Source organism: Microbacterium sp. NPDC057407, from assembly GCF_042803895.1.
GTDB lineage: Bacteria > Actinomycetota > Actinomycetes > Actinomycetales > Microbacteriaceae > Microbacterium.
The window spans coordinates 55082-108695 of record NZ_JBHVCA010000001.1; the positions used below are offsets into that span (position 1 = coordinate 55082).

62 protein-coding genes (2 of these 62 cut by a window edge) are annotated in these 53614 nt (G+C 69.5%); 37 read left to right on the forward strand and 25 right to left on the reverse strand.

The window, feature by feature from the left end; all coding sequences use genetic code 11:
- A protein-coding gene (locus tag ACFUTX_RS00290) for a right-handed parallel beta-helix repeat-containing protein (RefSeq protein ID WP_378860201.1) crosses the window boundary here: on the forward strand, nt 1–646 show its 3' portion. 1802 nt of this gene lie to the left of the window's left edge; 646 of the gene's 2448 nt are visible here — the last part of the coding sequence; the start codon falls outside the window, past its left edge; the stop codon is at nt 644–646.
- 92 nt (nt 647–738) lie between these two features.
- Here ACFUTX_RS00290 and ACFUTX_RS00295 read toward each other — a convergent pair whose 3' ends face one another.
- Genes ACFUTX_RS00295 through ACFUTX_RS00315 form a run of 5 tightly spaced genes read right to left on the reverse strand, consistent with a single transcriptional unit; the run spans nt 739 to nt 5009 of the window.
- Nucleotides 739–1596: an amidohydrolase family protein gene (locus ACFUTX_RS00295; RefSeq protein ID WP_378860202.1), complete on the reverse strand. Its 858-nt coding sequence runs from the start codon at nt 1594–1596 to the stop codon at nt 739–741.
- 35 nt (nt 1597–1631) lie between these two features.
- Nucleotides 1632–2585, reverse strand: a complete 954-nt coding sequence (locus ACFUTX_RS00300; protein WP_378860203.1) for a sugar kinase — start codon at nt 2583–2585, stop codon at nt 1632–1634.
- On the reverse strand, nt 2582–3235 hold the full coding sequence (locus ACFUTX_RS00305; protein ID WP_378860204.1) for a bifunctional 4-hydroxy-2-oxoglutarate aldolase/2-dehydro-3-deoxy-phosphogluconate aldolase: 654 nt from the start codon (nt 3233–3235) through the stop codon (nt 2582–2584). Before ACFUTX_RS00305 ends, ACFUTX_RS00300 begins: the two co-directional genes overlap by 4 nt.
- Entirely contained in the window at nt 3232–3990 is a 759-nt protein-coding gene (locus ACFUTX_RS00310; protein WP_378860205.1) for an SDR family oxidoreductase, read from the reverse strand. Before ACFUTX_RS00310 ends, ACFUTX_RS00305 begins: the two co-directional genes overlap by 4 nt.
- On the reverse strand, nt 3987–5009 hold the full coding sequence (locus ACFUTX_RS00315) for a zinc-binding dehydrogenase (protein WP_378860206.1): 1023 nt from the start codon (nt 5007–5009) through the stop codon (nt 3987–3989). Before ACFUTX_RS00315 ends, ACFUTX_RS00310 begins: the two co-directional genes overlap by 4 nt.
- A gap of 150 nt (nt 5010–5159) precedes the next feature.
- Here ACFUTX_RS00315 and ACFUTX_RS00320 point away from each other — a divergent pair, with 150 nt between their 5' ends.
- Genes ACFUTX_RS00320 through ACFUTX_RS00335 form a run of 4 tightly spaced genes read left to right on the forward strand, consistent with a single transcriptional unit; the run spans nt 5160 to nt 8729 of the window.
- Entirely contained in the window at nt 5160–6530 is a 1371-nt protein-coding gene (locus ACFUTX_RS00320) for an ABC transporter substrate-binding protein (protein WP_378860207.1), read from the forward strand.
- 42 nt (nt 6531–6572) lie between these two features.
- Nucleotides 6573–7499: a carbohydrate ABC transporter permease gene (locus ACFUTX_RS00325; protein WP_378860208.1), complete on the forward strand. Its 927-nt coding sequence runs from the start codon at nt 6573–6575 to the stop codon at nt 7497–7499.
- The gene (locus ACFUTX_RS00330) at nt 7486–8403 is read left to right on the forward strand and encodes a carbohydrate ABC transporter permease (RefSeq protein ID WP_378860209.1); all 918 of its coding nucleotides are present in this window, start codon (nt 7486–7488) and stop codon (nt 8401–8403) included. The genes ACFUTX_RS00325 and ACFUTX_RS00330 overlap by 14 nt, the downstream gene beginning before the upstream one ends.
- A 17-nt stretch (nt 8404–8420) precedes the next feature.
- Nucleotides 8421–8729, forward strand: coding sequence for an L-rhamnose mutarotase (locus ACFUTX_RS00335; RefSeq protein WP_378861031.1), 309 nt, complete (start codon nt 8421–8423; stop codon nt 8727–8729).
- A gap of 9 nt (nt 8730–8738) precedes the next feature.
- On the opposite strand, the gene ACFUTX_RS00340 is transcribed toward ACFUTX_RS00335, so the two are convergent.
- Both ACFUTX_RS00340 and ACFUTX_RS00345 read right to left on the reverse strand, forming a co-directional pair.
- On the reverse strand, nt 8739–9506 hold the full coding sequence (locus tag ACFUTX_RS00340) for a FadR/GntR family transcriptional regulator (protein WP_378860210.1): 768 nt from the start codon (nt 9504–9506) through the stop codon (nt 8739–8741).
- 42 nt (nt 9507–9548) lie between these two features.
- Nucleotides 9549–10712, reverse strand: coding sequence for a mandelate racemase/muconate lactonizing enzyme family protein (locus ACFUTX_RS00345; RefSeq protein ID WP_378860211.1), 1164 nt, complete (start codon nt 10710–10712; stop codon nt 9549–9551).
- A gap of 123 nt (nt 10713–10835) precedes the next feature.
- Here ACFUTX_RS00345 and ACFUTX_RS00350 point away from each other — a divergent pair, with 123 nt between their 5' ends.
- The 10 genes from ACFUTX_RS00350 (at nt 10836) to ACFUTX_RS00395 (ending at nt 18754) form a co-directional block, all read left to right on the forward strand.
- Nucleotides 10836–11804 carry an aldo/keto reductase gene (locus ACFUTX_RS00350; protein WP_378860212.1) on the forward strand — a complete coding sequence of 323 codons (969 nt, stop codon included), beginning with the start codon at nt 10836–10838 and terminating at the stop codon, nt 11802–11804.
- A gap of 226 nt (nt 11805–12030) precedes the next feature.
- Entirely contained in the window at nt 12031–12432 is a 402-nt protein-coding gene (locus ACFUTX_RS00355; RefSeq protein WP_378860213.1) for a MarR family winged helix-turn-helix transcriptional regulator, read from the forward strand.
- Nucleotides 12433–12496: 64 nt separating this feature from the next.
- The gene (locus ACFUTX_RS00360) at nt 12497–12928 is read left to right on the forward strand and encodes a DUF6069 family protein (RefSeq protein WP_378860214.1); all 432 of its coding nucleotides are present in this window, start codon (nt 12497–12499) and stop codon (nt 12926–12928) included.
- A complete protein-coding gene (locus ACFUTX_RS00365) occupies nt 12925–13788 on the forward strand; it encodes an SDR family NAD(P)-dependent oxidoreductase (protein ID WP_378860215.1) in 864 nt (287 codons plus the stop codon). Before ACFUTX_RS00360 ends, ACFUTX_RS00365 begins: the two co-directional genes overlap by 4 nt.
- A gap of 79 nt (nt 13789–13867) precedes the next feature.
- A complete protein-coding gene (locus ACFUTX_RS00370; protein WP_378860216.1) occupies nt 13868–14086 on the forward strand; it encodes a hypothetical protein in 219 nt (72 codons plus the stop codon).
- Between the two features lie 46 nt (nt 14087–14132).
- Entirely contained in the window at nt 14133–14957 is an 825-nt protein-coding gene (locus ACFUTX_RS00375) for an SDR family NAD(P)-dependent oxidoreductase (RefSeq protein ID WP_378860217.1), read from the forward strand.
- A 38-nt stretch (nt 14958–14995) separates the two neighbouring features.
- A complete protein-coding gene (locus ACFUTX_RS00380) occupies nt 14996–15511 on the forward strand; it encodes a GNAT family N-acetyltransferase (protein ID WP_378860218.1) in 516 nt (171 codons plus the stop codon).
- 134 nt (nt 15512–15645) lie between these two features.
- On the forward strand, nt 15646–15951 hold the full coding sequence (locus ACFUTX_RS00385; protein ID WP_378860219.1) for a hypothetical protein: 306 nt from the start codon (nt 15646–15648) through the stop codon (nt 15949–15951).
- A gap of 13 nt (nt 15952–15964) precedes the next feature.
- Nucleotides 15965–17551, forward strand: a complete 1587-nt coding sequence (locus ACFUTX_RS00390; RefSeq protein WP_378860220.1) for a LuxR C-terminal-related transcriptional regulator — start codon at nt 15965–15967, stop codon at nt 17549–17551.
- Between the two features lie 111 nt (nt 17552–17662).
- A complete protein-coding gene (locus tag ACFUTX_RS00395) occupies nt 17663–18754 on the forward strand; it encodes a methyltransferase domain-containing protein (RefSeq protein ID WP_378860221.1) in 1092 nt (363 codons plus the stop codon).
- A 614-nt stretch (nt 18755–19368) separates the two neighbouring features.
- Here the strand turns inward: ACFUTX_RS00395 and ACFUTX_RS00400 are convergent.
- The 6 genes from ACFUTX_RS00400 to ACFUTX_RS00425 all read right to left on the reverse strand — a co-directional run bounded on the left by ACFUTX_RS00400 (nt 19369) and on the right by ACFUTX_RS00425 (nt 24220).
- Nucleotides 19369–19656 (reverse strand): hypothetical protein, encoded by a 288-nt coding sequence (locus ACFUTX_RS00400; protein ID WP_378861032.1) that lies wholly within the window; start codon nt 19654–19656, stop codon nt 19369–19371.
- A gap of 2 nt (nt 19657–19658) precedes the next feature.
- On the reverse strand, nt 19659–20477 hold the full coding sequence (locus ACFUTX_RS00405; RefSeq protein WP_378860222.1) for a hypothetical protein: 819 nt from the start codon (nt 20475–20477) through the stop codon (nt 19659–19661).
- A 117-nt stretch (nt 20478–20594) separates the two neighbouring features.
- On the reverse strand, nt 20595–20870 hold the full coding sequence (locus ACFUTX_RS00410; RefSeq protein ID WP_378860223.1) for a helix-turn-helix domain-containing protein: 276 nt from the start codon (nt 20868–20870) through the stop codon (nt 20595–20597).
- Between the two features lie 201 nt (nt 20871–21071).
- Complete coding sequence (locus tag ACFUTX_RS00415; RefSeq protein ID WP_378860224.1) at nt 21072–21566, reverse strand: NADPH-dependent FMN reductase; 495 nt, start codon at nt 21564–21566, stop codon at nt 21072–21074.
- Nucleotides 21567–21578: 12 nt separating this feature from the next.
- Entirely contained in the window at nt 21579–22904 is a 1326-nt protein-coding gene (locus tag ACFUTX_RS00420; RefSeq protein ID WP_378860225.1) for an LLM class flavin-dependent oxidoreductase, read from the reverse strand.
- The gene (locus ACFUTX_RS00425) at nt 22901–24220 is read right to left on the reverse strand and encodes an O-acetylhomoserine aminocarboxypropyltransferase/cysteine synthase family protein (protein ID WP_378860226.1); all 1320 of its coding nucleotides are present in this window, start codon (nt 24218–24220) and stop codon (nt 22901–22903) included. Before ACFUTX_RS00425 ends, ACFUTX_RS00420 begins: the two co-directional genes overlap by 4 nt.
- 121 nt (nt 24221–24341) lie before the next feature.
- On the opposite strand from ACFUTX_RS00425, the gene ACFUTX_RS00430 reads away from it, so the two are divergent.
- Together ACFUTX_RS00430 and ACFUTX_RS00435 are read left to right on the forward strand one after the other, a co-directional pair.
- Nucleotides 24342–24980 (forward strand): flavin reductase family protein, encoded by a 639-nt coding sequence (locus ACFUTX_RS00430; RefSeq protein WP_378860227.1) that lies wholly within the window; start codon nt 24342–24344, stop codon nt 24978–24980.
- Nucleotides 24981–25000: 20 nt separating this feature from the next.
- On the forward strand, nt 25001–25159 hold the full coding sequence (locus ACFUTX_RS00435; protein WP_378860228.1) for a hypothetical protein: 159 nt from the start codon (nt 25001–25003) through the stop codon (nt 25157–25159).
- A 14-nt stretch (nt 25160–25173) separates the two neighbouring features.
- On the opposite strand, the gene ACFUTX_RS00440 is transcribed toward ACFUTX_RS00435, so the two are convergent.
- Both ACFUTX_RS00440 and ACFUTX_RS00445 read right to left on the reverse strand, forming a co-directional pair.
- A complete protein-coding gene (locus ACFUTX_RS00440) occupies nt 25174–25404 on the reverse strand; it encodes a DUF1232 domain-containing protein (RefSeq protein ID WP_378860229.1) in 231 nt (76 codons plus the stop codon).
- Nucleotides 25405–25532: 128 nt separating this feature from the next.
- Nucleotides 25533–25958, reverse strand: coding sequence for a hypothetical protein (locus ACFUTX_RS00445; protein WP_378860230.1), 426 nt, complete (start codon nt 25956–25958; stop codon nt 25533–25535).
- A 93-nt stretch (nt 25959–26051) separates the two neighbouring features.
- Between ACFUTX_RS00445 and ACFUTX_RS00450 the strand changes: the two genes are divergently transcribed.
- Complete coding sequence (locus ACFUTX_RS00450; RefSeq protein ID WP_378860231.1) at nt 26052–29468, forward strand: hypothetical protein; 3417 nt, start codon at nt 26052–26054, stop codon at nt 29466–29468.
- A 662-nt stretch (nt 29469–30130) separates the two neighbouring features.
- Nucleotides 30131–30865 (forward strand): SDR family NAD(P)-dependent oxidoreductase, encoded by a 735-nt coding sequence (locus ACFUTX_RS00455; RefSeq protein WP_378860232.1) that lies wholly within the window; start codon nt 30131–30133, stop codon nt 30863–30865.
- 11 nt (nt 30866–30876) lie between these two features.
- Here ACFUTX_RS00455 and ACFUTX_RS00460 read toward each other — a convergent pair whose 3' ends face one another.
- Nucleotides 30877–31194, reverse strand: coding sequence for a type II toxin-antitoxin system RelE/ParE family toxin (locus tag ACFUTX_RS00460; protein ID WP_378860233.1), 318 nt, complete (start codon nt 31192–31194; stop codon nt 30877–30879).
- Nucleotides 31191–31436, reverse strand: a complete 246-nt coding sequence (locus ACFUTX_RS00465; RefSeq protein WP_378860234.1) for a type II toxin-antitoxin system ParD family antitoxin — start codon at nt 31434–31436, stop codon at nt 31191–31193. Before ACFUTX_RS00465 ends, ACFUTX_RS00460 begins: the two co-directional genes overlap by 4 nt.
- Before the next feature lie 951 nt (nt 31437–32387).
- Between ACFUTX_RS00465 and ACFUTX_RS00470 the strand changes: the two genes are divergently transcribed.
- From ACFUTX_RS00470 to ACFUTX_RS00495, 6 genes are all read left to right on the forward strand, one after another.
- The gene (locus ACFUTX_RS00470; protein ID WP_378860235.1) at nt 32388–33101 is read left to right on the forward strand and encodes an SGNH/GDSL hydrolase family protein; all 714 of its coding nucleotides are present in this window, start codon (nt 32388–32390) and stop codon (nt 33099–33101) included.
- A 210-nt stretch (nt 33102–33311) separates the two neighbouring features.
- On the forward strand, nt 33312–33779 hold the full coding sequence (locus ACFUTX_RS00475) for a hypothetical protein (RefSeq protein ID WP_378860236.1): 468 nt from the start codon (nt 33312–33314) through the stop codon (nt 33777–33779).
- Entirely contained in the window at nt 33776–34945 is a 1170-nt protein-coding gene (locus ACFUTX_RS00480; RefSeq protein ID WP_378860237.1) for a zinc-dependent alcohol dehydrogenase, read from the forward strand. The genes ACFUTX_RS00475 and ACFUTX_RS00480 overlap by 4 nt, the downstream gene beginning before the upstream one ends.
- Nucleotides 34946–34964: 19 nt before the next feature.
- Nucleotides 34965–35771 (forward strand): alcohol dehydrogenase catalytic domain-containing protein, encoded by an 807-nt coding sequence (locus ACFUTX_RS00485; protein WP_378860238.1) that lies wholly within the window; start codon nt 34965–34967, stop codon nt 35769–35771.
- A gap of 59 nt (nt 35772–35830) precedes the next feature.
- On the forward strand, nt 35831–36535 hold the full coding sequence (locus ACFUTX_RS00490; protein WP_378860239.1) for a TMEM175 family protein: 705 nt from the start codon (nt 35831–35833) through the stop codon (nt 36533–36535).
- A gap of 47 nt (nt 36536–36582) precedes the next feature.
- Entirely contained in the window at nt 36583–37836 is a 1254-nt protein-coding gene (locus ACFUTX_RS00495) for an FAD-dependent oxidoreductase (RefSeq protein WP_378860240.1), read from the forward strand.
- 9 nt (nt 37837–37845) lie between these two features.
- Here the strand turns inward: ACFUTX_RS00495 and ACFUTX_RS00500 are convergent, their stop codons facing one another.
- Nucleotides 37846–38769, reverse strand: coding sequence for an SDR family oxidoreductase (locus ACFUTX_RS00500; protein WP_378860241.1), 924 nt, complete (start codon nt 38767–38769; stop codon nt 37846–37848).
- A 46-nt stretch (nt 38770–38815) separates the two neighbouring features.
- Between ACFUTX_RS00500 and ACFUTX_RS00505 the strand changes: the two genes are divergently transcribed.
- The gene (locus ACFUTX_RS00505) at nt 38816–39310 is read left to right on the forward strand and encodes a hypothetical protein (protein WP_378860242.1); all 495 of its coding nucleotides are present in this window, start codon (nt 38816–38818) and stop codon (nt 39308–39310) included.
- A gap of 64 nt (nt 39311–39374) precedes the next feature.
- Nucleotides 39375–40019 carry an LON peptidase substrate-binding domain-containing protein gene (locus ACFUTX_RS00510; RefSeq protein WP_378860243.1) on the forward strand — a complete coding sequence of 215 codons (645 nt, stop codon included), beginning with the start codon at nt 39375–39377 and terminating at the stop codon, nt 40017–40019.
- Between the two features lie 2 nt (nt 40020–40021).
- Here ACFUTX_RS00510 and ACFUTX_RS00515 read toward each other — a convergent pair whose 3' ends face one another.
- Nucleotides 40022–40606 carry a TetR/AcrR family transcriptional regulator gene (locus ACFUTX_RS00515; protein ID WP_378860244.1) on the reverse strand — a complete coding sequence of 195 codons (585 nt, stop codon included), beginning with the start codon at nt 40604–40606 and terminating at the stop codon, nt 40022–40024.
- Nucleotides 40607–40657: 51 nt separating this feature from the next.
- Between ACFUTX_RS00515 and ACFUTX_RS00520 the strand changes: the two genes are divergently transcribed.
- Nucleotides 40658–41644, forward strand: a complete 987-nt coding sequence (locus ACFUTX_RS00520) for an SDR family NAD(P)-dependent oxidoreductase (protein WP_378860245.1) — start codon at nt 40658–40660, stop codon at nt 41642–41644.
- Here ACFUTX_RS00520 and ACFUTX_RS00525 read toward each other — a convergent pair whose 3' ends face one another.
- Nucleotides 41645–42409: a patatin-like phospholipase family protein gene (locus ACFUTX_RS00525; RefSeq protein ID WP_378860246.1), complete on the reverse strand. Its 765-nt coding sequence runs from the start codon at nt 42407–42409 to the stop codon at nt 41645–41647. It abuts the gene before it with no gap.
- A 211-nt stretch (nt 42410–42620) separates the two neighbouring features.
- Here ACFUTX_RS00525 and ACFUTX_RS00530 point away from each other — a divergent pair, with 211 nt between their 5' ends.
- The 6 genes from ACFUTX_RS00530 to ACFUTX_RS00555 all read left to right on the forward strand — a co-directional run bounded on the left by ACFUTX_RS00530 (nt 42621) and on the right by ACFUTX_RS00555 (nt 47242).
- Entirely contained in the window at nt 42621–43148 is a 528-nt protein-coding gene (locus tag ACFUTX_RS00530) for a DUF1269 domain-containing protein (protein ID WP_378860247.1), read from the forward strand.
- A 408-nt stretch (nt 43149–43556) separates the two neighbouring features.
- A complete protein-coding gene (locus ACFUTX_RS00535; protein ID WP_378860248.1) occupies nt 43557–43778 on the forward strand; it encodes a three-helix bundle dimerization domain-containing protein in 222 nt (73 codons plus the stop codon).
- A 76-nt stretch (nt 43779–43854) separates the two neighbouring features.
- Nucleotides 43855–44583, forward strand: coding sequence for a hypothetical protein (locus ACFUTX_RS00540; RefSeq protein WP_378860249.1), 729 nt, complete (start codon nt 43855–43857; stop codon nt 44581–44583).
- Nucleotides 44584–44626: 43 nt separating this feature from the next.
- Nucleotides 44627–44995 (forward strand): spore germination protein GerW family protein, encoded by a 369-nt coding sequence (locus tag ACFUTX_RS00545; protein ID WP_378860250.1) that lies wholly within the window; start codon nt 44627–44629, stop codon nt 44993–44995.
- 146 nt (nt 44996–45141) lie between these two features.
- Complete coding sequence (locus ACFUTX_RS00550; RefSeq protein WP_378860251.1) at nt 45142–45870, forward strand: alpha/beta fold hydrolase; 729 nt, start codon at nt 45142–45144, stop codon at nt 45868–45870.
- Nucleotides 45871–46009: 139 nt separating this feature from the next.
- Nucleotides 46010–47242, forward strand: a complete 1233-nt coding sequence (locus ACFUTX_RS00555; protein ID WP_378860252.1) for a low temperature requirement protein A — start codon at nt 46010–46012, stop codon at nt 47240–47242.
- Between the two features lie 10 nt (nt 47243–47252).
- On the opposite strand, the gene ACFUTX_RS00560 is transcribed toward ACFUTX_RS00555, so the two are convergent.
- The 3 genes from ACFUTX_RS00560 to ACFUTX_RS00570 form a co-directional block, all read right to left on the reverse strand.
- Entirely contained in the window at nt 47253–48623 is a 1371-nt protein-coding gene (locus ACFUTX_RS00560) for a diguanylate cyclase domain-containing protein (protein WP_378860253.1), read from the reverse strand.
- Nucleotides 48624–48682: 59 nt separating this feature from the next.
- Nucleotides 48683–48874 (reverse strand): hypothetical protein, encoded by a 192-nt coding sequence (locus ACFUTX_RS00565; RefSeq protein WP_378860254.1) that lies wholly within the window; start codon nt 48872–48874, stop codon nt 48683–48685.
- A 62-nt stretch (nt 48875–48936) separates the two neighbouring features.
- Complete coding sequence (locus ACFUTX_RS00570) at nt 48937–49248, reverse strand: ATP-dependent DNA ligase (protein ID WP_378860255.1); 312 nt, start codon at nt 49246–49248, stop codon at nt 48937–48939.
- A gap of 129 nt (nt 49249–49377) precedes the next feature.
- Between ACFUTX_RS00570 and ACFUTX_RS00575 the strand changes: the two genes are divergently transcribed.
- Nucleotides 49378–50160 carry an EAL domain-containing protein gene (locus tag ACFUTX_RS00575; protein ID WP_378860256.1) on the forward strand — a complete coding sequence of 261 codons (783 nt, stop codon included), beginning with the start codon at nt 49378–49380 and terminating at the stop codon, nt 50158–50160.
- A 59-nt stretch (nt 50161–50219) separates the two neighbouring features.
- Here the strand turns inward: ACFUTX_RS00575 and ACFUTX_RS00580 are convergent, their stop codons facing one another.
- Entirely contained in the window at nt 50220–50486 is a 267-nt protein-coding gene (locus ACFUTX_RS00580) for a hypothetical protein (RefSeq protein ID WP_378860257.1), read from the reverse strand.
- Between the two features lie 44 nt (nt 50487–50530).
- On the opposite strand from ACFUTX_RS00580, the gene ACFUTX_RS00585 reads away from it, so the two are divergent.
- On the forward strand, nt 50531–50830 hold the full coding sequence (locus ACFUTX_RS00585; protein WP_378860258.1) for a hypothetical protein: 300 nt from the start codon (nt 50531–50533) through the stop codon (nt 50828–50830).
- Here the strand turns inward: ACFUTX_RS00585 and ACFUTX_RS00590 are convergent.
- On the reverse strand, nt 50783–52771 hold the full coding sequence (locus ACFUTX_RS00590) for a diguanylate cyclase domain-containing protein (RefSeq protein ID WP_378860259.1): 1989 nt from the start codon (nt 52769–52771) through the stop codon (nt 50783–50785). The two genes, ACFUTX_RS00585 and ACFUTX_RS00590, sit on opposite strands and share 48 nt — an antisense overlap.
- 564 nt (nt 52772–53335) lie before the next feature.
- Between ACFUTX_RS00590 and ACFUTX_RS00595 the strand changes: the two genes are divergently transcribed.
- A protein-coding gene (locus tag ACFUTX_RS00595; protein ID WP_378860260.1) for a DUF2599 domain-containing protein crosses the window boundary here: on the forward strand, nt 53336–53614 show its beginning. 714 nt of this gene lie beyond the right edge of the window; the window shows 279 of its 993 coding nt (coding positions 1–279); its start codon is at nt 53336–53338; its stop codon lies beyond the right edge, outside the window.

Here is a 53614-nt window from a genome sequence, read left to right on the forward strand (position 1 = left end):
GGTCCTCAACGGCAACTTCTTCTCAGAGAAGCCGGAGTGCGGCGCCACCGGCGATCCTGTCGCCGCTCCGTTCTCGACGACGGGTGCGTCTGCGGTGAGCAGCTACTTCGCCCAGTCCGGCGACCACTTCGGCATCCGCGCGGCCGGCGCGGACGTGTGGGGAGGCGGCGGACAGCGCGACGACCAGTACGGCGCCATCTTCCAGAAGGACGCCGTCACCGCTGAATCGAGCGTCTCGGCGCGGGTCGACATCGTCGGCGACTCCAACGCCTGGGCGAAGTCGGGCGTCATGATCCGCAACGACATCGAGGCCGCCGGCTCCTCCGCCGGCTACGCCGTCGTCGCGGTGACCCCCCGCAACGGGGTCGCATTCCACTGGGATGCCAACGGCGACGGCTTCGTCGAGAGCTCCGCGTCGGCGAACGTCAACACGTTCCGTCCGATCTGGGTCAAGCTCGAGCGCCTCGGCGACAAGGTGAGCGCGTTCTACTCGGTCGACGGGGCGAACTACGCGCAGGTCGGATCGACGGTGACCCTCACGGGAGCGGAGGCGGTGCAGGACGGCGGCATGTTCTCGACGTCGCACGACCGCAACCTCTCGCGGATCAACGTGTTCAGCGACTTCTCGGTCGAAGCTTCGCGCTGATCTCACCCACCGGCGACGACGCCCCCTCCTCGACAGACTGAGGAGGGGGCGTCGTTCGCGGGGAACGCGTGGAGCGCAGGCGTCGTCGCGGCTCAGGTCGCGCGAAGAGCCGAGACACCGCCCGGAAGGTAGGCCTCACGGGCGGCGACGCCGGACACGAGCGGCCAGTCATCCGCGCCGGCGACTCGGCGAACCCGATCCGCCCAGGCCGAGAAAGGCCCGCCAACGCCGAAGTGCGTGCTGATGGGCCAGTCGCTCCCGATCATGGACCGCCGCGCACCGAAAGCCTCGAGCCCGCGTTCGATGAAGGCGTCCGCGTGCGCGTCGAATGTCGTCGGATCCGCGGACTCGGGGGCGAGCCCGGACAGCTTGACGTACGTGCGCGGCCGAGCGGCGAGGACGCCGATCTGCTCTGACCACCGTCTCCCGTCCGGGCTGGCGAGCCCCTCGTCGACCGGGGGCTTGCCCAGGTGGTCGAGGACGACGGTGAGGTCGGGCACCGCGTCGAGCAGATCCACGAGAGCGGGCAGCTGGGCGTGGCGCACGCAGGCGTCGAATGTGCCGCCTCGCTCCGCCAGATGGCGCAGCCCGTCGCGCAACTCCCCGAACTCCGAGACGTCGGTGTCCTGCAGCAAGTGCCGCACCCCGACGACCCGGGGGATCCGGGCCAGGGCCGAGAGATACTCACTGATCTCCTCCGGCGTTCGCGTGAGGTCCGCGCCGGCGACGATCCCGATCAGCTCCGGCCAGTCGAGCCGGTCGATCCATCGTGCCTCGGCCAGCGGGTCGCCGTCGGACGCCTGCACGAAGATCATCTGGACCGGTCCCTCACGGTCGGCGCGGTCGACCTGGCCGGGCAGCATGGCACGGTCGAGACCGGTGCCGGGCAGCCAGGCGTAGTCGAGCTGGGCGGGGTCCCACACGTGGACGTGTGAATCGACGAGCATCATGTGTTGCAGTCCCTTGGGTGGTGCGTCGCGGTGACTCAGCGGGTGACGGGGTCGACCGAGTCGAGAAGTCCGAGCTCATCGCGGCGGGCGTACCCGTCCCAGTCTCCGGGTGCGAGGCACGCGAAGGCCCCCGCGCGCACGGCGAGTTCGAGGCAGTCCCGCGGGCCGCGGCCTGTCATCCTCTCGGCGAGGTAGCCCGCGACGAACGCGTCGCCGGCCCCCACGGTGTCGATCACGGGGACCTCGACGGCGGCGCGCTCGAAGAACTCGCCGTCATGCAGAGCGACCGCCCCCTCCGCGCCGCGCTTGATGACGACGGTGTGTGGGCCGAGGTCGGCGAGGCGTGCGGCCAGGGTGCGCGGGTCACCGCTGCCCACGACGACGGATGCCTCGTCCTCGCTCGCGAAGACGATCGAGGCGCGCGCGACGAGGCGCCGGTAGACCGCGGCCGGGTCGCCTTCACGGTGAAGGGAGGGTCGATGATTCACGTCGAAGGAGACCAGCACATCGGACTCGTGCGCCATGTCGATCGCCCGGTCGACCGCCGCGGCCGCCGATTCCGAGAGTGCGGGTGTGATGCCGGTGAGGTGCAGCACGGACGCCTGCGTGATGTCGGACGGGTCGATGTCGTCCGGTGACAGCCGACTGCCGGCGCTGTCCCTGCGCGCGTACTGCACCGCCGATACGCCGGGGAGCCTTTGCTCCTTCACCATGAGACCCGTCCCCGCGCCGGGGTCGACCACCGCGCGCACCGCGACCGATTCGGCGCGCAGCTCGCGAAGCACCTTCCGCCCGGCGGCATCCCGCCCCACCCGGCCGATCCACCGGGCGGTCCCGCCGAGCCGGGAGACACCGATCGCCACGTTGCTCTCTGCTCCTCCCGTCGTGAGGTGGTAGGTGTCGACGAGCTCGCCGGGGCCGATCCCTGACGGCCGGAAGAGACCCATCGTCTCGCCGAGGGTGACCAGTCCGCCGTTTCCCTCCGTCATCGTCCATCTCCCCGAACGCGTGGGGCGGATGCCGCGATCGCCACCGCCTCGCGACTGAGTGCCTCGATCCGGTCGAAGTCCCGGCGTGCGATGAGGGAGCGGGCGACCATCCAGCTTCCGCTCACGGCGGGGACGGCCGGATGCGCAAGATAGTCGCCGAGGTTCGCGGCCGTCACCCCGCCCGACGGGACGAACCCCATGTCGGCGAAAGGAGCCGCCAGCGCCTCGACCGTCGCCAGGCCACCAAGGCGGTCGGCGGGGAAGAACTTGACGGCGTGCAGGCCCAGCCGGCGCGCGTGCTGAACCTCCGTCGCGGTGGCGACGCCGGGAAGCACCGGGATGCCGCGGTCACGCGCTCGCTCGACGATCGCGGGGTCGAGACCGGGGCTCACCACGAACGAAGCACCCGCATCGACCGCGGCATCGCACTGATCGACGTCCAGCACGGTGCCCGCTCCGACGAGGAAGCCGGGCTCGATCTCTGTCGCGACCGCGCGTATGGCTTCGAGCCCGACCGCCGTGCGCAAGGTGATCTCAGCACAGTGGATGCCGCCGCGGATCAGCGCCGCCGCGACCGCGGGTGCGTCCGCGGCGTCGTCGATGACGACGACGGGTATGAGGGGCGACGTCTCCGGCAGACCGATGTTCATCGCCCGAGCCATCCGCCGTCCACGGGCAGCACGATGCCGTTGACATAGTCGGAAGCGCGCGAAGCGAGGAAGACCGTCGCGCCTGCGAGATCCTCGGCTCGCCCCCAGCGCCCTGCCGGGATCCGCTCGAGGATGCTGCGCGAGCGTTCCTCGTCGGCCCGGAGCGCCGCGGTGTTGTCTGTCGCGATGTAGCCCGGCGCGATGGCGTTCACATTCACGCCCCGCGAGGCCCATTCGTTCGCGAGCGCCTTCGTCAGTCCGGCGATGCCCGACTTGGCCGCCGCGTACCCCGGGACGTTGATCCCACCCTGGAAGCTGAGGAGCGACGCGGTGAAGATGATCTTTCCCCGTCCTCGCTCGAGCATGGAAGTGCCGACGGCCTGGCTGAGTGCGAACTGGCTCGAGAGGTTCACCTGAAGCACGCGGTCCCAGGACGCACGTGGGTGTGCGGCGGCGGGGGCACGTTCGATCGTTCCGGCGTTGTTGACGAGAATGTGGGGCTGACGGGCGGCGAGGCGCTTGCCGAGTTCCTCGACCGCCGCCGCGTCGGAGAAGTCGCACGAAACGGCTTCGAACGCCCGCCCGGTGGCTTCCACGGATGCCTGCACGTCACTGCCCGGGGCGAGACTCGCGCTCACGCCGATGATGTCCGCACCCGCTTCCGCGAGGGCCTCGGCCATGGCCCGCCCGATGCCCCGGCTCGCGCCGGTCACGACGGCGGTCGTGCCGGTGAGGTCGAAGACGCCGGAGCTCACGCGGCATCCCCCACCCGTACCAGGACCTTCATGGCGCGGCCGCTCTCGAGGTCGGCGAACGCCTCCTGTGCGCTGTCGAGATCGACGATCCGCGTGATGACGGACTGCGTCGGGATCGCACCCTCCTCGAGGAGCTCGACCGCACGCTCGAAGTCCTCGCGGCGGTAGACGCGCGCTCCGAGGATGCGCAACTCGCGCCAGAAGACGCGCTGCAGGTCGACCTCTCGCGGCTGCGAGTGGATCGCGACCACCACGATCGTTCCCCGGACCTTCGCGAGTCCGGTCGCCCCGGCGACGGCGGCCGCAGCGCCGGACACCTCGAAGACGACATCGGCGCCCGCGCCCTCGGTCCATTCCTCCACCCATGCCGCCTGGTCGGTCGTGCGCGGGTCGATGGTCGCGAAACCGAGTCCGGAGATCTGCGCGCGCCGGCGCTCGTCGACCTCGATCACCGCGACGTCGGCTCCGGAATGACGGGCCACACTTGCGATGAGCACCCCGATGGGGCCACCCCCGATCACGACCACTCGATCGCCGACCACGAGTTCCGAACGGCGCACGTCGTGCACGGCGACGGCCACCGGTTCGACCAGGGCCGCGACATCGAGCGGCATCGATTCCGGCAGCCGCACGAGCGTCGACGCCGGGACGTTCCACCGCTCCTGGAGCGCGCCGGGGGAGTCGATCCCGATGAAGTCGAGGTTCTGGCAGATGTGCTCGTTTCCCGCGCGGCACGCCGGGCACACCCCGTCCCATGCGAGAGGCATCACGGTGACCCGATCTCCGACCTCCCAGCCGTCCGCGTCGGAGCCGACGGCGGTGAGGATGCCGCTCATCTCGTGTCCGAAGACGAGCGGTCTCTCGACCCGGGAGTCCATATCGCCGTGAAAGATATGAAGGTCGGTACCGCACAGTCCGGCGTACGAGACTCCGACCTGTACCTCTCCGGGCCGGGGTGCGGGCGCCTCGGCGTCCGCGACGACAAGGGTCCGCGGCGCGGTGTACTGCAGTGTACGCATGACTCTCCAATGGGTATGACGTCATATGAATTCTACCCGCGCAGCGGTCGCGAAGAAAGATTGCTAATAGATCACATGTATGATCTACTAGCCGAGGCAGTCGTCACCCGGCGACCGGTCGTCAACGACGTCGACAAGATAGGACGCGAAATGGCTTCACAGCGCCGCCGCTTCTCTCGCCTCGCTCGATCACTCACGCTCGCCACATCCGTGGTCGCGGTGGTCGCGCTCACCGCCTGCTCCGGCGGAACGAGCGGAGGAGGGGGCACCACCGAACTCGGCTTCACTCCGGCAGAGCAGGATCCGGACAGCGCGATCACCGTCTGGGTGGACGCCTCCCGTGAGCCCGCGGTGGAGGCCTTCCGCGCCGCCCACCCCGACATCGAAGTCAACGTCGAGACATACGACGGGAACGCGAGCGGCTCGGCCAGCCTGCAGACGAGGATCGCTCTGTTCGACCAGGCCGGCGAAGGGTGGCCTGACGTCGTCTTCTCCACGCAGAACAACGATGCGTCGTGGGCGTCCCGCGAGAATGCGGGCGTTCAGCCCTTCGCCGCACCGGTGAACAAAGGCTGGTTCGACCAAGAGTTCCTCGATGGATTCACGCCCGGCTCGCTCGATCCTCTGACCGTCGACGGCACCGTCTACGGCCTGCGCAACGACCTCGCGCAGTCCGTGTTCTGGTACGACCAATCGCTGTTCGACGAGTTCGGGTACGAGATCCCCACCACGTGGGAGGAGTACCGCGACCTCAGCGACACGCTCGCGGAGGAGCATCCGGGATACATCCTCGGCTCTGTGGGAGACGCCTTCCTCGGCATGATGGTCTACTACTGGGGTGCCCAGGCGCCGGTCTTCCAGGTCGAGGGCGACACGTTCAGCAGCGACTTCGAGGCGGAGAACTCGCAGAAGATGACCGAGCTCATCGATCACATGGTCGCCAACGGAACCCTTGCGACCGACAGCGTCTTCGGCGCCGACTTCGTGCAGAAGTACACGGGCAAGGTGCTCGGAATGCCGGGCCCGGTCTGGTTCACGGGCGCGATCTTCCAGAACCCCGACAGCCTCAACGTCCCGGCCGGCCAGCTCGGCGCCGGCACGCCGCTGCACTGGGAGGGCGAGGAGATCGGCACCGGCAACGTCGGTGGCGGCACGTGGCTCGCATCGAGCCACTCCCGCAACCTCGACGCCACGAAGACCTTCATGGAGTTCGTAACGAGCTCCGACGAGTATCAGGTCGAACTCGCGCCCGGCTATCCCGCCTACCAGGCGGCCGCGGAGAAATGGATCGCCAACCAAGCGAGCGACGGCTACTTCGTCGGGGACTTCGAGCAGACCGTCGTCGACGCGGCCGGTCAGGTGTGGAGCGGATGGGGATACCCGAGCTTCAGCGCGGAGACGGCCTACTCGAAGATCGTCCTCCCGGCCCTCGCCGCCGGCGAGACCGTCGAGTCCGTGGTGCCCGAGTGGCAGCAGGAGATGGAGAACGAAGCCCAGGTCCAGGGCTACACCGTCGACTGATCCCCTCATCAAGAGAAGGAACCTCTCATCGCTACTCCCACGATGGCGCCTCCCGCCGTCGGCCCTGACGAGGGTCGGCGGCGGGACGTGGCGCGCGCCCGCACTCCCCGTCGCGGTCAGGCCGCGATGGGATACGTCTTCAGCAGCGGCTACACCGTGCTGCTCATCCTCTTCGGAGTCCTCCCCACCCTCTACGCGATCTTCCTCGCGTTCACCGACTCGGGCGCCTTCGTCGGCTTCGACAACTTCGTCAAGGTGTTCCAGGACTACCGGTTCTGGCCGGCCGTCCAGCACGTCGCGATCTACGTCGTGATCTGGCTGACGCTGCAGACGGTCTTCGTCGTGCTCCTCGCGTTGGTCGTGCACTCGCTCGGCCAGCGGTGGCTCTCGGCATCCACCCGCTTCGTCTACTACATCCCCGGGGCGCTCGCCGGCGCTTCGAGCGTGATGCTGTGGCTGTTCCTGCTCGACCCGTCCGTCAGCCCCGTCTCGTTCGTCCTGCGGGCGTTCGGCTTCGAGACCTTCGTGCAGACCGTGTCGATCGAGAACCTGCCCGTGATCTTCACGGTCATCGCCTTCTGGACGGGCGCCGGCGGCTGGATCGTCATCATGTACGGCGCGCTCAACAACATCAGTCCGGAGGTGATCGAGGCGGCGCGTGTCGACGGCGCCAACGCCGTCCAGACCGCGTGGCGCATCCAACTCCCGCTCATGCGGAAGTGGATCTCGTACATGGGCATCATGACGCTCGCCGCCGGAACCCAGCTCTTCGTCGAGCCTCGCGTGTTGTCGCAGGCGAGCAAGGGCGTCGTTCCGGCCGACTATTCGCTCAACCAGCTGGCGTACCTCTACGCGTTCCGGCAGAACGACTTCAGCGGCTCGGCCGCGATCTCGCTCCTCCTGCTCGTCGTCGCACTCGGGCTGGCCGCATTCTTCGTCTTCCGTGGAGGTCTCTTTGAACGCGAATAGCCTCGCGGTGCGTCCGGCCGCTCGCTCCTCGGCGATGACTCCGCGCCGCTGGGTCACCCGCGCGCTGGTCGTCGTCCTCCTCGCCTTCTTCGTGGTGTTCTTCGCCCTGCCGCTCGTGTGGCTGCTTCTCGCGCCGACGAAGTCGCCGCTGGCGCTCCTGACCGACAACCCGTTCTCGTTCGGCTCGCTCGGCACGCTGGCCGAGAACTTCCAGGCCCTCTCCGAGTTTCAGAACGGCATCGTCTGGACCTGGCTCGCCAACGCCGCCTTCTACACCGGCGCCGCGCTCGTGCTGACTCTGGTCGTCAGCATCCCCGCCGGATATGCGCTCGCACTCGTCGACTTCAAGCTGCGTCGCACACTGCTGATCGTGACGCTCGTCGTCATGCTGATCCCGAACACAGCGCTGGTGCTGCCGATCTTCCTCGAGCTGAGTGCGGTGCGCCTCATCGGCAACCCGCTCGCGGTGATCCTGCCGTTCTCCTTCTTCCCGTTCGGGGTGTACCTCGCTTACATCTACTTCTCGACCAGCGTATCGCGCGACCTGCTCGACGCGGCCCGCATCGACGGCGCGAGCGAGTTCCGCGTGTTCTGGGGCGTCGCGATGCCACTGGCAGCGCCCGTGATCGCCCTGGTCGGCTTCTTCAACTTCGTCGGCAACTGGAACAACTACTTCCTGCCGTTCGTGATGGTCCCCGGTCGACGGGCGCCGATCCAGGTGGGATTGGCGGAGTTGCTCTCGAACGTGCCGCTCTTCAACCCGACGTCCGCGGGATCGGTGACGATTGAGCTTCCGACCCTCGCTCTCGCCACGATCGTGTCGGTCGCCCCGGTGCTGATCATCTTCCTGTTCTCGCAGCGGTTCCTCGTCGAGGGCATGACGGCCGGGGGCACGAAGGGATGAGCGCCCGGCGATTCGCAATGGTCTGCCGGATGCGCCCCGAGAAGCGTGCGGAGTATCTCGGGTTGCACAGCGCCGTGTGGCCGGGCGTCGAAGCGACGATCACGGAGTGCGGCATCCGCAACTTCACGATCTTCGTCATCGACGACGTGCTGTTCGGCTACTACGAGTACGTCGGTGACGACTACGAGGCCGACCAGCGCAAGATGGCTGCCGACCCCGTGACGCAGGAGTGGTGGTCGCGCACGGCGCCCTGCCAGATCCCCTTCACCGACGACGCAGACGTCCCCAACTGGCAACCGCTCGCCGAGGCCTGGCACCTCGACTGAGGACGTGCGTCAGGGCTTGCGCTGCGTCGGGAGTCGACGTCGCTGCCACGAGTCGATGATGTGCGCGCGCATGGCGGCCTGCGCAGCCTCGGCGTCGCCGGCGGCGATCGCCTCGTACACGCGCCGATGCTCTTCCAGCGTGAGGGCGTGGGCGTCCGCGGACTGGTGGCCGGTGAAGCGACTGCTGCTGCGGGCCCGCTGGAAGAGGATCTTGGTGATGTTGCTCGCCAGCTGGTTGCCCGACAGGGTCATGACGAGGAAATGGAAGTCGACGTCCGCCTGGGGGAAGACGTCGGGATCGTCGACGTGCTGCTCCATCGCAGCGAGCGCTTCGCGTACGAGAGCGAGCTCGGCTTCGGAGCGCCGCCGGGCGGTCTCGGCCGACATCTCTCCCTCGAGCGAACCTCGGATGATCGCCAGGTCGTCGAGCACTCCGAGGGCGTCGTCGTTCTCGAGCATGACCGACAGCACGACAGGATCGAGGATGTTCCACGACGTGGTGGGTTGCACCGTGGTGCCGCGGCCCGGTGCGACGGTGATGAGGCCCTTCTCCTCGACACGCTTGACGGACTCGCGGATGACGGTGCGGCTGACACCGAAGTGCTGAGCAAGCTTCTCTTCGGGCGGGAGGGTCTGCCCCGGCTCGACTTCGCCGTTGACGATCGCTGTCACGAGGTCGTGCACGACCGCGACGCCGAGGCGCGCGGGTGGAGTCCGTCGGGCTGCATCGCCGAAGACTGCCGACGCATCGCCGGGAGTTGCGGGGAGGGAGCTCATGCCGTCAGCCTAGCCGCGCGGCATCCGTCTGAGTGAAGACGGTCACGAGACGTCTTCGCGGCGATCGGTTCCCGTGACGAGCCGCAGACCGGCGCGGGCGGGCCGGACGTGCGGGCCTTCCGCGAGCAGCCAGCTGGCGGAAGTCTGATTGTGGAGGATCGCCGACTCGTCGACCGTCACCCCGTGACCGGGGGTGTCGCCGAGCACGATCCCGCCGTCGGCGATGTGCTGGTCGATCGTCAGACCGAACGGGCTGCCGAGGTCCTGGACCTCGGCGGAAAGATGATTGGGGACGGATGCCGCGGCGTGCGCGACTGCCTGGTTCGCGGTGAGTCCGACCGGGCTTATGGGGAGGTCTCGGGAGTGCGCGACGGTCGACACGCGGAGGAAGTGCGTGACCCCCCACGTGCAGCCCACCTGGACGATGTCGACGCCTCCGGCATCCAGGAGCGGGCGGAACTGCTCGAGCCCGGAAAGGTTCTCGCCGGTCGCGACGGCGGCCTTGACCGCGTTCGAGAGTCGCCGGTGGCCGGCTGCGTCCCAGCGGCGGAGCGGTTCCTCGATCCAGGCGAGGTCGATCTCGCGCTCGACGGCGGACACGTAGCGGACGGCCTGCTTGAGGTTCCACGACTCGTTCGCGTCGAGCATGAGCGCCGGCGTCCGCGTGTTGCGAGCGAGCGCATCGTGAAGGATGCCCAGGCGGCGCACGTCGGTCTCGACGTCCAGGCCGCCCTTGAGCTTTCCGCTCGTGAACCCACGGTCGGCCATGCTCGCGTAGAAGGCCTCGAGCTTCTCGTCGTCGAGCGCGATGTCGAGGCCGGACGCGTACCCGTCGATGAACCGGTCGCGGGCTCCCAGCAGGCGCCAGAGCGGCTCGCCCGCGATCTTCGCCTTGAGGTCCCAGAGCGCCATGTCGAGGGTGCCGATGGCCCCGAACATCGACCCGTTGTGCCCCGCCTTGAACACCCGCGCGAGCATGCGGTCGTACAGCGCGGTCACGGCCCGGGGGTCCTCGCCTTCGAGGGCGGGGAACAGCTGCTCGATGTACTGGTCGGAGCCCGTCCCGATCCCCTCGATGCCTTCGTCGGTCTCCAGGATGACGACGGAGACGTCTGTGACGCCGTTCTTCAGAAAGCCGTTCGCGTCACCGACAGGGCGCCCCCAGTCTCGGAACGTGCGCACGCATCGGTAGCCGGTGATCTTCATGTCGTCCTTGATCGTGGAGGGGCTCGATAAATCAGCATACATCACATGTTCCGTGACGCAGAAGATCAGAACAACATACATCATATGGATAGACTCGCTACGACACACGGGAGGAGCCCGCGAATGCACACTCGTCGCACGGGCCGCGCGCCGGCCACGACCGAGATCGGTCTCGGAGCCGCCCAGCTGGGCAACCTGTATCGCGAGGTGGACGACGACGCGGCGACGGCGACTGTCGACGCGGCATGGGATGCCGGCATCCGGTACTTCGACACCGCCCCCCACTACGGCCTCGGGCTTTCCGAGACCCGGCTCGGCGCGGCGCTCTCGACGCGTCCTCGCGATGATTACGTGCTGTCGACGAAGGTGGGGCGGCTTCTCGTCGAGGACCCGGGCGGCCGCGCGATGGCGGACGACGATGGATTCGCGGTGACCACCACTTTGCGCCGGCGTTGGGACTTCAGTCGCGACGGCATCCTCCGATCGGTGGAGAGCAGCCTTCAGAGGCTGCAGACCGACCGGCTGGACATCGCGTATCTCCACGACCCTGACGAGCACTGGGATGCCGCGTCGACGACGGGCATCGAAGCCCTCGTCGAGTTGCGGGATCAGGGTGTGATCACTGCCATCGGCGCCGGAATGAACCAGTCGGCGATGCTCACCGAATTCGTGCGGCGGTGCGACGTGGACATCACGATGGTCGCCGGCCGCTACACGCTCCTGGACCAGTCGGCGGCCGACGACCTGCTCCCGATCGCCGCAGACCGCGGGGTGGCCGTCGTGGCCGCAGCGATCTACAACTCCGGGTTGCTCAGCGCCGACCGCCCGCGCGAGGGCGCACGCTACGACTACTCGGACGCGCCCGCCGACCTCGTCGCCCGAGCGCATGCGATCGCGGACGTCTGCGAGCGGCACGGGACGACACTCCCCGCCGCCGCGATCGCCTACCCGCTGCGCAGCAGCGTCGTCACGTCCGTCGTGATCGGCATGCGCGGACCCGGGCAGGTCGCATCGACGCTCGAACGATACGGAGCGGCTCCGCCCGACGCGCTCTGGGCGGACCTCGAGGCACGGCATCTCTTGGAGCGCTGAGCTCGACCGCCCGCCGGAGCGCGCGAGCACAGTTGCGTCATGTCACTTTCTGTCATCATGTCGTTCATCTCGCCGACGCTCAATGTGGTCGTGCTGGTCCCGGTGACGGCGTCACTCTGAGGTGAGCGCGGACGGATGCTCCGGCTCGTGTGAACGCGGCATTTTGCGACGCACAAGATCGAGGAGACCGCGCGTCCGCTGGACGGTTTAGTGCTAAACTCAGGGCATGCGAGCCCAAGCCACCTACGCGACGATGATGCGATTCATCCATGCCGTGGCGCAGGCGGGCGCGGCCGAGCTCCGGGAGTTCGACCTCACGCCGGCCCAGTTCCAGCTGCTCGTGCAGGTTCGTCGGCGGCCCGGGGTCGCCCAGTGGCAGCTCGTCGAGACGTTCGGGGTGACGAAAGGCAACGTCAGTCAGCTCGTCAAGCGGCTCGAAGAGGCGGGGCTGCTCGTTCGCACCCGCGTGAAGGGATCGGACGAGCTCTCGCTGACCTCCGAGGGGGAGGCGCTCCTCCAGCGGGCCATGCCGGCGCACGACGAGTTCATGGACCGCCAGTTCGCCGCTCTCGACCGCGATGAGCTCGACACACTCCTCCGGCTGCTCGGCAAGCTCGCTCCCCGCTGAGCCGTCCCCCAGCCCCGTTCGACCTTGGTCCAATGGTTTAGCCCTAAACAGAAACGGAGACATCATGACCGACACCTCCCTTCCCCGCACTCGCCGCCGCCTCCCGTGGCGTCGCGTGCTTCTCGCGATCCTCATCGCCGTCGTGCTCAACGTGGCGATCGCGGCGATCGCGGCCGCCGCGCTCGGCGCTGCGGACTTCCTCGCCCTGCAACCCGGGCCGGTGGCGACCGTCACCATCGCGACGATGCTCGTGGGGACGGCGGTGTACGCCGTCCTCGCCCGGCTGACCGCGCGGGCCGCGCGCTGGTTCACCGTCATCGCGCTCGGCGTCGCGATCGTCAGCCTGATCGCGCCCATCTCTCTCGCTCTCGACGGGTCCGGCAGCTTCCCCGGCAGCTCGCCGGCCGCCGCGCTCGCTCTGATCCCGCTCCACCTGATCCCCGCCGTCGCTCTCGTGGCGGCCGTCACCCGCACCCCCAAGGAGGCGCGCTCATGAACACCCTCATCGGCAAGAAGGCCGTCGTCACCGGCGGCACGGACGGCATCGGCGCGGCGACCGCGATGGAGCTTCGCCGACGCGGTGCAGACGTAACGATCGTCGGTCGCTCCACAGCGAAGGCGGATGACATCGTCCGGCGCGCCGCCGAGCTCGCCGAGCCCGGCAGTCTGCGGGCGATCACGGCCGACCTCAGCCTCATGCGCACCGTCCGCGAGGTCGGTCAGCGGCTGGCTCGTGAGCTCGGCACCGTCGACCTGCTGCTGAACGCGGTCGGGATCCTCATCACCCGCACGGCCCACACCGCCGAAGGGATCGAACTGGACTTCGCGGTGGGCTATCTCTCGCGCTTCGTCCTCCTCGAGACCCTGGCCGCCGGCGGCGCGCTGAGCCCTGACACCCGAGTGGTGACGATTGCGGCGTCCAGCCGGGAGGTGCCGAAGTTCGCCCGCATGGAGTTCGACGACCTCGCCGCCGTCGAAGCGCGCACCGGAATGACCAGCCACGGGCAGGCGCAGCTCGCCAACGACCTCCTGACCGCACAGGCTGCCGCGCGCTACGGCGTGACGGCGGTGGGCTACGGACCGGGGGCGGTGGACACCAGCATCCGTCGTGAAGTTCCGGGGATCGTGCGCACCCTGATGAAGCCGTTCTTCGCCCGCACGACTCGACGTGCCGACGACGTCGGCCGCCAGATCGCCGACATCTTCGCCGATTCGACCCTCGAGCGGGGTGCCACCGCCTACTTCGACCGCGACGGACGCTTCGCCACTGCCGCGTTCATCGCCGACGAGAAGCGCCAAGCCGACCTTCTCACGGCCAGCATCGCGCTGTCGGAGAAGGCTCTCGCCCGGAACTGAGCAGTGGCGAGTATCGAAAGTATGTTCTATCCTCGGTCCTATGACGGCGCCAGCGATCGAACATGAAGCAACTGTATGGATGGTCAACGACGTTCCGGCGCGAATGTTCTACGCCGGTCAGCGCTGGCGAGTCACCGATACCCCGACGCGGTTGCGCGAGTCGATCTGGGCGGCCCTCGAAACCCTGCACGGCCTCTACGGCTGGCGTTTCCAGGCGACCAACGAGCGGGGCGAGTCCTTCGTCTTCGACGTGTTCCGCGCCGAGAACGACTGGCACGTCCACCGCGCGTATACGTGACCTCGTCCCCCTGCGGCCAAGAGAGGTCGTCCGCTAGTCTGCGCAGATGAGCGACGTCGACGCCGCGAGCGGTTACCCAGGCCTCCCAGGACGCACCGTCGTCGTCACGGGGGCGGCCGGAGGGCAGGGTGCGGCCGAGGCGATCCTTCTCGACTCTCTCGGCGCGCGTGTCGTCGCCACCGATCTCGGCTCCGACCGGCCCGCCGTCTACGAGGGCACCCACGTGACGTACCGCCCTCTCGACGTCAGCAATGAAGACCACTGGACCGCGCTCGCGGCCGACCTCGCGCAGACCCTGGGCGGCGAGCCGCTCAAAGGGCTCGTGAACAATGCCGGCATCACGCACCGGGCGCGTCTGGGGCAGACGGCCCGGGCCGACTGGGACCGCGTGTTCGCCGTCAACGTAACCGGCGCGATGCTCGGCATCCAGGCGCTCGCGCCGCTCATGGCGCGCGGCTCCTCGATCGTGAACGTCGGCTCGGCGGCCGGTCTCACCGCTCACTACACCGCCGCCTACACCTCGTCGAAGTGGGCGCTGCGGGGGCTGACGCACGTCGCGGCCACGGAGTACGGCCCGCGCGGCATCCGGGCCAACATCGTGCACCCGGGTTTCATCGAGACCCCGATGACGGATGCCGCACCCCAGGCCATGCGCGAAGCCCAGCTCGCACTCACCCCGCTCGAGCGGATGGGCCACCCCGGCGAGGTCTCCTCCGTCGTCGCCTTCCTGCTGTCGGATGCCGCAGCCTACGTTTCGGGCGCGGAGATCCCGATCGACGGAGCCTTCACGTCGTCGTCCGGCGTCAAGTACATGGCGGACCGCATTGCCGCCGGCACGCCCTCAGCGGTTCGCCCTTCTCTCGAGGGATGATGCGCTCAGAGTCCGATGTGTCGAGGATCGTCGGGCGAATGGGTGAGTTCTCCCTGCGCCGATTGGCTGCTTCCGACCTCGAGGCGCTGACGGCGGCATATCGCCGCAATCGCGACGCGCTCGCGGAGTGGGAACCTCTTCGCGACGAGGTCTTCTTCACCGACGTCGGCCAGGAGGAGGCGCTTCGGCGCCGAATGGAGGCGAGCGATGCAGGGATCGCGGCTCCCTACGTGATCCTTCGGGAGAGCGCGATCGTCGGTCTCTTCAATATCGGCGCCATCGAGAGGGGGGCGTTCTCGAACGGGCGGCTCGGCTACTGGGTCGACGACGAGCAACGCGGCCGCGGTCTCGCCACCTGGGCCATCGGCGCGCTGGTCGACGAGGCTCGTACCCGGCTCAGCCTGCATCGACTCGAAGCCGCGACCCTCCTTCACAACGTGCCATCTCAGCGGGCCCTGAGGTCGAACGGTTTCGAAGAGATCGGGCATGCGCGCGCATACCTCCAGATCGCCGGCCGCTGGCAGGACCACATCCTCTTCCAGCGCATCCTCTGATACCCCGGGCCCTTTCGCCGAGCGGATGATCGACGGCGTCCTCGACCGTGCATCCATCGATGCAGTCGGGCGGACGTCAGGATGCATCATCCGCCCGACGCGGCCACCAGCCCGTCCTTCGTACCGTCGGGGTCATGGACTTTCCCGCACTCGCCGGCGCCGTGTCAGCGGTGCTGTTCGCAGTGGCCAACCTGCCGATGTTGGTCAAGGCGCTGCATACGCGAGACGTCCACTCCTACAGCCGTTCCGCGCTCGCACTGACGATGGTCGGGAACGTGCTGTACACGCCCTACGTCCTGACCCTGCCTCCGGGCCCGATCTGGGCGATGCACGGGTTCTACATCCTCTCGACCGGCGTGATCCTCGTGCTCTCGATGGCTCCTTCCAGGCGCGGGCGGGACGGCGCTACCATGAGCCATGCTTCCGAGCGGCGCGGTTGAGGGTCCGCGTCGCATGTATGAAGAGCGAGCGTGGAGCGACGCGGTGGACGGTTTCGTCGCCGCGGACCAGCGCGCACCCCTCGACGGAGACGACCTCGTGCTTCTCGCCCGGGCAGCATGGTGGCTCAGCGATCTGGTGCAGACCCTCGACGCGCTCGAGCGGGCGTACTCGCGCCTGCCCGCCGCGGCCCGCGACGATGGGACCGGCCGGATCGGCGTCGCGCTCACCCTCGCGCTGCTTCACATGGTGCGCGGCGACCTGACGAGCGGAGCGGCGTGGATGCGTCGCGCCTCCCGCGAGCTGGACGCCTCTCCGCCGGGTCCCCTGCATGCGCGGCTCCTCTATCTCGAGGCGAGCATGGGTCTCGACGAGAGCGGAGAAGCATGGTCGGCCGACAGTGTCGAGCGCATGCGCGTGCTGGCGGGCGCTTCCGCGGACCCGTCGGTCGCTGCCTTCGCAGCCGTCGCCGAAGGCATGGCCGCCGTGCGGGAAGGCCGCGTGGCGGTCGGATTCGACCGCCTCGACGAGGCGATGCTGTGCGTCCTCGCCGGGGATGTCGAGCCGGAGTGGGCGAGCGACATCCTGTGCACCGTGATCCACACGTGCCACGAGCTCGCCGACTATCAGCGCATGGCCGACTGGACGCGGGCGACCGAGTCGTGGAGCCGCAGGCACAGCAGCGACGGCGTTCTCATCGGAGTCTGCCGTGTGCACCGGCTGGAGCTGCGCTGCGCGCGAGGGGAGTGGGATGCCGCGGAGCAGTCGCTCGCGGCGGTGTGCACCGATATCGCCGCGGTGAACACGTGGGTCACGGCGGAGGGGTGGTACCAGTACGGGGAGCTTCGACGGCTCCGCGGCGACGCGGACGGCGCCCTCGACGCATACGGAGAGGCGCGGAGGGCGGGCATCGAACCGCTCCCCGGCGAGGCGCTCCTCGCGCTCGACGCGGGAGACCGGGCGCGGGCCTGGAACCTCCTCGCCGACAGCCTCGCCGCCCGCGATCGGCTGTCACGCGCACGACTTCTTCGGCCTGCGGTCGAGGTGGCCATCGCGACCGACCGTCTCGAGCAGGCCGCCGCGCTCGCTGCGGAGCTCGCGGATTCCGCAGCCGAGTACGGAACGCCAGGGCTGCGCGCATGGTCCGAGCACGCCAAGGGAATGGTCGCCCTGGCGCGAGGTGATGCGGATGCTGCGGGGGCAGGGTTTCTCGAAGCCGACAGGCTCTTCCGGCACCTCGGCCTCCGCTGGGATCGGGCTCGTGTGCGCGCCTGGCGCGCGGCGGCCCACGATCTGGACGGCGATGCCGACGCCGCCGACCACTGCCGCGCCGAGGCCGAGGCGCTCTTCCTCGACCTCGGCGCCGTCCCCGCGCTGCAGGTCGTGCTGCCCGACCGTGCTGCGCCGGGTCCGCTCACCGCGAGGGAGCGCGAGATCCTCGAGCTGGTGGCGGACGGTGCGACGAATCGGGATGCCGCGGCCCGCCTCTTCATCAGCGAGAAGACCGTCAGCCGCCATCTCGCGAACATCTATCTGAAGATCGGCGTCGGCTCGCGGACCGCCGCGGCGGCGTGGCTGCGGGCCGAACGCGCGCGCCGCTGACTGCAGTGAATCGTGCAGACGGCGGTGGAAGAACTGCACATTTCCGTCGACGCGGCGCGGAGGCATCCGTCTCCACACTGGTCGGAGACCACCACCTCGAAAGGCTCCATCATGACCGCTCTCACTGACACGACCGCTTCGACCGGCACCGATCCCGGCCCCTTCGCCGAGCGGATGATCGACGGCGTCCTCGGCTGGATGCAGACGATGTCGATCCACCTCGGACTCGAACTCGGCTGGTACAAGGCGCTCGCCGAGACGCCTCGCACCGCAGCGGAACTGGCCGAGGCGACCGGAAGCTCGGCTCGCTACGCCCGCGAGTGGCTCGAGCAGCAGGCCGCGTACGACATCCTCGTCGTCGATGACGCCGACGCACCGCGCGATGACCGTCGCTTCCGGCTTCCCGCCGACCGCGCCGAGGTGCTGCTCGACGGACGCAGTCTGGCGTTCGCCGGACCCCTCGCCACGATGGCCGCCGCCTCCGCGGCCCAGCTTCCAGCCATCGTCGAGGCGTACCGGACGGGCGGTGGTGTGAGCTGGGAGCAGCTCGGCGAACTCGCCCGCACCTCGCAGGCCGACATCAACCGGCCCTGGTTCGCCACGCTCCCCGACGCGCTGGCGGACGTTCCCGAGATCCACGCGCTGCTGAGTCGACCCGGTGCTCGGTTGGCCGACGTCGGCACGGGCGGAGGGTGGTCGGCGATCGCTCTGGCGTCCGCATACCCGCAGCTCGAGGTCGTCGGCATCGACATCGACGGACCGTCGATCGACATGGCGCGCCATCATGCGGCGGAAGCGGGCGTCGACGACCGCGTGAGCTTCGTGCACGACGACGCCGCCAACCTGGCCCACTACGGCACCTTCGACGCGGCGATCGCCCTCGAATGCGTGCACGACATGCCGTACCCGGTGGCCGTGCTCGGCGCGATGCGGGCCGCCGTCCGTGCGGACGGGGCCGTGCTCGTCCTCGACGAGGCCGTGGGCGACCGTTTCACCCCGAACGCCGACGACATCGAACGGCTCATGTACGGGTACAGCCTCTTCGTGTGCCTCCCCGACTCGATGTCGCACCCGGGGAGCGTCGCCACGGGCACCGTGATCCGGCCGTCGATCCTCGCGGGGTACGCGCGCGAAGCCGGCTTCGACGGCATCGAGACGGTTCTCGACGAGTTCGGGTTCTGGCGGCTCTACCGGCTTCGTTGAGCCGGGATTCCGCGCGACGATGACATTCCGTTCCGGTTGTCGCCTTGTCGGGTGCTCAGAGTCCGCGTTGTGAGACCTGCCTGAACCGCAGGTACCGTGGCAGACGATGAGACGATACGGACCGTTGCACAGTACGGCAGAAGGGGTGCTGCTGGGTGATCCCGGAAGAAATCACATCCTCTTCGCTCCCGCGGAGATCCAGCACCGCGATCGAGCCGCGGTGAGCCGGCGATTTGCCTGGGATGACGTAGAGCGGGTCCGTATCGACGTGCCTACGACGCGGTTTCGTTTTCCCGGAGCGGTGGCGGCCATCGGCTCGGCGATCTTAGTAGCCATCGTCCAGGACGACCCGAACCTTGGGCCTGCACCAGGGGTTGCTCGAGTCTGCACAGCCGAAGCGGAGGTGGCGCTGCCATTGGACCGTCATCACTTCGGCGGATATTGGTCGCCGACGGTTCTCGGTGCTCAGCGCATGGTCGATCGACTCATCGAGAAGCCCGATAGTCGCGAACTTCTGCATCACCCCGAATCGCTCTTGCGTGCTGTCGTAGGAGCTGCCCGCAACGGAAGCTAGGGCGGGCCGGCCGGCGCCAGCCCGCCCTACTGGTGCGGTGTCAGCTGCCCGACAGCCTTCTGATCTTTCTCTCGAGCTTCCTCTTCTCGCGATGCAACGCCCACCAACTTGACGTATTGCGGAGCTGAATCTTTCCGAGCTCCTCAAGGCTCGGGAGTCCCTCGTCCATCAACCGCGCCTGCAGTTTCGCTTCATCCGCTTCGCCTCGCGCTTCAACGATCGCGTGCGCCCGTCGCACTGTCTCGGACGCGAGCGGGTGTGCGGCGATCTGCGCATCGACCGCTTCGAGCCGCTTCTGCAAGCTCGCCAGGTCGTGTCGTCCGAACATCGTCACCGGCCCAGTACACAACGGAGAGCGCCGTAGCCGAAAGCAGCCGCAAGGGCGCCAGGGCTCCCCGCGCTCGCAATCCGAGCAATCTGAGGTCCATTCAGGCCGATGCCGATTAGGCATCGCACCACCCATGGGGCGAGCCAAAACGGGTCTGCGACGACGGGATACGCAACCGTCTCGCTGGTGTGATCAACGTGCTGGATAAGAGTGGAACCCGCCACTTCGTAACGAGTGGGCACCGGGTCACCTTTCGCGTCAACCGCCCACGCATCGGCGACGACCACCGCTACAGTCCCGTCGGCATCAGTGACTACTGCGCCGCCGTCGATGAGTTTCAAGCTCTGGTCGGGCTCCAGGGACAGGTCATACTCGAAGGACGTCGGCGCCGCCGAATCAACGATGGTCGAGAGCATCTGAACCCCGATGTCGCTCACGATGATGGCGTTGCTGACGTCCTCCGCGGGGTAAACGATGGTGCCGTCCGCAAGCGTCGAGGCATTCTCGGCCTCGTCCGCGGCGGGCAACCCGATCGTCAGCTCCGAGCCGTCTGGTGCTGCCAGAGTCACACCGGAGTCGGGTCTTGCGGGCACCTCGACGGTGCCACCGCCCAGTTCCGTCGCACCGACACCGCTGTCATCCGACGGAGCCGCAATCAGTGACCCATCAACGCCCGCAAGCGCTTCAGCCACGACTGGCGCGGTGACGACATCCGGCTCTCCTGCCTGTGCCACCGTCGGTGTCGCTGACAAGGCCGCCACGCACAGTGCCACCGTTGTCGCCATCGCGGCCCCACGTCTCACACTCTTCGGCTCGGTCATGCTCTTCCCTTCTGTCGAGCGGTTCGAGCCACTAGCGTCGCTTCAGGTGCCGTTTCGATCTACAAACCGGACTTTCTGGACTTCGGGGGGACGGCCACCTCATCGCCACGCGGCGTTCTACCCCGTCGATTCAGGGCGGGGCTCGACCTCAGCCGAGTGCGCGTTCAGAACGTCGACGAGGCGTTGATCCAACCCCAGCAGGCAGACCGCCCGCATAACCGTGCTGAGCTTCGGGTCGGGAAGGGCAGCATACGGCCCGCACGCGCGTTCCAGGCTCCGGTATGTCGGGAGGGAACACCCCAATCGGTGGGCCATCTCTTCTTGCGAGAGCCGACGCTCTCGGCGGTACGCCCGTAGCCGATCGGCGATCAATTCGATGACGCGCGCAGGCAATGGTCAACTCCGAAAGCTCAAGCGAAAAATCCATCTTCGCTGTTGCCGCTCGAGACCGATATGTGCCGACATATTGAAATGATAAGCAACACTCGCGCGGCTGACCGTGGTCAGGGCAAGTAGGAGCCGAACGAGCAGCTCGGCACCAGCGATCGGTCTAGACAGAGAGGAAAACTCGCTCTGTCTCAACCGTTGTGCGCCTCAGCGCCCGAGTTTCGGCGCCTCGCGCTCGAGCCACGCTGCGACGATCTCGCTGCGACGGTCGACGTCTCCGGAGGGGAACGCGAGCCCGCGGGTCGGTGTGGAAGCCCCGAGCTCGACAAGCAGCGGGCGGAGGGTGTGCTCGACGGCGAGGGCGTGGCCGGGTCCACCGATCGTGAGCACGGGGATGGCGGTGACGCCGGCGAGGCCCTCGGCGCCGTAGCGATCGAGGAACGCCTTCAGCAGCCCGGTGTAGGTCGCCTTGTACGTCGGGCTGGCGACCACGAGCACGTCCGCCGCGGCGACGCGGGCGACGAGCTGGTCCACGCGCTCGTCCGGAAACCGGAAGAGCGCGTCGGCGACGTCGGCGAGATCGATGGTCTCCTCGACGTCCGCCCCGAGCAGCTCAGCGACCTGGCGGGCCACCTCTTCCGCGACGAGGCGGGTGCGCGACGCCGGCTGCGGATTCCCGACGAGGACGACGATCGAAGGCATGCGGCATCCCTCTCAGAAGGCCGACAGGTTGGCGCGCAGGCCGCCGTCCGCCCACTCGGAGCGCAGGATGCCGCGCCGCCGCAGGATCGGGACGAGCTCGTCGAGCGCCCGGTGGATGGTGACGGGGTGCAGGTCGCCCGAGAAGATGAAGCCGTCGTTGTCGGCGTCGTTGCCGAGCGCCTCGATGACGTCGGCGATCTCGTCGGCGGTTCCCACCGTGCCGCCGCGCCGGTCGGTGACCCGGCCCAGGCGCGCCTTGCCCGCGAGGATGTCGCGCAGCGGCACCCCGTCGAAGCTGTCGTACGTGCCCTGCAGGCCCCGGATCGTGCCCTTGGACACGTGGTCTCCGAAGATCGCGGGGTCGAGGGGCCGATCGAGGTCGAGCACAATCAGGTCGGTCTCGAGGTCGCTCGACCACGCCTCCGCGACCTCGATCAGCGTCGCGTCGTCGGGAGAGGCGGATGCCGCGACGATGCGATCCGCTTCCTCTACGCTGGCCGCGACGATCGGCTTGATCACGAACAGCACCTTGATGTCGTCGGGGTTGCGTCCGTGCTCCGCGGCGGCGGCGCGCACCTTCTGGCGGTATGAGCGGATGCTGTCGGCGTCGAGGTTCGAAAGCGCGAGCTGGATCTCGGAGTTGCGCCCGGCGAAGCCGATCCCGCGAGGCGAGCCGCCCGGCGACGCGACGATCGGGTCGCCCAGCGGCAGGGGCTCGGCGTTGAGGGGGCCGTCGAACGAGAAGAAGCGCCCGCGGTGCTGCGGCGCCGAGATCTTCGTGCCGTCGGCGTAGATCTGCGTCGTCGGGTCGGCGATGAGCGCCTCGTCTCCCCAGCTGTGCCAGAGCAGCCGCAGGGCGTCGAGCCACTCCTGCGCGCGGTCGTACGCGGCGTCATGCGGGAGTCGTTCCAGCCCGAAGTGATGCGCGCTGCCGACATCGGTCACGACGTTGAGTCCGAGGCGGCTGGAGCTGAGATGCTGCAGCGACGCGAACTGCCGCGCCGCGAGGTAGGGCGGGTACGCCCCGGCATTCACCGTCGGGATCACTCCGAGATGCTGCGTGGCCGCGAACAGGTACGGGGCGAGCATCCACGGGTCGTGCTTCGGCCCGCCGTACGCCTTCCGCACCCGCAGGTTCAGCGTCTCGGGGGTGATGCCCACCGACAGGGCGTCTTCGATGAGCACGAAGTCGAACCCCGCCTGCTCGAGCTCGCGCGCCGACTGCTGATAGAGGTCGGGCTTCTGCCAGGCGTAGTTCCACTCGTAGTACGGGCGAGCCCAGCCGTGGGGACCGAAGCCGCGTGAGAGGAACCAGCCGAAGTGCTGCGGGCGGGTCATGCGGCACCTGCCGTCGTGAGCAAGATCGCGGCCGATGCCGCCACAAGGCCGTGTTCGAGGTCGGCGATGAGGTCGTCGGGGTCTTCGAGGCCGATCGACAGCCGCAGCATCCCGGGCCCGATGCCGCTTGCGGCCAGCTGGACCTCGTCGCGCAGGATGTGGGTCGTCGTCGCCGGGTGCAGCACGAGCGAGCGCACGTCGCCGAGGTGGGTCATCCGGGTGAAGAGGCGCAGCGCGTCGGTGAACGCGCGCGCGGCCTCGAGCCCTCCCCGCAGCGTCACGGCGAACACCGACCCCTGCCCCTGCGGAAGGTACCGGAGCGCCCGGGCGTGGTGCGGGCTCGAGGGCAGCCCGCTGTAGTCGACGGATTCCACCGCGGGATGCTGCTCCAGCCACTGCGCCAGGCGCAGCGCGGTGGCGGACTGACGCTCGACGCGCAGCGACAGCGTCTCGATGCCCTGCAGGATCAGGAAGGCGTTGATCGGCGACGGCGCCGGGCCGTACCGCATCGACACGCGCCGGGCGAAGTCGAGGAAGGCGGTCGCCGGCGAGCGCTCGGCGAAGGTGAGCCCGTCGACGCCGCGGTCGCGGGCGAGCTGGGGGTAGGCATCCGCCCGCTCCGCCCAGGGGAAGGTGCCGGCGTCGACGATCACCCCGCCCAGCACGGTGCCGTGTCCGGCGAGGAACTTGCTCGCCGAGTGCACCACGACGTCGGCGCCGTGCTCGATCGGGCGCAGCAGGTAGGGCGTGGCGAGTGTGTTGTCGATGACGAGCGGCGCCCCGTGGCGGTGCGCGAGCTCGGCGAGCGCGGCGATGTCGAGCACGTCGTTCTTCGGGTTCGCGATCGATTCGGCGAACACGAGCCTGGTGTTCGGCCGCAGGCCCGCCGCCCAGGCACCCAGGTCGTCGGGGTCGTCGATGAAGTCGACGGACACTCCGAGGCGGCCGAGGTCGTCGCGCAGCAGTTCGCGCGTGCCTTCGTAGATGCTCGACGACGACAGCACGTGGTCGCCCGCCGAGACCAGTGACAGCACGGTCGTGGCGACCGCCGCCTGCCCGCTGCCGACCAGAACCGCACCCGTGCCGGACTCGAGGTCGGCGATCCGGCGCTCGACGGCGGAGTTCGTCGGGTTTCCGACGCGCGTGTATATGAAGCCCTCCTCGGCGCCGCCGAACCGGGCGTGGCCCTCGTCGAAATCCTCGAACTCGAAGCCGGCGGTCAGATAGATCGGCGTCGCGCGAGGACGGTGCGGTCCTCGCTGATCGTCCCCGGCATGCAGCTGCCGGGTCGAGAAGGCGAGAGGACGTTCGGGCATGGCGGACAGGTTAGCCAGGACGGATGCTTCGCCCCTCCCGCTTCGTCACGCGAGGTCATCAGATGACGCGGTGTGACAGCCGCGGGTCCGTCTTCCCGGTTCGCGAGCCTAGGGTCGCGATATGACCTTCACGACAGCAGCGGTCCAGACCTCCGGGGGGCGCGACGAGCGCGGCCCCGAACGTCTGGAGCACGAGCACGTGGAGCATGCCTTCGGCGGCTCGCTCGACCCGGATTCGTTCAAGGCGCTCTTCCGCGGGCATCCGGCCGGCGTCGCCGTGATCACGGCGGAAGGCCCGGAGGGGCCGGTCGCGCTGACCGCGTCGTCGGTGGCGTCCGTCAGCGCCGACCCGCCGCTGCTCATCTTCTCGGTCTCGGCGCTGTCGTCGGCGACGGCCGCGATCGCGGCGGCCGACACCGTCGTCGTGCACCTCCTCGACGCGCACGATCTGCCGCTGGCGACGCTGGGCGCGACGAGCGGCGTGGACCGCTTCGCCGACGAGACGTCGTGGGTGCGCCTCTCGACCGGCGAGCCGCTGTACCGGGGCGTGCGGGCGTGGGTGCGCTGCGCGATCGTGAGCCGAATGGATGCCGGAAGCTCCACCGTCATCGCCGCTCACGCTCTGCAGTCCAGCGTCGAGCGCGACGTGCCGCCCGGCGACACCGGCGACGCGCTGGTCTACCACAACCGCGGATGGCACCGCCTCGGCGACCACTCGCGCATCGATCCTTCCGACGGCGCCGGGAGCCGCGCCGGCTGAACGAACCGAGGGATAACGCCATGCCGCATCATCTCGACATCGCCCACGTGCAGTACCTCACCCGTGCGCAGCAGGAGGAGCCGGTGAAGCCGCTTGCCGAGTCCGACCTCGGGCGTCGCGGCCGTCCCGCGGATCACACCATCGAGCCAGGCAAGAGCGGGGCCGCCCCCGCCTCCTGAGCCGGCGCGCGTACTCAGGCCGACGCGAGACGACCGGCCCGCCACCGGGCATGCTCGCGGGCGTAGAGCACGGCGGCGATGCCCCACAGCCCGAGGTCGTCGGTGAGGCCGAGCGGCCCGAGGAGCAGTTCGGGGATGAGGTCGATCGGCGCGACCGTGTAGACGACGGCGGCGATGCCTGCCGCCCACGTCGTGGCGGCGAGACGGTGCTCGCGTCGCCGGACCGCTCCGAGGAAGGTGCTCATGCCTTCAGTGTGCGGCTCACGGAGTCGTGCAATGGCGCCGCTCGGCTACTGCTCAGCAAACTCCGGGCTCGTTACCGGTCGAGCAGCCTCGCCGCCGGTGAGCACCCTTACTCGAGTCGTCCCCGCGGTTAGCGCTTCGGTGGCTCGTACTCGTGGAAGTCGGGATCAGCGACCACGTTGAGTCCAGCCCGTCGCGCGTACGCCGTGACCTCTTCGAGGAGCGCCTCGCCCTCGGCAATCCATGCGCGACCGGTTGCCGCGTCCAGCCAGCCAGCCCGTTCGTCGAATCCGGACTGCCACACGCGCGTCCACTTCCGCAGCCGTGACGTCAACTCGGCGGGCAGCCGCAATCTCTCGACCGCGTCGCCGCCCGACAAGGGCGAGGCTGGCCCCCACTCCGGGGCGAAGCCCACCCTATCGGCCGACCTTTCCTCGGAATCGCTCTCGCCTCGGGCGCTCGGGGTCGACGGCGAATCTGCGATGCCAAGATGCATGGCGCCCTTGCGCTTCGCGCCGACCCGCACCTCCAGCTCGCGTCGGTGTCTGCTGGGCATGCCCGACATTATCCACCCGCCCGAGGCCGTAACTGATACTCGCATCAGCGGCCCGAGCCGTATCACCGCGGGAGCGCCCCCGCTCATCTCAGCATGGGACTCATCAGCGGCATCACCCGGGGGATCTCACTCGCCGTCCTCGGCGACGGCACCCTCGTGCATCTCGAACGCTCCGGCGTCCGCGCGTGGACCATCGTCCGCAGCGCTCCCGACGGCACCCGCCTCGCTGATCTTCGTCGCCGGCGCAGCGCGACCGATGTCGTCGCGCATCCATCCGATCCGGCGGGGGCCGTGCTCGTCTCACCGAGTCGCGGGCTCGATGCTTTCACCGGGGGAGCGGTCGCCCCGCTCGCGACGCTCGTCGGCGTCGGCGCCGCGACGTCCGCCGCGGGCACGGTCGTCGCGACCACCCGCGGTCGTCGCGCGAAGCTGTGGTCGATCGACCCGGCGACCGGCGTCGCGACCGACGAGGGCCGTGCGCCGTCCGCCATCGTCGACCTGCTCGCGCACCCGACGGATGCCGCGACCATCGCGCTCGCGGGCTCGTCCGGGTCACGTCGGCTCGTGGTCCTCAGGCCCGGCGCCGCACCGCGGGCCGCGGCATCCGTTCCCGGCGCGACACGCCTCGCGCGCCTCGCCGCCGGCGACCCGCGCATCGCGATCGGCTACGCGGACGGGCGCATCGAACTGCGCGACCCGGCCTCGCCCGCCGTCCCCATTCCGGTCACGACCCTTCCCGCCCCCGTGTGGGGCCTGGCGTTCACCGGCACCGACCTCATCGCGGGCTACGGCAGCGACATCGACACCGTGCCGATCGTCGAGCCTCCCGGCGTCGACCTCGTCCTTCCCGCCGCGCACTACCTCGCCTCGTGGACCCGCGTCGACGTGCGCACGCGCGGCGGCGTCTCGTTCGACGACCTGCTGTTCTTCGTCGACCCTCCGCACGGCGGCCTGGTGTCGGCATCCCGCGACGCGTCTTTCGACCCGGTCAGCCCGCACGTGGTGATGGCGCTGGGCAACACGGTCGGCGACTACACGCTGCTGGCGGTGGATGCCGCGACCGGCGACGTGCTCGGAAAGCAGCCGTTCGCGGTCACCGACGTGTGGCCGGGGCCCGACGGCCCGCCGGTCGCGGTCGTGGGTCCGACCGGCAACGAGGCGCCGGATGCCGCGTGGGGCGGCGGCGACCCGTACGTACCGCAGAACATGAACGTGCGGCCGCGGCTGGGAGACTGGCGGGTCGCGGTCGTCGTGGTCGAGACCGACGACCAGGCGACGCTCTCGGCGGCGGACGCGGCCGCTCTCACCCAGACCCTCCGCGACGAGATCTTCACGGGCGTGAATCGGGGCGGGGTGATCGAGTCGACCCGCCAGTACTACGCCGCGGTGTCGAGCAGCCAGCTCAACCTCGTCGAGGCGGGCATCCTCGTGCCGGTGCGCCTGCCGAACGACTGGGACACCTACGTCGCGCCGAACATGACCACCGGTCGTACGCAGGGCGACGGGCTGCCGAACTTCAGTCAGGCGGCGGTCGCCGAGATCGTGCGGCAGAACCGCGACCGGGCCGCCGCCGGCCAGCCGCTGCTGCTCGACCTCGACGCGGTCGACTCGCTCGTGTTCGTGCTGCGATCGATCCCCGCCGATGCCGCGGCCGGCTTCCCGGGACGCCACCAGTGGCCGTACGGCACGCGTCCCGGCGGATACCAGCTGACGTTCATCGTGGGCGAGACCATCGTGCCGTTCGCGTTCGGTCAGATCGCGATCCCGCGGAGCCGGGTCATCCAGGCGCTGACGATGCCGACGACGTGGACGGCGATCAGCAACGGGCGCACGTTCGCCGAGACGGTGGCGCACGAGCTCGGGCACAACTTCGGGCTGCACGACGCCTACTTCGACTCCGCGAAGCATGCCGCGGAGTTCCAGTCCCGAGACCCCGGGAGCTGGGATCTCATGGGCAACGAGGGCGGTTCGCCCGAGCTGTCGCCGGCCGAGCGGATGCAGCTCGGCTGGGTGCCGGCGGGGGACGTCCGCACGCTCTCCGTCGGCGTTGCCGGATACGTCGACGAGACGGTCGACCTCGTCGCGGCCGGGCGGCCGGCGCCGGCGCCGGGTGGCCCGCGGCAAGCCGTGGAGCTGCGGATCTCGGACGGACGCAACTACTACTTCGAGTACCGGCGCCGCAACGCCGCCGCGCTCAGCGACCAGACCATCGGCGAGGACTTCGTCGTGGTGGGCACCGACTACGTCTCGGGCGACACTCCGCCCACGAACCGGCGTCCGCTGACGCTGCTGCGCGACGACACCGATGCCGACGGCGGCACATTCCCCCTCGGCACCGACTACGAGGAGAGCGACACCTCCGACCCGTCCTATCCGAACGACTTCCGCCTCGAGGTCACGCAGGCGGGGGCGGATGTCGCGCGCGTGCACCTGCGCTATGCCGACGCGAAGCCCGACCCGGCGTTCCAGCCCTGGGGGCAGAGCACCGGGTGGAAGAGCCCCGACCTGCGCGTGGAGAACTTCCGCAACCTGCAGAACCCGGCACTTCGCGACGTGCCCTGGGAAGGCCACGACAACTGGATCGTCGCCACCCTGCGCAACAACGGGCGCGACACGGCGAACAACGTCGAGGTGACCTTCGGGGTGAAGGACTTCACTCTCGGAGGCGGCGCCGAGATGACTCTCGGCTCGGTGACCGTCGCGAGCCTCGCCGCCGGCGCGAGTGTCGACGTCACCTCGCCGAACGTGTGGCGCCCGCCCGCGCTGTCGCAGATCCCGTTCCTGAACATCCGACCGCACTACTGCGTGTTCGCGCGGGTCACGGCGCTGCCCGACGAGATCACGCGTGACAACAACGAGGCGCAGTCCAACCACACCCGCCTCATCTCGGCGTCGTCGTCACCGTCGACGCGCGAGACGGGGGTGATCAAGGTGACGAACCCGCACCCCGTCGAGGCACGGTGCCGCGTGGTGGTGAGGCAGACCGACCGGCTCTCGCGCACGTACCTCGAGCACGCGTGGGTCGTGCTCCAGCCCGGTGAGGAGCGTGACGTGCGGTTCTGGACCGAGTCGATGATCGGCGACCCGGCGCTCGAACGTCTGTCGAAGCAGTGGCAGTCCGCGTCGTGGGAGATGCCGAACCGGCTGCGGCTGACCGGCGTCGCCGACACGGGGGAGGGATGCCACGGCGACACGACCGGCGGCGCGAACGTCGACGTCGTGTTCGGCCGTCGCACCCGGTTCGTCGACCTTCGCGTGGGGCGCGGCTACGCGACCGGTCGGGTCGAGGTCGAGGAGAACGGCGACGGCCCGTGGGGGCGCGTCGTGGTCTCGATCCGCGACGACAAGGACGGCAAAGACCTCGGGGTGTTCAGCGGCGACGTCCGCGACGGCGACTTCGCGTTCGAGTTCCGCGAGCACGTCGACGGCGGCCGGATCGCGCAAGCCGAGTTCGTCGGCGGCTACTCCGCGGCCCCGTGCCTGAGCGAATGGGTCGACGTCGAGCAGTGAGGGTCGGTGCACGCGCCTCGCGTGCGGGCACGCATCGCGGTGATGTGCACGATGACGGATGCTTCGTGGCCGAGACATCCGTCATCGCGCACATCTCCGTCATGCGGAGTGCGGTAGCTGTGGGGTCTGCGGATTACCCGCTACAGTCGCGGCTGTCGGGCGCCGGGCGCCGCGCGGCTCGCGCGAGTCGCGAGACGAGGGCTACCGACGTCAGTGCGACTGCTGCACTCAAGAGCAATTGAGAGAGAAGCGGGAGCCCCGCGGCGTAGAGCGTCAGATTGACGAGCGCGTAGACGGCGAGTGCAAGCAGGGTCGCCCGGAGCCGACGTGTCCAATTCGCTGATGACATGGAGTTCATCCCTTCGCAGCCGCCGCCAGCGGGGCGACAAGAGTTACGCCGACAGGCGTCCAGACGCATCCTTACTCCGAATCTTGGAGCCTGAAGCATCAATATTTCAGAGCGAGCGCTCGGACGGTATCCCCTAGATGGGGGACATTTCTCGGGTGTTCGCTCCATCGGCAGGCCACGCTCGATGCCCGATTCAAAGGCGCCCCAAAAGTGGCACACGGACCGGCCCTCGGCCTTCGTGCGGTCCCTAGGCTGGGCGCAGGGCGCGCGGACGCCGGGGCCGCGCGCGCACTTCGCCGAGAACGGACCTGACATGACCGACGACATCGCCCTCGTCACCGGAGCCCGCGGCGGCATCGGCCGCGCGCTCGTCGATCGCCTGCGAACCCGCGGCGTGCGTGTCGCCGCGGTGGGCCGCGACGCGACCGCCCTCGCCGAGGTGCCCGCCGAAGCCCGGATCGCCGCGGATGTGACGACGCCCGAGGGGGCGGCCGCCGCGTTCGAGGCGTGCGTGGCAGAGCTGGGCGCCCCGCCCGCGCTGCTGGCCCACGCCGTCGGCAGCACGCTGATCGCTCCGCTCCACCGCACCGACCCGGCCGCCGCCCGAGACGTGCTGCGGGTCAACCTCGACAGCGCGATCTGGACCCTGCGCGCGTGGATCGGCGCCCTCGCCGGCGCGCCCGGTGCGGCCGTGCTCGCGAGCTCGGTGGTGGCGCAGATCGGCGTCGCGAACCACGAGGTGATCGCCGCAGCGAAGGGTGGCGTCGAGGCTCTCGTGCGCAGTGCCGCCGCCACGTATGCCGCGAAGGGCATCCGTGTGAACGCCGTCGCTCCGGGGATGACCGAGACGCCGCTCACCGCCGGGATGCTCCGCGCGCCGGCCTTGCGGGAAGGGGCGGCGAAGCAGTACCCGCTCGGCGGCGTGCAGACGGCGGACGAGGTGGCGTCGGTCATGGACTGGCTGCTCTCGCCCGAGGCATCCCGCCTCACCGGCCAGGTGATCCCGGTCGACGGGGGCTTCACCCGCATCCGCCCGCTCGTGAAATAGCGGACTGCTCCCTACAGGTCGGCGAGCTCCGACGGGATGTCGCGGCTCGAGTGGAGCACGCGGTGCACACGGACGGCGTCCGTGTCGTCGGTGTACACGAGGACATACGGGTAGCGCCTGAGCGGAAGTCCGCGCAGTCCACGGACTCCTGTCAGCACCTCGAGACGGGGCGATCCGATCGAGGGATGCTCGGCCAGAAGTCTGACGGCGTCTTGCAGCGCATCGATCAGCCCCAGCATCGCTTCACCGTCGGCGACCTCCGAGTAGTACTGCACGGCGGCGTCGATGTCGACATCCGCACCGCGAGTGGTGACGACGCGGCGCGTCACGCGTCGCCAGGGGCTACGCGACCGGCACGCTCGCGGAGACGCTCGAAGTAGGAGTCATCGAGTTCGGATCCGGGCCCGGAGGTCATGCCCTCGACGACGAGGGCGCGCACCCTTTCACGCGCTTGAGCTTGACGGATGAGATCGCGCACGAATTCGCTGCTGTTCGCGAAGCCCTGCTGATCGACCTGCTCCTCGACGAACTCCTTGAGAGCTGCGGGGAGCGAGATGTTCATCGTGGCCATACTTCCATCGTAGCTAGGATGGCAAACTTTGTCATCGTCGGCGGTCGGTCACGGCGGGTAACACTGACAACCGATGACGCCCGCGCTCCTACGCCGCTGCCGGGGAACCGCTGGTCGGTGCCGGTGCGCGCGGGCGAGCGGACGGTGATCCGGCGCGGGGACTGACCTCGTCGGCTGTCGAGATTCCCGGAGACACGCCGTCGCACCAGGGCCTGCAGGCGCCGGTGCCCGGCGTGTCTCCTTCTTTCCCGACACGAACGCGCGTTCGTCCCGGCGCGGCCATGCAGCTGAAGGCCCGCCGTGGATGCGGCGCGGCCCTCAGCCGCATGCTGAGGGGCTGGGCGAACCGGTAGGGCAGACGTTCGCCTTTGTCATCTGGTGTCCGACCGGCGGTGCCGTTCGGCGATTGCTGTGGCGAAGCGAATGAACGACAAGAGCGCGCCCACTCCGCCGATAGCGAGGGCGGCGACACCCGGAAGAGGCGCCTGCCCGGTGGTCTGCGTTGCGTCCGCCTCGACCCCAGCGTGGAAGATAGAAACAGCCCCGAGCACCGCGATCACAAGCGCCCCAAGCAGCAGGAGGCCCCATATCGCTACGCGGAAGGTAGTTTTCGTTGTCACGGCACGTCTTCCGCCTCAGCTCGGATTACACAACTCGCAGTCAAGATTGGCATATGCGAAGTATCTACTCAAACTCTGATATATCGAGCTGATCGGCCGACGCCGCGCGCACCACCGAAGTTTTTCCGCCTGATCCGAGTTTCGAGTCGCGCCGTCGCTGCTCATGACCGCCGAAAGCGCCGCAGTGTGCGCATTTCGGCCCGCGCCTTCCGTTCGTCGTACACCGGCTCTCGCGCATGGGCACGATCCGGATACGCTCCCACGCGCATACCGGGAGCGCGGCGGATCCCGCCGTGACGACGAGGGTGCCGGGACGGGAGAGGTGGCAGGAGTGAGTGATCCTCGGCGAACGGGTGACCAGCGGCTCACGCGGGCCGACGTGCTCGCCCCCGTCTTCTGGGCGATCTTCCGGGCGACGACGCTCGAGCAGCTCGGCTGGCGGTACCCGCACGGTCCCGCGGCCGTCACCGTCGACGGGAGCAGCCCGGTCCGCATCCTGGTGCTCGGAGACGGGCCCGCGGCGGGCTGCGGTGTGCGCACGCACGACCAGGGCGTCGCCGGGTTCCTCGCACGCGAGGTCGCCGAGGCCACCAGGCGGGGAGTCCACGTCCGGGTGCTCGCGGAGCCGACCGCGTCCGCGCGGTCGACGGTGGACCGGGTGAGGGGGGCGGATCTCTCGGGCTACGACGCGATCGTCCTCATGCTCGCCGCGACCGACGCCCTGTGCCTGACGGCGCGGCGCAGCTGGCAGCGGCACATGACCGCTCTGGTCGAGGCGCTGAGCGCGCAGACCGGATGCCTCGTCGTCACGAGCGTCGGAAGCCTCGACCTGACCCCGGCCCTGTCCCCGCTCGCTCGACGGGTCGCCGGCCGGCACGCTCGCCTGCTCAACACGGTGACGAGCCTGGTGTGCGCCCGGTCCGCCGTGCCGATGGTCTCGCTCGACGCGGCGAGCGAGCTCACCGCGGGCACCTACGCCCGGTGGGCGAGCCGGATCGGGGCGGTCGTCACCCGCTCGCTGTCGCTGACCACGCAGCATCCGTAACCGACGCCGAGGTCTCGCGATCGCTCCGCGAGCCGTCCCAGGTCGACCCGCACCGGCGTCGACGCGCACGGCGCCGAACCCCGCGGTGTCGAACGCAACGCGCATTGTCCTCTCCTGGACCCGCCTTGGGAAGACCCTGAGGTGACGGCATCTCTGCCTCCGAACATGGCCGCCCTGGGAGGGGTCGACGGTTCAAGGCAAGGAGGAGACATGGGTGTGAAGACAGCCGTCGCGGCAGGAGCGGTCGGTGTCGCAGCGGGTCTGGTGGCGAGATCCCTGGTGCGGGCCAAGACGGACTCCGAGGGTGACGGCCGTCACCCCGAGGGCTGGAAAGCCGTCACGATCCTCGGCGATGCCGGGGCCTTCGGCCAAGGAGGCTTCCCCGAGCCGCTGCGGCGCCTGACCGAGGTGATCGAGGTCCGGGTCTCGCCCGCGCCCGGTGACAGGGGCTTCGAGGTCCACGCCCGGCTCCGCGAGGGCGCCGACGTCGGCGCGGTCATCGGCGACGAGGATCCGCAGCAGGCGCTGCGCGTCGCGTTGCGCGACGCCAAGCAGATCTTCGAGACGGGCGAGGTGCTCCGCGCGAAGCCGCGCCCGCATGGCAAGCGCAAGGCCACCTTGCTGGGGGCCGTGGTCGATACGGCCGAAGACGACGCGAAGGGCGAGGGTGTGCTGTGAAGGCTCTGTGCTGGACCGGGGTGAACAAGCTCGACGTCGAGACCGTCGACGACCCCCAGATCCTCAACGATCAGGACGTCATCGTGCGGGTGATCCTCACCACTTCGTGCGGGTCCGACCTGCACCTGCTCGGCGGCTACGTCCCAACGATGCGCGCCGGCGATGTGCTCGGCCACGAGTTCCTCGGCGAGGTCGTCGAGACCGGGTCGGCGGTGACGAAGCACAAGGTCGGCGATCGGGTCGTGGTGTGCTCGTTCATCAGCTGCGGCAAGTGCTGGTACTGCAAGAACGACCTGTTCTCGCTGTGCGACAACGGCAACCCCAACGCCGGCATCCCGGAGATGCTGTGGGGTCAAGCCCCCGGCGGGTGCTACGGATACTCGCACGCGCTCGGCGGCTGGGCGGGCAGTCACGCCCAGTACATCCGCGTGCCGTTCGCCGACCAGGGCGCCTTCCCGGTTCCCGACGGCGTGAGCGACGAGCGGGCGCTGTTCGCTTCGGATGCCGCGCCCACGGGCTGGATGGGAGCCGACCTCGGCGGGGTCAAGCCGGGCGACACGGTCGCCGTGTGGGGTGCCGGCGGTGTGGGGCAGATGGCGGCGCGCGCGTCGCTGCTGCTCGGCGCCGAGCGCGTGATCGTCATCGACCGCTTCCAGGAGCGTCTCGCGCAGGCGTCGGACATCATCGGCGCCGAGACGATGAACTACGAGACGAGCGAGGTGCTGCCCGAACTGCGAGAGCTCACCGGCGGCCGCGGGCCCGACGTGTGCATCGAGGCGGTCGGGATGGAAGCCCACTCCGACCGGATCGACTTCGCCTACGACCAGGTGAAGCAGCAGCTGCGGCTGCAGACGGACCGGCCCACCGCGGTCCGGGAGGCGATCTTCGCGGCACGCAAGGGCGGGAGCGTCTTCGTCCTCGGGGTGTTCGGCGGGTTCGTCGACAAGTTCCCGCTCGGTCCCATCATGAACAAGGGGCTGACGCTGCGCTCGGCGCAGCAGCACGGTCACCGCTACATCCCGATGCTGCTGGAGCGGATGTCGCGCGACGAGCTCGTGACGGAGCACCTGGCGACGCACGTCATGCCGCTCGACGAGGGTCCCGAGGGGTACGCGAAGTTCAAGGAGAAGGCCGACGGGTGCGTCCGGGCGGTCTTTCGGCCGTAGGAATGAGAAAGGCAAGGAAATGAAAGCTGTCGTATACGAAGGCCCTCGCAAGGTCAGCGTCCAAGACGTCCCGGACGCCCGGATCGAGCGGCCGACCGACGTGCTCGTGCGCATCACCACCACCAACATCTGCGGCTCCGACCTGCACATGTACGAAGGGAGGACCGACTTCGAGACCGGTCGCTGGTTCGGCCACGAGAACATGGGCCAGGTGATCGAGGTCGGCGACGGCGTCGACAAGGTCCAGGTCGGCGACTACGTCGTGCTGCCGTTCAACGTCGCGTGCGGGCACTGCAAGAACTGCGAGCGCGGTCTCACCAACTACTGCCTCACCGCTCAGCCCAACCCCGAGTGGGCGGGAGCCGCCTACGGCTTCGCCGACATGGGGCCGTGGGCGGGAGGCCAGGCGGAGCTGCTGCGCGTGCCGTGGGGCGACTTCAACTGCCTCCGACTCGGGGAGGATGCCGAAGAGAAGCAGACCGATTACGTGATGCTCGCCGACATCTTCCCGACCGGCTATCACGCGACGGAGCTCGCGCACGTCAAGCCGGGCGATCAGACGGTCATCTACGGCGCCGGCCCGGTCGGCGCCATGGCGGCGTACTCGGCGATCCTCAAGGGCGCGGGGAAGGTGATGGTCGTCGACCGCCACCCCGATCGCCTGCGCAAGATCGAGGAGATCGGCGCCATCCCCATCGACGACTCGGCGGTCGACCCGGTCGAGGCGGTGAACGAGATGACGATGGGGCTGGGTGCCGACAACGGCCGCGACGACGGCTGGACGAAGGTGGTCCTGCATCCGGACTTCTCCTCCGACGGATCGTAAGGCCCCCAACTCGCCAGCGGGCCTTCCGGCGCCGCGCCCCGCCAGAGAGGACGACAGTGATGACGAACGAAAACGAGCAGGCCGGAGGATCCCGCCGCGGCGGATCCCCCCGCGCGAAGCCCGGCCGGGCGATCGCCTTCAGCGACGCCATCATCGCGATCGTCATCACCCTCCTGGTCCTCGATCTCCGGCCTCCGGACACTGAGGAGGGCAAGCTGCTGGAGGGTCTGCTGAACGAGTGGCCCACCTACCTCGCCTACGCCGCGTCGTACCTCTATCTCGCGGTGATCTGGATGAACCACAAGGCTGCGTTCACCCGCATCCGCGAGATGGATGTCGGCCTGCAGTGGGCGAACCTGGGCATCCTGGCGACCCTCGCCCTGGTGCCCTGGCCGACAGCGGTGATCGCCGAGACGGCGCGGACGGGCAATCTCACCGACGAGAAGGTCGCGGTCGGCCTGTACGCCCTGATCGGCGCGCTCCTGTGCCTGTCGTGGCTGGTGTTCTTCTCGTATCTCGCACGCCATCCCGACCTGACGAAGGACGAGGTCGATGACGAGTACTTCGTCCACGAGCGACCCCGTGCTCTGATCGGAGTGGTCGCCTACCTGGCAGCTGGACTGGCAGGTGTCCTGATCCACCCCTTGGTCGCCTCCGCCGTGTTCCTGCTGCTCCCCGCGTACTATGCGCTCACCAGCCACGGACACGATCAGCAGCCCGGTCTGCTCCGCGGCCGTTCGGCCCCCGATGATGCGCGACGCTGATTGAATCTCCTCACGGCAGTCGCTGTTGCCGTGAGGGGAGGCGGATCGTGGACGTGCACGATGTCGTGGTGATCGGCGCCGGACTGGCGGGGCTGCGGTGCGCGACCGTGCTGGGCGAAGCCGGTCGAGACGTCGTCGTGCTCGAGGCGGGTGACGAGGTCGGCGGCCGGCAGCGGACCGACGGGGTCGACGGCTATCTCCTCGATCGCGGATTCCAGGTGCTGAACCCGGCATACTCTGCCGTCGCCCGCGCGGTCGACCTCGCCGCGCTGAGGCTGCGACCGTTCCCGGTCGGCGTCCGCGTGCGGCGCGCGCACGGCGTCGCCGAGCTCGCGCACCCCCTCCGGCATCCGACGTCCATCCCGGCGTCGCTGCGCAGCGGGCTCGTGTCGCCTCGCGATGTCGCCGCCCTGACGCGCTGGGCTCTGCCTGCGATCATCGCGCCGGGGAGCCTCGCCGCGGGACCCGACCGCACGCTTCGCGAGGGATGGGATGCCGCGGCCTTCCGGGGCCCGTTGCGCACCGAGGCGCTCGAGCCGTTTCTTGCGGGCGTGCTGGCGGACGATCGCGGCGACACCTCCGAGGCATTCGCCCGGCTGCTGATCCGGTCGTTCGCGCGCGGACGGCCCGGCGTCCCGGCATCCGGGATCGCTGCCCTCCCGGTGGCGCTCGCCGCGCGCGCCGGGGCCGCGGGAGTGAAGCTTCGGCTGAAGCGTCGGGTCACCGGCATCCACCATCGGTCGCATGAGACGGAGATCGCCGTGGACGGCGCGGAGACGGTCGGGGCGCGAGCGGTCGTCGTCGCCACGGACGGCGCCTCCGCGGCGGAGCTGGTCGGGGTGCCGGCGCCCGAGACCCGCGGGCTGCAGACCTGGTGGTTCGCGGTGGACGAGGCGCCCACGACGTCGGCGATGCTCATGGTGGACGGGCGTCGGGCCGGCCCGATCGTGAACACCGTCGTCATGACGCTGACCGCCCCGGGCTACGCGCCGCCGGGCCGGCATCTCGTCCAGGCGACCTGCCTTCTCCCGCACGGGACGCGACCGCCGAGCGAAGGCCAGGTGCGCCGGCAGCTCACCGAGATGTGGGAGACGGATGCCTCGGCCTGGCAGCTGCTGCGTCGCGACGACATCCCCGACGCTCTGCCCGCCCAGCGCCCGCCGCTGCCGAGAACGAGCCCCGCGCGCGTGGCCGAGGGGGCCTACGTGGCCGGGGACCACCGCGACACGGCATCGATCCAGGGCGCGCTCGTCTCGGGGGAGAGGGTTGCGGCGGCGGTGCTCGCCGACCTGCGGGGGTGATTCCGGATGCTACGCCCCGGCCGTGCCGGTCGGGGACGGCATCCACACCGCCCGCTCCCGCTCGGCGAATTCACGGAAGGTCGTCGCCGGGCCGCCGGTGAGCTTCCGCACCTTGCGGTTGGGGAACGCGGAGATGTTCCAGCGCACGACGCGGTAGATCATCCGCTGCACTTCGATGTAGTCCGGCGGCGCGCCCTGCGCCGCAAGCCTCTCGAGGTATTCACTCTCGGACGGCCGAGGGTAGGTGATCGTGCGGCCGAGGACCTCACTGAGAATGTGCGCGACCTTCTTGTAGCCGAGGGACTGCTCGCCGTTGAGCGTGTACGCCTTCCCGAGATGACCCGGCGAGGTGAAGACGGCGGCCGCGACCGCGCCGATGTCGCGCGCATCGATGAACGCCGTCAGCGCGCGGCCGGCCGGAATATAGATCTCATCGCGGTCGCGGATGCCGTCGCGGTAGGTCGTCGACAGGTTCTGCATGAAGAAGTTGGGCCGCAGGAACGTGAACGGAGCGTTCACCTCACGCAGGTACTGCTCGACGGCATAGTGCGGCGTTCCCTTGTTCTGCTGCACGCCCTGAAGCGACAGGAACACGATCTGCGTCACGCCGACCCGCATCGCGGCATCGATGACGGGGAACAGGTAGGTGCGCACGTCCTCGATCGGCGGGGGACGCATCAGGAACAGCCGATCGCACCCTGCCAGGGACTCCGCGATCTCGTCGGGCTGGTCCGAGAAATCGAACCGTCTGGTGGTGGCGCCTGCGGCCACCGCGGGTGCGTCCCGCTCGCTGCGGATGCCCGCCACCACCCGCTCGCCGCGCTCCAGGAGGTGATGCACCACGGCGGATCCCACGATGCCCGTGGCGCCGGTCACGAAAACCGGCAGCGGGGCGAGCTGCTGAATACCTGCACCATACCCGCGCGTCAGCATCGCCGCCCCTATGGCGGTGCTCTCGCCGCGGGAGCAGTATGACCGCATGGAACAGTACCTGTGGGTCCTCAAGAGCAAAGAGCGGGATCTCATCCGCGAGCTCGAGCCCGAACGCCTCGCCGCCCTCGACGAAGATGCACTGCTCGCGCTGCACAAGCGGGTGCGCCGAGCCCGAAACAAGCACACCACCAACTACCGGCGGGGGGCCGCCGAGCGAGTGACCGAGGCCGGAGGTCGAGGCGCCGCCGCCGCGGGATCCGACAAGGCGCGCGGCCGCGCCTACGTGTTCGAGGAGGCGTTGGCCATCGTCAGCGAGCACCTCGCGCGGGTGGCTCACGAGGAGGCGGAGGCGCTCAAGGACGAGCGACTCGCACGCGCCCGGGCCGGGAAATGGTCCGGGCCGCAGAGCGACGGCTTCACCGACTCCGGCGTGGCCGCGGGGCGCCCCCGCCAGCACACGAAGAGCGCGGGCGGCAAGAAGCGCGACGCCTCCAGCCTCGCCCAGGGTGCCCGGCGCCAGGCGAAGCGCGACGCACGCTGAGCGCTCCACGGCCGAATCGCGCGAGACCGCCCGCACGCCCGCCACGGCTGGTTGACTGAAGCGTATGGACGCGGTCGCCATGTTCCCGCTCGGCAGTGTGCTCTTCCCGTACACCCCCCTCGTGCTGCGGGTGTTCGAGCCGCGCTATCTCATGATGATGGGGCGCCTGCTCGACGTGGAGGGCCCCGAGTTCGGAGTCGTGCTCATCGAGCGTGGCCTCGAGGCGGGCGGTGGCGACGAGCGCTCTTCGCTGGGCACGATGGCACGAATCATCCAGGTCGAAGCCGGGGCGGAAGACCTGTACGTCGTGGCCGTCGGAGGGGAGCGCATCACCGTCGATCAGTGGCGCGACGACGATCCGCACCCGGTGGCGGATGTCTCCGCGGTGGCGCCGCTCACCTGGGACGAGGCGCTCACGCCCCTCCACCGCGAAGCCGAGCGGATCGTCCGGCGCCTCGCGACCCTCGCGTCGGCGATCGGCGAGGCTCGCTGGGATCCCGCGACAGCCCTGTCGGAGGACCCGGTCGAGGCCGCATGGCAGCTCGCGGCGATCGCTCCGCTCGGCGAGTACGACCGATTCCGGCTGCTGGGGTCGACGAGCCTCGGCGGCCTGCTGCGCGGCATCATCGACCTGTGCCTCGAGGAGGAGCCGCTGCTCATCGCGCGCGCGGCCGACGCCCGAGCGGACGGTGAGGGCGAGGGCGACTGAGGTCAGGCCTCCGGCAGGGGAGGCACGGGCTGGGTCAGCGCCGTGGCGATGCGGGGGAACCGCTCGTCGACGAGCGTGCGCAGCTCGGCCCGAGGATCGGCCAGCCAGTCGTGCAGGGCGCCGGTGAACAGGGCGAATCCGATCGCGGCGAGGATCGCGGCATCCGAATCCGAGAAGCCGCGCTGGTGCAGGGCTTCGGCCACCGACCGCTGCCAGCGGGCCTGCTTGGCGAGCTCGCGGCCGGCGAGACCGACGTCCTGCGCGATGATGCGGTCGCGCTCGACGAGTCGCTCCCGATGGGGGCTCATGGCCTGCGCGAGCACGTCGAGCACCGATCTCATCATCGCGCCGGCGTCGTCGGCGTGAGCGTCCTCCCCGATCGCTCCTACGAGCAGGGGAAGCAGCTCGTCGTCATCGGCGAACAGCACCTCGTCCTTGTCGGGGAAGTGGCGGAAGAACGTGCGGGGGGTCGTGCCGGCACGGTGGGCGATCTGCTGCACCGTCGTCGCTGCGTAGCCACGGTCGACGAAGAGCTCGAAGGCCGCGTCGACGAGACGCTGCTTCGTATCCTCCGGCCACCGCGGCATGACGACATCCTACCCTTGTGTCACATTGTGACATCAGCTACCATCGCCGCTATGACACAAAGTGACATCAGTCCCACCGTGCTTCTCACGGGCCCGACCAGCGGAATCGGGGCAGCGATCCTCGCCCGCTTGGTGCGCCATCCCTCGCGCCCGCGACTCGTCCTGGTCGGTCGGGACGCCGGCCGACTCCGAGCCTCGGCAGGCGTCGCCCGCGGTGAAGGCCTGAGGGTCGACGAGGTGCAGCTGGATCTCACGGATCTGCGCAGCGTACAGTCCGGCCTCGAGCGCATCGCCTCCCTCGTGGGGTCCGGGGCCCTGCCGACGATCGACGTCGCCATCCTCAACGCCGGCGCCCAGTACTACGACCGGCGTCGCACCAGCGCGCAGGGATGGGAGGCGACGTTCGCGGTCAACGTCGTCGCACAGCACCTGCTGGTCCGCGGCATCCGTCCCCTCCTCTCCCAGGCGGGACACGTCGTCCTGCTCGGGTCGTCGACCCACCGGGGCAAGCGCGCCTCGTTCAACCTCGTTCCCGACCCGCAATGGGCGCCGCCCGCGGTTCTCGCGACGGCGCAGCCGCCCGCGACCGGTGCCGTGCGGCCGGCGGCCGAGCGCGAGCAGGGCGGCATCGCCTACGCGTCGAGCAAGCTCGCGCTCGTCACGCTGTCGCACGTGTGGGCAGCGAGACTGGCGGACGACGGTCGGCGGCTCAACACGTACGACCCGGGCCTCGTCGCCGGGACCGGCCTCGGACGAGACATGGTCGGCTACCGTTACTGGGTGTGGCGGCGCCTCATGCCCGCGATGAGCGTTCTGCCCGGGGCCACCACCCCGTCGAACACGGCACGGCACGCGGTCGCACTCGCCCTCGGTGACGCCCACCCCGCGCTTCACGACGGATACGTCGAGATCGGCCGGCTCACCCGCGCCGAAGACGTCACCTTCGACGCGCAGCGGCAGGCGCAGCTGTGGGAGTGGCTCGAGGCCGCGACCGCCGCATACGTCCCGCACCCGCAGGAGGGCCGCGCCGCGGCGTGATCAACTCGAGATGGCGCTCACCCGGTCGAGCGCCGACTCGGCCGCGCGGCGTCCTTCGTCGATGAGGCGCGGCACATCCCGCATCGTCCACTGCGACATCCGGTTCATCTCCGGCTGGATCAGCACGACCGACGGGTCGGCGACGAGGTCGGAGAGCTTGGTGCTCGTGCGCATCATGCGGACGTTCTCCCACTTCGCATGCAGGTGCACGACGATCACGCGATCCGCCCCGAGATGCCGGGCCGCGCGGTGGGGCACGTTGTCGACCATGCCTCCGTCCGCCAGCAGCCGACCACCGACGCGAACCGGCGCGAGCAGGCCCGGGACCGCGATCGTCGCGCGCAGCGCGGTGCTCAGCGGACCGTGGTCGAGGATCACCGCCTGCCGCGTGCGCAGGTCGGTCGCGACCGCGCCGAACGTGCGCGGCAGATCCTCGATGCGAGGATCGCCGCCGTGCACCCGTCCGACCGCGTCCACGACGACCCTGCTGTCGAGCACCGCCCACCGCGGCCGCAGGTTCCACCCCGCGATGCGGCTCCAGCGGAACCGGTGCGCGATGTCTTCGAGCTCGTCGGCGCCCATACCCGCCGCATAGCACGACCCCACGAGGGCACCCGAGCTGGTCCCCGTGACGATGGAGGGACGGATGCCCCGTTCCTCGAGCACCCGCAGCACGCCGACGTGAGCGGCGGCGAACGCCGCGCCACCGCTGAGCGTCAGACCGAGCCGGAGGTCGTCGCCCGGCCCGGCGGGATCGTCGGGCACGACGCGAAACTACCACTCCCGCCCCGCCCGCGGACCGGGGTCGTGCCGCCGCCGCCTCCCCGGCCGCAAAATCACCCGGGGTGACCCCGGAGTTCACCGCTCAGGCCCTGGAGCCGGGGTACGCGCCGCAATAGGATCGCGGCATCTCGAGCCCGAAGTCCTGGGGCGACCGGAGGGCCGCCTCAGCGGATCAACCGAAGGAGCAAGATCGATGGCTACGGAGAACCTCGCACTGGTGGTCGGCTCGTACGACGACACCGCGATCGCGTCGGAGGACTATCAGGCGCTGCGAAGCGGCCAGGACGCCGGCGGCTACGAGATCGTCGGCGCCGTGGTGCTGAGCCGCGACAAAGACGGCAAGGTCGAAGTCAAGGAGCACGGCGACAAGTCCGTCGGCCACGGTGCGGCGTGGGGCGCGGGCGCGGGTGTGGTCGTCGGCCTCTTCGCCCCGCCGCTGCTCGCCGCGACCGCGGTCGGTGCCGGGATCGGCGCCATCCTGGGCAAGATCAAGAAGAACCGGGAGGAGAAGCAGTTCGGCGTCGACGTCGACGAGTACCTCGCCCCCGGCACCTCCGCCCTCGTCGCGGTCGTGGACGACCGTTGGGCCGACAAGGTCGAGAAGGCACTCGCCCGTGCCGACAAGCGGATCAGCAAGGCGATCGACTCCGACGACTACGAGAAGCTCCGCAAGGCGATCGACGAATCGGCGGACGACATCGTCGAGCAGATCAATTCGTAAGCGCCCGGTCGCCGCACCCGCTCGGGGCGTGGTCCCTGCGCGACACGCGGGAGGACTCCGCGTGTCGCGCACTGACCGCGCCCCGACCCCGGGCGCTGGCTCGCGCCCGACCGGAAGCGGCCGTGCTGCGGCATCCGTCATCGATCGAGACCCGAGCGCGCTGGGCCGAGACTCGCCCCTGGAGTGAGCCCCGCTTGCCAGCACGCTCTAACCCCAGGGGCGGTCCGACACGGAATCGCCGTTGATACCGCGTTCCCGAAACGCAGGCGGTGCGGCGTTCTGACCTCGTGTTGGCTCCCGTTGTACTCCCCGACGAGCGGCACCGCAAGAGGCCTGTGCGACGTGAACGCGACCATTCCGCGTTCACGTCCGGGGAGTAACCTTCCGTCACCGACCCGAGGAGAATCGATGGCCGAGAAAGGCATTGACGAAGACGCCGCCTTCCGCGAGATCGTGGTGCGGCTGACCGAGAAGTACTCCGATGTTCCGCAGGAACGCGTCGCCGAGATCGTCGCGGATGTGCGTGCCGAGATGACGTCCGCGAAGGTGCGCGACTTCGTCCCCGTGCTCGCCGAGCGCGAAGCGAAGAAGCGGATCAAGCAGGAGGGGCGGCCGCTTCCCGCCGAGTGAGCGGGGCCGTCGTCCTTCTTCGGCGGCGGATGCCTCGGCCCTGGCGTCGCGCACGAGCCCGGGTGGACAATGACTCATGGCCGTCGACCCGCCCCTCGGCACGGAAGCCGGCGGAACGCCGCCGTCCGTGGGCGCAAAGGCGCCCGACGCGGTGCTCGGCCGCCGTGCGCAGATGCTCGCCACCGAGCACTGGGGCCTGCTCGCCGCCCGCGGCACGGCGCAGAGCGAGGTGCTGACCCGCATCACCATCTTCCTGACACTCGTGTCGGCCGGTCTGGTGACGATCGGGCTCCTCGGCCAGGCGACCCGATTCGACGGCTGGTTCACCGGCGCCTCGCTGGCGATCCTCGGGTTTCTCGCCCTGGTCGGCGTCATGACCCAGACGCGCGTGTTCAACGTCGCCGAAGAAGACCTGATGTACGTGGTCGCGATGAACCGGCTGCGCGGCGCCTACGTCGACCTCGACCCCGACATCGAGAAGTACTTCCTCGCGGCGGTCGCCGACGACAGGGCGGGTGCCGAGCTGACCTACTCGTTCCTGCGACGACGCAGCTTCAGTCATCTGTTCGGAAGCTCGTTCATGCTCATCATGGTCGTGAACGCGTGCGTGATCGGGTTGCTCACCGGCAGCGTGGTGGTCGCGCTGGGCGGTGCCGTGAGCTGGGCCATCGCGGCCGGCGTCCTCATCGCACTGGCCCTCATGGCGACCTTCGGCGCGTACGGATTCTGGACGTACCGGGAGGCGTGGCGCGCTCACCGGCCACTGCGCACGACACCGGCGACCGACCCCGGCGCGGGTCGCTGACGCGAGGCCGGCGCTGGCCGCCGGTAGGACGGAGGAGGAGCTCATGGAGAAGCCCATCGAGAGCATGACGGCCTCCGTGCCGTCGTGGGGCGCGCGACTGGCGTTCGGAGAGCCGATCGTGTCGGGCGATCAGCAGGTCGTGCCCGCCGCGCTCGTCATGTTCGGCTTCGGCGGCGGCGGCGGCTCAGGGAAGTGGGGGCGCGGCGAGTCCGGGCCCGAGCAGGAGGGCGAGGGCACGGGCGGGGGCGGCGGAGGGTACGTGCTGCCGGTGGGCGCCTACGTCACGAGCCCGGCGGGGTCGAGGTTCCTCCCGAACCCGGTTGCCCTGATCATCGCGAGCGTGCCACTGGTGTCGGCGGCCGGATGGGCCCTCGCGCGGATCGTCGCGGCGTGGCGGTCGGGACGCGTCTGAGCTGAGCGCAGCCGATCCGCCACACCCCCTGTTGCGCGGGCGACGACGCCCCTATCGTGTCAACTGCGTCGGGCAGCTGGACGCACTCCCACCCCCTCGTCGGCAGCGTCGCCCGCCGCGGCGGCGCCCTGTGATCGGAAGCCGCAATGCCTGAAAGCACACCCACCATCGTCCTCGTCCACGGCGCCTGGGCCGACTCGTCCAGCTGGAACGCCGTCATCCCGACGCTTCAGTCGGAGGGCTACACCGTCCTCGCCCCGCCGAACGAGCTCCGCGGACTGACCGGCGACGCGGCGTACGTCGCGTCGTTCCTGGCGCAGCGCACGAGCGGTCCCGTCATCCTCGTGGGCCACTCCTACGGGGGTGCGGTCATCACCAACGCCGGGCTGTCCGGCGACGTCCGCGCGCTCGTGTACGTCGACGCCTTCATCCCCGACGAGGGCGAGACGGTGCTCGGGATCCTCGAGGGCTCCGGCTCGGCGCTCGCCGTCCCCGACCCGACGACGGTGCTCGACCTCGCCGGGTATCCCGGGGCGCCCGAAGGGGCGGCGGATGCCTGGCTGAAGCCCGACGTCGTCCACACGTCGTTCGCCCAGGACCTGCCTGAGGAGGACCGTTGGCTCATCGTCGCGACGCAGCGCCCGGCATCCATCGTCGCGAACGTGACCCCGTCGGGACCGCCGGCGTGGAAGTCGATCCCGAGCTGGGCGGTGCTCGGTACCCAGGACCGCGTCATCCCGATCGAGACGAAGCGGCGCATGGCCGAGCGTGCCGGCTCCACGGTGACGGAGGTGGATGCCTCGCACGTCTCGATGATCTCCCACCCGCAGGTGACGCTGGAGGCCATCCACGCGGCGGCGGCGTCTATCGGGTGAGCCCCGCGATGAGGAGTCGCCGCGGCACACCGCCCGCCTGAACTGTGCCGGCGGTCGCACTTGCACGAGCGCCCGGCCCCCGAGCACACTGGCCACGGCGAGGCGTCATGAGAACGCACGCGGCGAAGGAGTGACGGGCATGTCGGAGAGCGAGACGGCGCCGGCCGCCTCCCCGCGATCGCGGGGCGGAGGCGCGAGACGGCGTCTGCCGATCCCCAGCGTCGCGGGCGGGACGAGCCGGGTGACGACGTTCGAGCTGTTCTTCGATCTCGTCTACGTGTTCGCGTTCACGCAGGTCTCGCGGCTGATGGCCGAGACGCACTCCGCGATCGGGATCGCCCAGGCGCTCATCGTCCTGTCGCTGCTGTGGTGGACGTGGGTGGGATTCAGCTGGATCTCCAACGCCGCGGCAGCCGACCAGCCCCTCCTCCGCACGGTGATCACGGCCGCGATGATCGCAGTGTTCGTCGCGGCGCTGACCATCCCCGAGGCCTACGACGACCTGCCCGGCGGCTGGAGCGGGCCGATGGTGTTCGCGTGCGCCTATCTCGCCGTGCGGGTCATCCACATCTCGCTGTATGCGGTGGTGGGCTGGGAGGATCCGGGCCTCCGCCGTCAGCTGCTGTTCTTCCTCGTGGCGATGGTGCCGGCCGTCTCTCTCGTGCTCGTCGGCGCGGCGATCGGCGGCGCTGCGCAGGTGTGGCTGTGGCTCGTCGCCATCGTGTACGACCTGGCGGCCACGCGTGTGGGCTCGACGCTCGGGCGCGGGTGGCGCCTGCCGTCGGCCTCGCACTGGGCGGAGCGCCACGGGCTCGTGGTGATCCTGGCTCTCGGCGAGTCGATCGTGGCGATCGGCGTCGGCGTGGCGCAGGAGCCCATCGACCTCGCGATCGTCACCGGCTCCGCGATGTCGGTCATCGTCTCGGTGCTGCTCTGGTGGTCGTACTTCGCGCGCTTGGCCGCGGCGGGCGAGGCGGTGCTGGAGGCTCGCGACGAGCGACAGCGCGCGATTCTGGGGGCGGATGCCTACTCCTACGGCCACTTCGTCATCGTGGCCGGCATCATCTTGACGGCGCTCGGGATCGAGGACGCCATGAAGCACATCGACGATCCCGAACCCTTCGGCGTCTTCGGCGCCGCGGCGCTCGGTGCCGGCATCGCCACGTTCGCGGCGGGAACGATCCTGTTCGCGGTGCTGATCGGTCAGCGCCGCTTCCTGATGCGCGCCGTCGAGGCGGTCGTGTTCATCGCCGCCATCCCGCTTCTCGCGACCGTACCGCCGATGTGGGCGCTCACGGTTGCGGCGTCGCTCATGGCGGTGATCGCGCTGATCGAAAGCCGGCTGCACCGGGCGGCCGACGCCCGGTCGTGACCCGCGGGCTTCAGGCCCCCGAGTGCACGCCCACCGTGGAGCCGTCTCCGGCCAGAGCGATGCGGTTCCCGCCGGCGGTCTTGGCCCGGTACATCGCGAGGTCGGCGTTGCGGATCAGCTGCTCCGCAGACAGCGGGCTTCCCGCGGGAGCGACGGCGACCCCGATGCTCGCGCCGAAGAGCCGCCTGCCGGACTCGCCATCGCCGTGCAGGCGGTCGAGGGCACGCTGGGCGATGTCGGTGGCGACGCTCGGGTCGTCGGTTTCGCAGACGATCACGAATTCGTCGCCGCCGTACCGTGCGACGAGGTCGTCGGTGCGGACGGCCGCGAGCAGCCGGTGCCCGGCGTCGCGCAGCACACGGTCGCCGAACTGGTGACCGAGCCGGTCGTTGACCTCTTTGAACCCGTCGAGATCGATGAAGAGCACGGCGCACCCGGTGCGGCCGACCACCGCGTCGAGTTCGGCCTCGAGCAGCCGCCGGTTGGGCAGCCCTGTCACCTCGTCGTAGGTGGCGGCGTGAGCGAGCCGCGTCTGGAGCCGGAGGGTGGCGAGCGCCTGCGCCGCCTGCCCGGCGAGAGCCTCCGCGAGGGGGGCCGCCTCCTCATCGAAGGTGCGATCGTGGTGGAACCAGGCGGCGAAGGCGCCGAAGTCGGTCTCTTCGTGGTGGAGCGGTGCGGCGATCAGCGCCCCCACACCGGCCAGCTGCATCGAGGCGCCGAGTCCGGGGAGGAGCCTCTCCCCCTCCTCCGCGCCGACGACCTTGACGACCCGTCGGGGAGCGCTGACCAGGGTGATGATCGAATCCGCGTCGACGCCGCCGCCGAGGGGCTCTCGGCCGGCCGCGAGGCCGCTCGTGCCGTCCGGACGGTGCAGGTAGACGGATGCCTCTTCCGCCCGGTACGCGCGGGCCGCGGCGTTCGCCAGCACCTCCGCGAGACGCTCCTCCGTGGTGGCGGTGGAGAACGCGACGGACGAGTCCATGATGAGTTCGAGTCGATTCCTCGTGCGATCTGCCAGCGCATGCCGTCGCCGCAGATCCGAGAGGGCGCGCCAGCGCTCGGATGCCTCGGTGAGCACCAGCACCTCTTCGTCGACTTCGCTGTCGCGCGCGACCATCACCGCACGGTGTGGCCGGCGCGGGTCGAGCATCATCCACGGACCGGGTCCGGTGTTCGCCGGGAACAGGTCGCCGTCCGCGTGCGTCAAGAACTCGTCGATCGAACGACCGGCGAGCTCCGCCGGCGACCGCCCCGTCCACTTCGTGAACCATTCGTTCGCGTCCACGATCCGGCGCCGCCCGTCGAGGCGTACGACTCCGACGGGAATCGCATCCGCTTCACCCAACCCCTGCTCCCGTCTCGCAGCAGGGACACGCGTCACAGGCCGCTGAGGCGAAGGCTAGCCTGGCGCGCGAGCAAGCGCCAAACCCGTTGCGTCCGCTAGCCGAAAAGTGCTAGCGAAGTGGCGAAAAGCGCGGCCGCGATGGCGGCGTTCGCGACAGCGAGCACGATGACGGATGCCCTCGGGGGCCAGGTGCTCTCGAAGTCGAGACGGGGTACGGAAGCTTCTCGAAGGGTGGTGCGGCGGGCAGGCCGACCACCGACGATGCGGGTGATCGTGCCGGTGCTCATGTCGACGACGGTAATCGTCGGCCTGAGCCGCAACGCGCCATTGACGAAAGCGCGGTAGTGCGCTAGGCGTCCGAGGTCTCGCCCGGTTCGGGCACCAGAGTGAGGCCGGCGGGAGAGTTGGCCGCCTTGTTGAGCGCGTCGACCCACGCCGGGTTCAGGCTGGCGACCCGCCCCCCGAAGTACTGGAAGGCCACCGATGCGCTCGGGCTCAGCCACACGGAGGTGCGGCCGATACCGGCGCGCCCCGGATCGTTCCAGGTGAAGGGGAATGCTTCGCCTCGTCGGAGCTTGCCCCAGATCACGTGCTGCAGGTGAGCGAGGACGCGGTCGTCGAACTGCGCGACGATTTTTGAGTCATAGGTGAGCGTGCCCATCGGTGTCATCCTAAGTGCGCTGAAGCACAATCCGGACACGGCGTACCGATGTGGTGGCCGTATCGTACTCCCATCCGTGCGAGAATGCTCGCGTTGCACGTGATCCGCTGATAGCTGACCCTGAATGACATGACTGGTTCCGTTTCGATCGCTCACGACCTGCGCGAGGCGCTGGGTTCGGCGAGCCTCGACATCGCGTATCAGCTGCAGTGGGAGCTGGCACCCGGGGCGCCTGACCCGTTCTCCTCGACACCCGTGACGGTGGAGGCGCTGTGTCGCTGGAACCACCCGGTGCTCGGCCCCATCCCGCCCGACACCTTCATTCCCGTCGCTGAGAAGACCGGATTCCTGGCGGAGCTCGACCTCTACGTGCTCGGCAAGGCGGCCACCCAGGTGAAGGAGTGGCGCGACCTCGGGTTCGACCTCGGCCTGGCGGCGAACTCGTCGCCGAGTCCGTTCACGATGGAGTACGCCGAGCGCATCGTCGAGACCCTCCGCCTTTCCGGGCTCGCCCCCTCGGCGCTCACGATCGAGATCACCGAGACCGCACCGCCTCAGCTTCGACCCGAGATGCGGTCGGCGATCGAGGCGCTGCGGGAAGTCGGTATCGCGATCTCGGTCGATGACTTCAACGGCACCATCACGACCATCCCGATGCTCGAGACTCTTCCGCTCGACGAGATCAAGATCGACCGCGCCCTCACGCGCCGGAGCGACGAGACGGCCGACGAGCTCATCGCGGCCCTCATCCGCACCAGCTCCGAGCACGGGTGGCGAACGGTGGCCGAGGGGATCGAGACCGTCGACGACCTCGAGCGCGCGTGGAAGCGTCACTGCGACCGCGGGCAGGGTTACCTCTGGGGGCAGCCGACGTCGGCCGAGGAGCTGACGCGGGTCCTCTCGAACCCCTGACCGGTCAACCCCCGAACGGCCGCGATCGTCGGGCCTAGCGGGGCTCGCCCCGCAGGGAGTCAGACGTCGTAGCCGTCGATGTCGGAGTCGCCGGCCGCGGCATCCGCGCCCGCCCCTTGCGCGTCGGGAACCTCGATCTGCGCCCATGCGACCGGCATGCCGGGGGAGAACAGGATGTCGAGCCCCGGGCCCCCGCGCAGCGGAGGGATGGTGACATAGCCGCCGCCCTGCCGGATGGCGCCGAGGATCTGCTCCTTCAGCTCGGTGACGGGGTCGGGCAGGAAGTAGTCTCGACCGTCGACTGTCAGCCTGTGCAGGATCGCCATGTGTCAAGCGTAGCCTGGCGGACTCGGGCACCTAACATGGACGAATGGGCGCTTTCCATTACGGCTCTCCGCCGGTATCTTTCGACCTTGATGACCGCACCCTCGCCCACGTCGAACTCGTGATCATGGCGAAGCTGCGGCGACGGGAGAGTCTGTCGTTCTCCATCGCCCACGAGGACGGCACGCATCGTCAGGCGGTGTGGATCGCTCCCACCGTGCCGCTGCGCTTCGAGTACGAGGGCAAGATGCCCGAGATCAGCAAGGCGTGGCTGCAGGACCTCGTCGACACCGCCAACTCACCCGGCGGACTGCGGATCGTTCCCGAGCCGCAACCCGCCCAGTGAGACGCGACCGCCACCGGATCGCTTCGCTTCGTACATCGCCGCGTCCGCGGCGCTGAGCACCTCGCTGGCGCTCAGGCCCGGCTCGACGACGACTACTCCGGCCGATCCCGCGAGGCCAACCAGCACGCCCTCGACGGCGATGGGCTCGGCGATCGCACCGATCGCGCGACGCGCGATCGCCGCGGCATCCTCCGCGCCCGCTCCCACGCAGACGATGACGAACTCGTCGCCTCCGAGTCGGGCGACGACATCCGTGCCCCGCGAAACCGACGCGAGCCGTTTGCCGATCGTCGCGAGCACCGAGTCGCCGGTCTCGTGTCCGTGGGTGTCGTTGATGATCTTGAAGTCGTCGAGGTCGAGGAAGACCACAGCCGCGCGCGTGGCGTCGCGCAGCAGATCGGCGAGCCGGTCGTCCAGGAACCGGCGATTGTGGAGCCCGGTGAGCGAGTCGCGCCACGCGAGCTCGGCGAGCTCGGCCTGCGCGCGCGAGGCGAGCGCGACGCGGATGTCCTCTCCGAGTTCGAACGCGTCCTGGCCGTGCTCCGCCCACGGCAGGCTCTTGCCGCGGACCTCTTCGCGCCACGCGGAGAACGACCGGCGGGGAGAGAGCGGCTGGTCGCGATTCGAGGGCCGCTGGTCGCCGAGCCAGTCGACGGATCGCGCGACCTCGCCGCGAAAGAACAGCAGACAGTCGCCCTCGGGACCCAGCGGAACGGCGAGCATGCCCGCGACCTGGGGCATCAGCCGCGCGAGGTCGGGGTGATCGGCGGTCAGCGACTCGGTGATCAGCGGGGTGTGGCCGGACACGTTCCCGTCTGCGAGGACGAGCTCGGGATCGGGCACCAGCCCGACGGTGTGGATCACGCGATTGAGTCGCAGGATCGCGCCGTCGGCGGGCACGATGTCGAGGACGGTCCGCTCGCCGCTCATGAGCACGTCTCCGGCGTCACGACGTCCGTACAGCGGTGCGGTGATCGCCGCGCGGCGCTGGCGCGCCTCGAGCTGACGGCGCAGCGACCGGATCTGCTCGGCGGCGAGCAGCTGCGACGCGACCTGCGAGGCGAGCACCTCGAGGGCGCGTCGGAGCAGCACCGGGATCCGACGCGGGGATCGGTGCGCGCAGGTGAACATCCCGACGAGTCGGTCGTCCGACACGATCGCGAACGACACCGTCGACACCTGCCCCATGTTGCGCATGAACTGCAGGTGGTGCGGTGACGACGCCCGGAGTTCACTCGGCCCGAGATCGAATTCGGGTGCCGGGTCGAGGATCGTCTCGAGAGCGAGGCCGGGATCGTCGGTGTCGGCGATCACCCTCGACCGCTTCTCCAGGTAGAGGGCGCGGGCCTGCGAAGGGATGTCGGATGCCGGGAAGTGCAGGCCGAAGTAGGGCTCCATGTCGGGCTCCCGCTCGTCGGCGACCACCTGTCCGTGCCCGTCGTCGTGGAAGTGATAGCACATGACGCGGTCATATCCGGTGACGCGCTTGATCTCTCGAGCCGCCGTCTGCCGGAGCTCGTCCGGATCCGTGATCGACGCCAGGCGCTGAATCGCTCCGACCACGCCGGTGCGCACGTAGTCGAGGCCCGCGATGACGGGTTCGAGTTCGACGATGAGCGGCGACGTGCCCCGGTGGACGATCATGTCGAACGTTCCGCCGTCGAACTCGACCCGCACGGGGTCGATGGCGAGGCCCTGGGTGAGCGCCCAGTCGAACTGCGCGTCGCCCGCGCCGCGGAGATCGCGACCGAGCCACTGCGAGGCATCTTCGCTCGCCATCACGACGATCCCGGTGACGTCGTCGATGCCGAAGACGGTGCCGTGCGACTGGATGCGCCCGATGGTCCGGATGGGTTCGGCCGCGCACTCCCTTGCCCGCTGCAATTCGCCCAGGAGACGATCGTCCTGATCGTCGGCGGAGAGGGTATGAGCGTCGGTCACGTGCGGATCCCTTCGACCTGAGCTGAGACGGACGAACCGCTGCCCCCCGGCTTGCTGGATCCGTACCTACGAATGTACGGCACATCAGTGACGAGAAACCTCGTCAACTGAGTGAAATACCTCAGAATTCGCCTGGTCAGAATCTAGTTAGGCAAGCTAGCTGATTTCGTTCACCGTGTGAAGCTCTTCGAAAAGAAGCGGGGTGCGGATCCCCTCGCCGGAATCCGCACCCACTGAAGAGACCGTATCCCGCTCTCGATTCGGCCCGTGCGGCGCTGTCCACTACCGCCCGTGCGCGGGACGGATCGCGAAGGGATGCCGCATTCCGCCGGTTGCGCGCACTGACACATACCCGAACCCGAGGGGTGTGCCCCAGCGCCCATCACCTACTAAACCCTCGTTGCCTAACCACGCAAATCTCGCGTGATGGCACGCACGGTATCGCCTGATCGATGAGCGTGGCCAGACCGGAGATGCTGCCGCCGTCTTTCTTGCGCGTTCTGCTGACGCATGAAGAGAAGGGTCGACAGCGTCCCGCTGATGAGGAACGAAAGGAGCGCGGGCTTGCGTTCAAAATTGATGTGCACCGCGGCTGTGACTGCTGTGATCCTGACTGGAGGTGTGCTTGTCCCAGCCAATGCTGAAGAGCCCGGCTCCGACGCGCTGGCCGCGATCCAGGCAGCTGCCCCTGAAGTTCTGGAGGGCGTTGCCGACGCACCGGGCGACGGCTCCGGGGAGGTCGCGATCGACCTTGAGGCGGACTCCACCGCGGTGAGTGTGACGGTTCCGGTCGATCCGGCAGACGGCATCACTCTCGACAGCGGCGCCGCCGGTGGAGGGGTT

What these genes read in the sequence shown, in the direction of transcription:
- ACFUTX_RS00435 (WP_378860228.1), top strand. Translation starts at nt 25,001, where the DNA reads ATGCCGCATCATCTCGACATCGCCCACGTGCAGTACCTCACCCGTGCG.
- ACFUTX_RS00340 (WP_378860210.1), bottom strand. Translation starts at nt 9,506, where the DNA reads ATGAGCTCCCTCCCCGCAACTCCCGGCGATGCGTCGGCAGTCTTCGGC.
- ACFUTX_RS00430 (WP_378860227.1), top strand. Translation starts at nt 24,342, where the DNA reads ATGACCTTCACGACAGCAGCGGTCCAGACCTCCGGGGGGCGCGACGAG.
- ACFUTX_RS00515 (WP_378860244.1), bottom strand. Translation starts at nt 40,606, where the DNA reads ATGCCGCGGTGGCCGGAGGATACGAAGCAGCGTCTCGTCGACGCGGCC.
- ACFUTX_RS00535 (WP_378860248.1), top strand. Translation starts at nt 43,557, where the DNA reads ATGGCCGAGAAAGGCATTGACGAAGACGCCGCCTTCCGCGAGATCGTG.
- ACFUTX_RS00450 (WP_378860231.1), top strand. Translation starts at nt 26,052, where the DNA reads ATGGGACTCATCAGCGGCATCACCCGGGGGATCTCACTCGCCGTCCTC.
- ACFUTX_RS00315 (WP_378860206.1), bottom strand. Translation starts at nt 5,009, where the DNA reads ATGCGTACACTGCAGTACACCGCGCCGCGGACCCTTGTCGTCGCGGAC.
- ACFUTX_RS00565 (WP_378860254.1), bottom strand. Translation starts at nt 48,874, where the DNA reads ATGAGCACCGGCACGATCACCCGCATCGTCGGTGGTCGGCCTGCCCGC.
- ACFUTX_RS00490 (WP_378860239.1), top strand. Translation starts at nt 35,831, where the DNA reads ATGACGAACGAAAACGAGCAGGCCGGAGGATCCCGCCGCGGCGGATCC.
- ACFUTX_RS00520 (WP_378860245.1), top strand. Translation starts at nt 40,658, where the DNA reads ATGACACAAAGTGACATCAGTCCCACCGTGCTTCTCACGGGCCCGACC.
- ACFUTX_RS00345 (WP_378860211.1), bottom strand. Translation starts at nt 10,712, where the DNA reads ATGAAGATCACCGGCTACCGATGCGTGCGCACGTTCCGAGACTGGGGG.
- ACFUTX_RS00585 (WP_378860258.1), top strand. Translation starts at nt 50,531, where the DNA reads ATGGGCGCTTTCCATTACGGCTCTCCGCCGGTATCTTTCGACCTTGAT.
- ACFUTX_RS00540 (WP_378860249.1), top strand. Translation starts at nt 43,855, where the DNA reads ATGGCCGTCGACCCGCCCCTCGGCACGGAAGCCGGCGGAACGCCGCCG.
- ACFUTX_RS00335 (WP_378861031.1), top strand. Translation starts at nt 8,421, where the DNA reads ATGGTCTGCCGGATGCGCCCCGAGAAGCGTGCGGAGTATCTCGGGTTG.
- ACFUTX_RS00295 (WP_378860202.1), bottom strand. Translation starts at nt 1,596, where the DNA reads ATGATGCTCGTCGATTCACACGTCCACGTGTGGGACCCCGCCCAGCTC.
- ACFUTX_RS00465 (WP_378860234.1), bottom strand. Translation starts at nt 31,436, where the DNA reads ATGGCCACGATGAACATCTCGCTCCCCGCAGCTCTCAAGGAGTTCGTC.
- ACFUTX_RS00580 (WP_378860257.1), bottom strand. Translation starts at nt 50,486, where the DNA reads ATGGCGATCCTGCACAGGCTGACAGTCGACGGTCGAGACTACTTCCTG.
- ACFUTX_RS00440 (WP_378860229.1), bottom strand. Translation starts at nt 25,404, where the DNA reads ATGAGCACCTTCCTCGGAGCGGTCCGGCGACGCGAGCACCGTCTCGCC.
- ACFUTX_RS00500 (WP_378860241.1), bottom strand. Translation starts at nt 38,769, where the DNA reads ATGCTGACGCGCGGGTATGGTGCAGGTATTCAGCAGCTCGCCCCGCTG.
- ACFUTX_RS00385 (WP_378860219.1), top strand. Translation starts at nt 15,646, where the DNA reads ATGGACTTTCCCGCACTCGCCGGCGCCGTGTCAGCGGTGCTGTTCGCA.
- ACFUTX_RS00390 (WP_378860220.1), top strand. Translation starts at nt 15,965, where the DNA reads ATGTATGAAGAGCGAGCGTGGAGCGACGCGGTGGACGGTTTCGTCGCC.
- ACFUTX_RS00445 (WP_378860230.1), bottom strand. Translation starts at nt 25,958, where the DNA reads ATGCCCAGCAGACACCGACGCGAGCTGGAGGTGCGGGTCGGCGCGAAG.
- ACFUTX_RS00375 (WP_378860217.1), top strand. Translation starts at nt 14,133, where the DNA reads ATGAGCGACGTCGACGCCGCGAGCGGTTACCCAGGCCTCCCAGGACGC.
- ACFUTX_RS00325 (WP_378860208.1), top strand. Translation starts at nt 6,573, where the DNA reads ATGGCGCCTCCCGCCGTCGGCCCTGACGAGGGTCGGCGGCGGGACGTG.
- ACFUTX_RS00400 (WP_378861032.1), bottom strand. Translation starts at nt 19,656, where the DNA reads ATGTTCGGACGACACGACCTGGCGAGCTTGCAGAAGCGGCTCGAAGCG.
- ACFUTX_RS00545 (WP_378860250.1), top strand. Translation starts at nt 44,627, where the DNA reads ATGGAGAAGCCCATCGAGAGCATGACGGCCTCCGTGCCGTCGTGGGGC.
- ACFUTX_RS00475 (WP_378860236.1), top strand. Translation starts at nt 33,312, where the DNA reads ATGGGTGTGAAGACAGCCGTCGCGGCAGGAGCGGTCGGTGTCGCAGCG.
- ACFUTX_RS00360 (WP_378860214.1), top strand. Translation starts at nt 12,497, where the DNA reads ATGACCGACACCTCCCTTCCCCGCACTCGCCGCCGCCTCCCGTGGCGT.
- ACFUTX_RS00405 (WP_378860222.1), bottom strand. Translation starts at nt 20,477, where the DNA reads ATGACCGAGCCGAAGAGTGTGAGACGTGGGGCCGCGATGGCGACAACG.
- ACFUTX_RS00505 (WP_378860242.1), top strand. Translation starts at nt 38,816, where the DNA reads ATGGAACAGTACCTGTGGGTCCTCAAGAGCAAAGAGCGGGATCTCATC.
- ACFUTX_RS00370 (WP_378860216.1), top strand. Translation starts at nt 13,868, where the DNA reads ATGGTCAACGACGTTCCGGCGCGAATGTTCTACGCCGGTCAGCGCTGG.
- ACFUTX_RS00380 (WP_378860218.1), top strand. Translation starts at nt 14,996, where the DNA reads ATGGGTGAGTTCTCCCTGCGCCGATTGGCTGCTTCCGACCTCGAGGCG.
- ACFUTX_RS00420 (WP_378860225.1), bottom strand. Translation starts at nt 22,904, where the DNA reads ATGACCCGCCCGCAGCACTTCGGCTGGTTCCTCTCACGCGGCTTCGGT.
- ACFUTX_RS00510 (WP_378860243.1), top strand. Translation starts at nt 39,375, where the DNA reads ATGGACGCGGTCGCCATGTTCCCGCTCGGCAGTGTGCTCTTCCCGTAC.
- ACFUTX_RS00355 (WP_378860213.1), top strand. Translation starts at nt 12,031, where the DNA reads ATGCGAGCCCAAGCCACCTACGCGACGATGATGCGATTCATCCATGCC.
- ACFUTX_RS00455 (WP_378860232.1), top strand. Translation starts at nt 30,131, where the DNA reads ATGACCGACGACATCGCCCTCGTCACCGGAGCCCGCGGCGGCATCGGC.
- ACFUTX_RS00300 (WP_378860203.1), bottom strand. Translation starts at nt 2,585, where the DNA reads ATGACGGAGGGAAACGGCGGACTGGTCACCCTCGGCGAGACGATGGGT.
- ACFUTX_RS00415 (WP_378860224.1), bottom strand. Translation starts at nt 21,566, where the DNA reads ATGCCTTCGATCGTCGTCCTCGTCGGGAATCCGCAGCCGGCGTCGCGC.
- ACFUTX_RS00365 (WP_378860215.1), top strand. Translation starts at nt 12,925, where the DNA reads ATGAACACCCTCATCGGCAAGAAGGCCGTCGTCACCGGCGGCACGGAC.
- ACFUTX_RS00425 (WP_378860226.1), bottom strand. Translation starts at nt 24,220, where the DNA reads ATGCCCGAACGTCCTCTCGCCTTCTCGACCCGGCAGCTGCATGCCGGG.
- ACFUTX_RS00395 (WP_378860221.1), top strand. Translation starts at nt 17,663, where the DNA reads ATGACCGCTCTCACTGACACGACCGCTTCGACCGGCACCGATCCCGGC.
- ACFUTX_RS00320 (WP_378860207.1), top strand. Translation starts at nt 5,160, where the DNA reads ATGGCTTCACAGCGCCGCCGCTTCTCTCGCCTCGCTCGATCACTCACG.
- ACFUTX_RS00550 (WP_378860251.1), top strand. Translation starts at nt 45,142, where the DNA reads ATGCCTGAAAGCACACCCACCATCGTCCTCGTCCACGGCGCCTGGGCC.
- ACFUTX_RS00555 (WP_378860252.1), top strand. Translation starts at nt 46,010, where the DNA reads ATGTCGGAGAGCGAGACGGCGCCGGCCGCCTCCCCGCGATCGCGGGGC.
- ACFUTX_RS00350 (WP_378860212.1), top strand. Translation starts at nt 10,836, where the DNA reads ATGCACACTCGTCGCACGGGCCGCGCGCCGGCCACGACCGAGATCGGT.
- ACFUTX_RS00570 (WP_378860255.1), bottom strand. Translation starts at nt 49,248, where the DNA reads ATGGGCACGCTCACCTATGACTCAAAAATCGTCGCGCAGTTCGACGAC.
- ACFUTX_RS00305 (WP_378860204.1), bottom strand. Translation starts at nt 3,235, where the DNA reads ATGAACATCGGTCTGCCGGAGACGTCGCCCCTCATACCCGTCGTCGTC.
- ACFUTX_RS00575 (WP_378860256.1), top strand. Translation starts at nt 49,378, where the DNA reads ATGACTGGTTCCGTTTCGATCGCTCACGACCTGCGCGAGGCGCTGGGT.
- ACFUTX_RS00530 (WP_378860247.1), top strand. Translation starts at nt 42,621, where the DNA reads ATGGCTACGGAGAACCTCGCACTGGTGGTCGGCTCGTACGACGACACC.
- ACFUTX_RS00485 (WP_378860238.1), top strand. Translation starts at nt 34,965, where the DNA reads ATGAAAGCTGTCGTATACGAAGGCCCTCGCAAGGTCAGCGTCCAAGAC.